The organism is Streptomyces sp. AM8-1-1 (genome assembly GCF_032229325.1).
Classification (GTDB): Bacteria; Actinomycetota; Actinomycetes; order Streptomycetales; family Streptomycetaceae; genus Streptomyces; species Streptomyces achmelvichensis.
In genome coordinates this window covers 8319670-8375725 of the sequence record NZ_CP135086.1, presented here as the reverse complement: position 1 = coordinate 8375725, position 56056 = coordinate 8319670, and the positions used below count along the sequence as shown (strand labels likewise).

Below are 56056 nucleotides of genomic sequence, written 5' to 3'. Positions count from 1 at the left end.
CGCTGCGCCGCACCGGTGAGGCCACCGCCTCGCTGCGGCCCCGCGCGGTCCCCACCCTGTGGGTCAACCGGCTCCCGCCGCGCAGCGGCGAGCACCCCGACGAATGGGTCAGCGCAGTCGCCACGCTCTCAGCCAAAGTGCATCTCATCCACCACGAGCCCAAAGCGCTGCTGCAGTACGAGGAGGCGTTGTACCTCATCACCGACGGGCTCATGGAGCATCTCGCTCCGCTGGTCGCCATGGCCGCCCAGCTCGCGATCCTCGACCGCACCGAGTCCCTCACCCCCGACGTTCTGCGTGATGCTGCCGCCTACCTCGACCTGCCCGCCGGCGAGGACACCGCCGGTCTTTGGTGAACGCGCTGCGGACCCACGCTGCGGCCACGACCTGCAGCACCGGCAACGTGAGAGTGCTGCGGCGGCCGACTACTCGTGGATGGTCAACGGCACCCGCACATAGGAGGTCCGGCCAGCCCAGATCGCGCCGTCCACACACGTCGGATCGGTCATCGGCCCAGTAATGATCGCAACGTCTCCCGTCGCAGCGACAGCCCTCCGCCACGCTGACGTCGTCGGCATGGTCCCGTCGTAGAAGCAGAGTCCGTCGGGGAAGGAAACGAGCAGCATGTTGCCAGGCAGGCGCAGCTGGGCGCTCCACCCCGCCGTGCGCTCAGGGGCGAACAACGTCGCCGTCGACAGGGGTACCCCTCCCGCTTCGCGCACGAGGAACTCCACGGCGTCCTGCACCTCCACGACGCCGTCTGCGTTCTCCATCTTCATGGTCAGGGGCTGCAACATGAAGATCACAGCCTGCTCGGCGAAGTGCCCGCTCTGTGCCCTCAGTTGCATCTCTCCGGGGGCGATGTCGAGCGGTTCCCGGCCCCCTTGATCCTCTGCGCTCAGCCCAGCCACCAGGGCGACCGCCGTGTCGGCCGCCTCCCTCCGCTCCGGCACGGTGCAGTCCGCGCTCGTGATGCCCGCCTGCGCACCCTGCGCCCCGCCGGCCCACGGCTGGGCAAGTCTGCGGAAAGCAGCCGAGGTTCGAAAGACAGCCTCCTCCGGCTCGTCGCCCGCCAGCAGCGCCCCCGGGAACCTCCCGTGCACTTCCGAAACGATCAGACAGGCCCACTCCATCAACTTGCTGACCGCCCGAGCATCCGCGGCCACGCGATCCAGCAGAACCGATCGGCACTCCTGGCAGCCGTCCAGCGCCGCATCGTACAACTGGTCCATCACAGCGGCACGGGCTCCGAAGTCCGGCACGTGGAACTCCGAAGGCGCCACGAACCGCCGACGACGGTCTCCCGAGTGATCATGCACATGATCAGCAGCGGTGACGAGCTTTTCCACAGACCCTCCGAAGCCTGGTCCTGTCAGTCAGCCCATCGTCTCGCCGCTTCGACATCCACCACCCCAAAAGCACAGAACCCATCACACGTCGGCAGATACTTCGATAAAGAGCCAGCGAGGGCGTCAGGGCTCACCCGCCCCCCACCACGCAACCTCACCATCTGCCGCCGAGCCGCCGGCGTCCACACAACCCAGCAGTGACACCGGCACCTTGACACAGTGTCATACAAGCGAGGGTTGACGGAGGCCCGCCTCGCCCACTCAGCGCCACCCGGACCCGACCAACAAGATCAAACTGCTCCTGCGTCGTCCAGGCACACCAGCGTTCTCGCTACACCTGCGCTCTTCTCAAGCAACCTGCATCGCAGCAGGTCAGGATGCATTAACCACCGCTCACAGCATTCTCAGCTACCTACATCTCCACAGCTCACCGGGCTGTCTCAGTCACACAATCGGTGAGAAGGCACAGCTGGCAGGATACGGGGGTGTTCGGGTCCGGTTGCAGCTACGCGGGCTGCATCTGTTTGATGCACATGTAGCGTTGGGGAAATTGATACCCATCCGTCAATCGCTGGACGGGCGTCAGGGAATCTGCACCATATTGGCAGTGAGTACCGCCGCACCAGATGTTCACTGACAAAGCGTCACCCTGACGACGTCACAGCCCTATTGTCGCAGGCTGTGGTCCATGACCACCAGTCAATCTCGAGAGGCAACACCTGCAGATTCGCTGGTTCTCAGCGCAGGTGGCGCAGCTCGCGCAGTCCGTAGTCGGGCGGCAGCCAGCCCTTCTTCCGCCGTTCGATGGTCCATCGGGTGTGGGGAGGCGGGTGCGGGCAGCCCTGCATCAGAGCGGGTTCATCCCTGGCCCACGAGAGCCCGAAGTGAGCGGTACACACAGGCCAGATCGTCTCCTCCGGCACCTTCACACTCCGCGTCCTCCCTCGCCGGCCACGACGCGGCTTGGAGCGCGGCGGCTGGGGCGGGCGGAGCTTGCAGTCTTCGGCGAAGGCGGTCAGGGACGGTAGTTCCTCGCTTCCCAGCGGATCGCTGAAGAGGGGGCCGCTCGTGCCGGTTGTGAGGCGCCAGAGAAGAGCCGTTGCCCTCAGCAGGGGGCGAGCCCAGACGGGAACGGAGTGGGTCATGCAGCCATTGCGCAGCCCATGATCGTGAAGCGTGATCGTGGAGGCATCCGGGCTCAGATCGCGGACGTGTGCGGTGTTGAGCTGGGTGGTGGAAGCGGCGGTGAACGCAGCCGTAGCGAGCTGAGCCGCCAGATAGGGGTGCGCGGTGGCACGGTGCAGCCGCCACGCGACTTCTGACTCGGTGACGGACGGCATCACCGGTGGGAAGAAGTCCCGGTCCGCCGCCATCGGCGCGGCACAGTGGCACGGGCCGGTCGCGTTATCGAGGGCCTTGAGCGTGGTCAGCGCGGGCAGGCTGATCCAGCGGTTCGCCAAGGGCCTCTTTGCCTGAGGTGTCTGGCGCTCCAGGGCGATCGGCTCGGCTTCGGGCAGCAGGGCGGAGGCCTCCGCGATGCGGTGCTCGACCTGCCGTAGTCCGCGCTCCAGGAACGCCCGCATGGCCCGGTGGTGGCAAACGAGGATCAGGCGCACCCCGGTGCGCCGGCGCAGGGCCAGAAGGTCTCTGAAGCGGTGCGGGGTGAGCAGGTGGGCGCGTAGCAGGGTGAGGTGGGTGATGGGGGTGGCGAGGATCCAGGCGGCCGCGATCGCCCAGGCGGGGCCCGTATGGAGCGGGCGGTAGCCGGTCAGAGGGACGGGTTTGCCCAGTGCGGCGAGGACGTCATACGCGAGCGCGATGGCGGTGTCAGTTCCCGGGGTCGGGTGCACGGTGAGGCGTCCGTGATGCGGGGCATGGGATGCCAGGGCCGCCCGGGTGTGAACCACATCGTCGTACGGGTCGAGCACCACGGTGACGGGCGGAGGATTCGGGCAGTCCAGCACGTCAGACCACCGCGCGATGGCTCAGCTTGCTGTAGGACCATCGCAACAGATCCTCATCCAGGATCCGCCCGGACTCCTTCATCCCGACGGTGAGGTGATGGGTGATCTTCGCCCAGGCCCGGAAGTTGCCGTGGGCCGCTTCCTGGTCGCACAAGGCGATCAGATCCGGGTCAGCGTCCGCCCAGACGGGGTGGAATGCCGGGATGACGGTGTGGACTTCGTCCAGCGGCATGGGGTCGATCTCCTGCCACGCATACACCCGGGATTCGAGCATCGGCTCGCTCTGCAGCATCTCGAAACAGCCGTCACCGCCCGTGAACACGATCGTCAGGTCCGAGCCGATGTCATCCCACAAATAGCGCAGGTACTCGAAACACATCTTCGACAGCCACTGGGCCTCATCACAGACCAGAACGTGTGTCTCCTCCAGAGCGCCGCGCAGCATCCGGTCGAACTCGATTGGCTGTCCCGGCGGCCGGCCCTGCAGGCCCAGGGCGTGGAACAGCTCGTGGCGCAGGTCTCGGGTTGAGGGCCGGGACCGGAACTGGATCCGACGCGTCAGCTTCGGCGCGAGCTCACGCAACGAGGTGTTCACCGCCAGCGACTTGCCCCGGCCCGCCTGCCCGTAGATGCAGATCATCGCTCTGGCCTCGATCGCGGTTCGGATGTTCTCCCTCACCATCAGCAGGGCACGTGTGGAAACGACCTGCGCACCCGGCAGACGCATGAAGTGGTCCTCCCGTTCCCGGGGCAGCCGACCCTGCCGCTCAGCAGTCACCATCACTCAACGCTCCCCGCTGTCGTCACGTACACCGGCCACCCCAGGCGGCTCGGCCTCAGCAGCTGCCTGCCCGGCGTCCGTCTGCGAGCCGGCCGCCTGGCGGGGGCGGGCAATCGGACGGGCCCAGGAGTCCGGGGGCTCACGGGGCGGAATCAAGTCCGGCAGCGCCCGCGCTGCCAAATCGACGCCTGTGGCCCGGGCGATCTCCGCCTCGGCCTGACCAGAAGTGACGGTGCGCCGCGGACGGGGAGCGCCCGGCGTGGTCGTGGCTGTGTAGCGGGTCCGGCGCAGCTTCTCCGCCGCCTTCAGATCCGCTTTCAGCGCGCGGGCCTTCTTCTCCCTGACCGAACTCAGCGCACGGCGCTGCTCCACCGTCGCCGCCTGCGCGAGATAGGCGCTGCCCAGATACCGGCCCCGCTCCTCGGTGGAGAACACCTCGATCTGCCCGTCGTAGTGCGGCAGATATCGCAGCCGGACCTTCGTCCCGACGTGCCCGGCCATCCACGGCGCGATATAGGCACGACGCCGCCACGCGATCCCGTTCGTCGTGATCTTCCGGACCCGGCCGTCGTCCTCCAGCGCGAAGAACGCCAGCTGCTCCTCCGCAACGTCCTCGACCGGAGCCGGATCCGCCTCCCACGCCGCCAACGGCGTCATCCCGTCCGCAAGACCCTCAGGGCGGTGCCCGGTGTTCCACCAGGCCACCCACTCCAGCAGGACTTTCACGAAGTCCGGGTACGAGAGCAGATCCTCCACCGGATCCGGGCGACAGGCCTCCGCGGAGCGAGCACGATGCGTATATCCAGGCAGCGAGACCAGCAGCATCGCCTCCACAGCGCCGTTCAACGACTCGATCGTGCCCTTCCGGTACGGCTTGTACGCCGGCAGATCATCCACCGGGACCGCGAGCGCGCCGAGAGCCCGCTGCACCGTCTTACACAGGAACTCCTTGCCCCGGTCCACCCGAACCACTGTCGGCAGCCCGCCGAACGGGCCATAGGGCTCGGCGCGGCAGATCCCCGTCCGCAGCGCCCCCAGCACAGCGTCCCTGGCCGGTTCATGCGGGGTGACGGCGACACCCACGATCGCCTTCGTCGCGACATCGATGAACCATGTCACCCACGGACATACCGGCTGCCCCTCGACGTCCACCCGCACCGGAATCCGCTTGTGATCACCCTCCCAACACGCATTCCGGTGTGTGGGCGGCCGTTTTCCGTAGACGTCGAACCGACGCCGAGCAGCCTCACCACCCTTCAGACCAGCCCGCTCCCCCGCCGACAAGTCCCGGCGTACAGCGCGCTGCAAGGTACGCAGAGAAGGCACCGAGCCAGAATCACCAGCCGCGGCCGCTTCCGCGAGCAGCTCGCGATGGACCGCGGCCACATTCCCACCCCACACCGCAAGACGCGCCCGCACCTGGGGCGACACCCTGGCTCGATCCGGCGTACATGCCGACAACCTGCCCTCACGCCGAGCGACCGCCACCCAGTTCCACACCGTCCGCAATGACACGCCAAGAGCCCCGGCCACCAGACGCGCATGCGCCGTCGTCAACTCGCCCCGGCCATCCAGGGCGACGAGCCGAGCCACCGCACCCTCACGCTTGCAGGCCGGCCACCGCTGCGGCATGTCCTCGCCGCCAGAAACCTGATCGGACACTCCTCACCCCCGGCTGCACCTCGTGCAGGTGGTGGCTGTCCGCCTCGGCTTCATCCATCCCGACACGCCGATCAGGCACACACGAACGGATGAAGCAGGGCCCCCGGTTCCCGAGCCGCGCCGGAACGCGGCTGTGCGGATGCCCGGTTACGTGCGAGGAAGCGGCTCGATGAGCAGTGCGTCCATGGGCTTGCTGCGATGGGGGCGCAACACTTCCAGCCAGGTCACTCCACCGTCCAGGAGACGCCCCATGCACCCGAAGCCGTTCCACCCCAGATCGACGAAACAGCGTTCAGTCCGCTGGCCACGACCGGCCAAAGGCTGACCGTGCAACGTGACTTCTCCGAGGTCAACGCCCCGTTGCTCCAACGCGACCAGGGCGCACGTCGCCGCCCGGCGCAACGGGCTCGTCTCCACCCAGCGCCGCCGTACATGCCGGGCGACGTCAGGGTCCTCGAGGTCTCCGTCCAACAGCCTCAGCGGCGTGATGCTGATCTTGCCCTTCACGCGCCGGCCGAACAGCTCGATCCGCGCAGGGCGCGGCACCATGCTCTGCAGCCCCTCGAACTCTGTGAGCATGTGGTCCCTGGGCGCGGGCCCGGCTTCCGGGTCCGCCGTGAGGGAGGCAAGGCGCTCGCGAGCCAGGGAGAACGGCTCACCCTTCCGCCAGAGCAAGAACAGCTCGAAGCCCTCGTCCAGCAGGCTGCGACCACGGAACTGGAAGGAAATCCCCCGGGTCCGGCCCCGCAGGGCCTGCCTCATCCCCACGTACGAGTCACGCCCGTTGATCGATGCATCCAGCGACTCGCCCAGCCAACGCTTGTCCGTACCGTGCTCAATGACGACGTCGACATCGTTTGGCTCTAGCGCCCCGCGCGCGTACGACCCGAAGACGTACACCTCGTCCACCAGGCCCAGAGGCCAACCACCGTCCTCAAGCCGCGTGATCATGTCCGCCAGCAGCCGCGTCGCCCGCTCGCGCTTCACCCGGCCACGCCCTCGGCATACGCGACACGGAACTCCTGTGCCATCACGAGAACAGAACCCGGGACCGCGCGCGGCTTTCCGCCCTCAAGCGTCTGTCCGACCACCTCCGCCGCAGCCCTCCCCCGCTGCAGCTCATACTCCTCAACCGCAGCGGCGAACTCTGCCGGAACCTCCCGCCGGTCCACCACACCCGCCACAGCAACCTGCGGGAAAGACCCACCAAACGTCTGCAGCTTGGCCCACCCCAGGGCACGGCCCGCCTGACGCATCGCCGAGCGAATCAGAGCGACCCCGCCCAGCTCCTCCGCCTCATCAACACCGAGCCGGAGTTCATACGACCCACCGAAAACGCCACCACCCGGCGGACACGACCGACGCAACAACGGCACCAGGACAGCAACAAGACGCTCAAAACGCGGATCCCCCGCAAACGACGGCATACACCGAGCGTAGCCAGACACGACACGGCCCCACCCGGCGTTTCGCCACACCCACCCACAGGAGCGACAAGCCTCCCACCCACCGAACGACACCAGCCTTCACCGACAAAACGACACCACAGCCCCGGCATCAGCCCAGCCCAGCACCAGTGAAAACCCATGACGCACACCCAATGCACAACACACGGCGCCCATCAAGCCCCCGTCCGCGTGCGGACGGTTCCACGCTGATCCACAACACCGATGCCCTCCTGCGGAATGCCGACAACGGCTTCGGCCACGAGGGTTCCGTCGTGGCGGGTTTCCAGGCGGCGCGCGTGCTTCCCGCTGGGGTCGGGCCGACCTGGACGTAATCGTCGGGGCAGGCCTTCGGCGGGCAGATCGGCCCGCATGTATCGTCACAGCCGCTCACCGGTGGACCCTGCACGCTCCAAGCTCCGCGCGGTCGCGGGTCGGTGACGCACCGGCAGGGCCTCCAGCCCCAGCGAGAGGGCCGAGGCGAAGTGAAAAGCATGGACAGGCCGGGGCGCGAGAGTGTCACGGGCGTGGCCGATCAGCGCGTCGGCGGTCTGGGCGTCCTCGCGGCAGGGCATCCACAGCAGCAGTCCGGTGCCGTCCTTGGGACGGACGGCGTACGAGACGACACCGGTCACCGTTCCATGGCTGTCCACGGCCACGTGTACCGCCGGTGGCTCCAGCTCCGCCCACCAGCCCGCATCCACCACAGACCGGCCCTCCAGGGCGTCGCTGAGCATCGCCGGCGTGACGGACGGCTGACCAGGCAGCCGGTCGGCCTCGACCAGCGCCAGGACCGCCGACTCGTCGGCCGGGGTGTAGGGCACAGCAACAGGCCGAGGGCAGAACTCACCATCACGACCATGACCGCAGGACTCCTCCCTGTCCAGGAACGGGACCCGTGAAGCGGCACAGATGCCGCCCCACAGGCACTGACGGGCGACAGGGCGGCTCCCCGCTCCACGACTCCCAGCAGCCACCGTTCGACGGCTCCCAGGGCCAGCAGAACGGCCAGGTCGCTTTCCCGCTGGAGCGCTGCCCGGTCGATCAGCCCCGCCTCCACCCACAGCAGGAGCGCGCTGGCGTCCAGGCTGCGGGCCCTGCTTCCCCAGTGCCGCGCCCAAGTACTGCTTGTGACGCGGCAGATAGCGGAGCTGGTCCGGCGTGAGAAGGGACAGGACGAGCGACTTGCAGCGCCAGTAGCCGGTCGGCAGATCGGCGCGGTAGCGATCTGCGAGCGGCACGGCGAACGCAGCCGCGACGAAGGCGTCCGTGAGGAACGGCGACGCTTCGGGCACCGCCCCGGCTGCCGGGATCGTCTCGTGGGGATAGAAGGCGTCGAACGCGTCTGCCTGAGCCCACGAGTGGCCGTTCCGCGCGTGTTCGGCGATCCGCTCAGCCACCCACGCGCGCCACCATACGGTCGCGGCCGACCGGTACGGGTCGGCCAGCAGTGCGGGCGCGGTGGGGACGATCCACTCGGGCCAGTTCGCCGCCCAGTACCCTGCGGCGCCCGCACACGGCCGGGTACGCACCGGGCAAGCGCGCCACCCCCTCACCGAACAGGCCCGGCCCGCTGCGGGCCACATCAGCCGCGTAGCGCCGTGCAGCCCGCACCCCGTGCCGGTGAGCAATGGCCGTTGTGGCGTAGCGCGGCACGCCGAGCAACTCGTCCGAACCATCTCCCGACAGCCGTACGTCCACGCCACGCGTGGCTGCACGTTCCGCCATGGCCGCGTTGAGATCCGGGCGCGCATCCAGCCGGGGCCCGCACGCGCACCAGCGCGGCACCGCACTGTCACGCTCGGGGTCGATCACCTCCAACTCGACGCGGGAGAGACCCAGGTCATGCGTGAGGCGGGAGACCGCGGCCAGCTGCTCGACGGTCCCGCCCTGCTGCGCTGCTGCGCGGAGGCCTCGCCGACGCGCCCCACTCCGGCGCCGCAGGCCGACCCCGTTCCCTGGCACCGCACGCCCTCCGCCCTCCTGTCTTTTCGTGTCGGAGAAGGGCTGTAGAGGGGAAGTCAGCCTGTTCGAGATCACCGGACCATCGGTGAACGCCCGTTGACCTCGCACCATGCAGCCACGCACGCAAACGTCCCCGCCAGCCGGTATGACCGATGGTGCGACCGTTGATGTGACCGATGCTGAGACCGTTGGTGTGACCGTTGATGTCCCGGCCAGGCCGGGAGCCGAGCGCTCACAGACACCCGGCCGGGACGCATCGCCCGGACCGGCTCCGCCCGGCCCTCTGGCGCGCGGAGGCCTCGCCGACGCGCCCCACCCCAGCGCCGCAGGCCGACCCCGTTCCCCGGCACCGCACGCCCTCCGCCCCCCACCATGATTGTCGGAAAAGGGCTGTAGAGGGGAAGTCAGCGCCCGGAAAGGTCACCGACCATGCCGGTGAATGCCTGGTGACCTCGCCAAATGCAACTACACGACGCCTGCATTGCCGCAGCTCAGCGCAACCCCAAGCGCAACCCCAAGAGCAACGGCATGCGCAACCCCAAGCGCAACGGCAACCGCAACCCACCAAAGCCGGGGGTGCGGCTACTTGTGCGGGTACTCGTGCGCCTACTTGCACCCCAACTCGTCCCGGTACTTGTGCAGCTGCGACACGCGCCCAGTAGATCATTGCCGCGGCAGCCGACCGAGCGCACACTGGAACCGGTGTTGCCCCTCACAACGCTCCCCTTGCGGGAGTGGCGGACAGAGCCCTGAACGGCCGTCACGTCCCGTTCAGGGCTTCGCCTTGCCGAGAACATCCCCGCCCCAGCCCGACGCACACAAGCCCCAGACCACGGCACGGTGAAGTCCAAGGCGACTGGGGACCATCCCCGCGCATGCGAGGAGCAGTCCATCCCGCCGGCGAGCAGCGTCGTCATCCGGGGACCATCCCCGCGCGTGCGGGAGGCAGTCGAGCAGGTAGCCGTGGGGGCAGGCCGCGTAGGGACCATCCCCGGATGCGGGGAGCAGGCTCATGTACCTGTCCACGCGTGACGAAGACCGGGGACCATCCCAGCGCGGGCGGGGAGCAGTACGCCCGACCAGCCATCGCACCGCCGCGCGAGGGACCATCCACGCACGTGCCGGGACCAGGCGGCGTACGGCTCGTACAGCTTGGTCGTGGTGGGACCATCCCCGCGCATGCGGGGAGCAGCAGATGTCCAAGGCCACCGCGATGGACGCCAAGGGACCATCCCCGCGCGGGCGGGGAGCGAGGCTCTACCAGGTGCGGGAGCATTCCCGCTGAGTAGGGTGCGACTCAGCGGTTGAGGTCGAAGACGCGGACGTCGAGGTCGGTGTAAGCGCCGGGATCGACGGTGGCGACGAGGGCGTCCATATCCCACTGAGGAAGCGTGCGGGCTGCATGCGCTGCCACCGCCACCCCTACCGGCTTACCGTTCCGGTGCATCTGGGCAACTGTCAGAGCGGCCGGGTAGTCGAGATCAAGCATGTGCAGGACGTCGAGCTGTCCCACATGCTCGACGATGCCAGGATGATCGAGGTCCGCCTGGAGCACAGCGAGCACCGGCACCCACAAGCGCACCTCGGGTTCGAAGTTGGCGCGATGGATGAGAGCAGAGACCTGCCGGTTCCCAGACAGGGCGAGCAGAGTGGGCGTGTCGAGGATGAGGTGGTGCTGGATCACGCGGCATCGTCGCGCGCCGGCCGGGCGAACGTGTCCCGCAGGCGGCGGCCCATCGCCGCGCTCTCCTCGTCCGTCACCTCGGTACCGAAATGCTCTGCCAGATAGGCCCGCGTCACGTCCGCACGCTCACGCCGCTCCTCATCCGTGAGACTCGATTCCGCGAACTCCTGCACCAGAGAACGGATAGAAGTCCCACGTGACTCCGCCAGCACAGCCAGGCGGTCACGCACCTCAGCAGGAACCCGAATCATCGCATCAGCCATACAGAAAGTATACGTCACAGTATACGTGCGGGAGAAGGAGTCCCATGCAGCCCGCGCGGACGGGAAGCAGATGCCGCCAGTAGGCAGCCCCGGAGCCGAAGATCATCCCCGCAAGGAGAGCATTCACTCGATCTGTACGGAGCGGACCATGGCGAGGCACCATCCCCGCGCGTGCAGGGAGCAGGAGGCGGGGCGTGTAGGCATGCGGCACTGGTAGACCGCCCTCGTGTCAGTGGGATCCGAGCATGCCGGGTGAGTCGATGTCGACGGTGACCACACCGGGTGGATAGGCGTCCTCGTGACCGGTCAGCAGGATGGACATGCCAGTGAACTCCGGCCGGGGCAAGGCACAGTAGAGGGCGTGGCAGGTGTCGGGGCCGCCGTAGCCGTCCCGGATCATGCTGCCGACGCTGATCGCGGCGACCATGTCCAGCGGGTCGACAGTCACCGAGGAGAAGGCCAGTACACGGCGTGCGGCGCCCTCGTCATCGGCTTCAGCCTGAGCCAGGCACAGCGCGGGGATCCGCAGCTGCTCCCCCGGCGTCAGGGCCATGTTGCCGGCCAGCAGGCTGAGCGTCTTGTGACCACGGGCGAGCGCAGATACCGCGCTGGTGTCGAGGATGATCACGCAGCCGAGTCCCGGGCCGTGCGCGCCTTGTCCGCAGCGATCTTGTACAAATTGCCCAGCACATCAGGGGCCTGATCGAACTCGGCATCACTGATCGCCACCCCCAGCAACCGACGCACCGCCTCCCGGTCCGCCGCCAGCCGCTCCGCACGCTGCGCCGCCGTCGGCTGCTCCGCAGCCAACGCCTCCACCAGCTGCCCGATACTCACACCCCGCTCCCTCGCCAACTCAGCAAGATGATCACGCGTCTCCCGCGGAACCTGAATCGTCGTCGAAGCCATAGCAACACTATAGAACATCTACAGAAATGAGGCTGTCAGCGGCACGCAGCCATTGGGCGCATCCCCGCGCGTGTGGTGGTGGAGTCGATGCTGACCAGGGACGGGTCCACGTCGCCCCGCTTCGCCGCCTCCGCGATCAGGTCCTCCAGCAGGGCTTCGAACACTCCGGCGTCACGCCACCGGCGGAAGCAGTTGAAGTCGGTTGACCAGGCACCGAACTCGCTCGGTCTCTCCCGCCACTGCCCGCCGGTCCGGAACCGCCAGATCACGCCCTCGCACTGCTGCCGCAAGGTCTTGGGGTACGCGCCGTACTCGCCGATCGGCGGGTGCGGCTCGATGAACTCCCACTCTTCGTCCGTCAGTTGCGCGCGTGCACGCACGACGGTCTACCGGGCCAGGGCCTGGAACGGGGCGAAACCCACGGGTCCATCACGACCCGAATGGCGCTAGGCGGGCTGCGGGGCGGGTGTTTCCGGAGCGGCCGCGACGTTGCGGGTCTCGCGCATGATCAGCAGGCCGTTGACCACCATCAGTGTCGCGGTCAGGCAGTGGACGCCGAGCGCGGTGGCCACGGAGCCGTGGTGGGCCAGCACGTTGGTCATGTCGCCGTACGCGGCGAGTGCTTCCACCAGCAGCACCCAGCCCAGCGCCCGGCGGTGACCCGTCACCAGCAGGACGCCCAGAACCAGGGCCAGGACGACGTCGCGGATTCCCTTGATGATCAGGAAGCCGTCGCCGTCACCGGGCGGCCAGCTCGGCAGGCCGTAGCCCGGCGCCGTCGTCTCCGGGCTCAGGATGTACTCCGTCCCGAACCAGAGGATGAAGAGGATGAAGGCGGCGGCCAGGATAGTGTTGATCTTCTTCAGCGACATTGCTCTTCTCCATGCGAGTCTTCGTCAGCTTGGTGAGCTTCGTGGAGCTTGCCGAGTCGTGTGGGGCCTGATCAGGCCGCGTGGACGCGGCCGATCGAGGGCCGCAGCTTGCCGGGATCGCAGTTATGGGATCCGAGCGGCAGCTGCATTCCCGAATGTCGGGACTTCGGTGGTCAGCAGCCCCCGAGGAGTGGGGATTGGCCACCGGCGCGGCCTCGGCCCTCGAGGTCAGAAATCCGAAGCCCTCCGGCTCACCCGACGGGGAAAAAGCCGTCGATACCGAGGCGAACCAGCGCATGTCGGGGAAGCGGTGGTATCAGGCGAGGGCGGCAACCAGCAGGGTGAACGCGGCGACGATGACGGCGACGCGGATGTAGTGGTAGCGGTTCCAGCGGTGCAGCTGCTCCTTCCAGTCGGCGGGCCGGTTCTCGGGGGTCCAGGTCTTGTTTCGGTTGTTGATCGGGACGAGCAGCAGGATCGACATGACCACGCCGAGGATCAGCAGTCCGGCGGCGATGACTACGAGGCCGGTGCCGGGGCGGTGCCATCCGGCGACGGCCCAGATCGCGCTGAGGATGAGCGAGCCTATGTACCAGAACGGCATCAGGGCGCCGAGCATCCGGCCGCCGTGGGCGTGGCCGAGCTGGCGGCTGTCCTCGGGAAGCGCGTCCAGGATCCGGTTCATGATGAAGGCGACGGAGAACTCCACCCCCACCATCAGGCCGACGACGACGGTGGTGACGACCTCGAGTGTGTTGAGCATGACGATCCCTCCGTGAACTAGCGTTGCTAGATGATGAGGCAACGCTAGTACTGCTAACGCTCGATTGTCTAGCGATGCTAGGATCGATTCATGTCGGTAAAGGAACGCAAGGAGCGCGAACGGGCGGAGCGCGAGCGCCTCATCGTGGCGACAGCCCGCGAACTCGCCGAGCAGCAGGGCTGGGACGCAGTCACCACCCGCCGGCTCGCCGAGCGCATCGAGTACAGCCAGCCCGTCCTCTACAGCCACTTCCGCGGCAAGCGCGAGATCATCGGCGCCGTCGCCCTGGAGGGCGCCACCGAGATGGCCGCGGCGCTGCGGGCCGCGACCTCCGCCACGGACGGCACGCGCGAGCAGGTCGCCGCCCTCGCCCGCGCCTACCTCGACTTCGCCGAGCACAACCCCGCGGTCTACGACGCCTTGTTCCAGCTCGACGGCGGCCTGGCGTACGCACAGGACGACACCCCCGAGCCCCTCAAAGACGCCTTCGCCGCCCTGCTCGAATGCCTCACCGAAGTCGCCGGCGACAGCGTCCACCCGGCGCTGTTCACCGAGGTGTTCTGGGCGGCTCTGCACGGCCTGGCGACCCTGACCCGAGCAGGCCGCCTGCTGCCCGAGGACGCTGAACCGAGGCTGGAGCTGCTGCTGGAACGGCTCGCCATGACCTGACACACCATCCCCGCAAGCACCCAGCCGGGGCCCCCGGGCCCCACCGCTGCCAGCCTGCGGCAACGCCTCCGGCCACTCGCACCCACACCGCGCAGCCGCAGACCACCGGGCCCGCACCCCAGACGGGCACCCACCCCGGAGACTGCGACGCTCATTGATCACGACCCGATACACGCCCTAGTAGCGCCTTACGATTACGGAAGACTGGTAGCTCACCAACGAAGGGGCAGTTCGTGGCGCAGGTTGTTCGGCAGCAACTTGTGGAAGCGTACGTGGGGTACCACGCGTTCGGGTTGCAGGAATCCGACGATGCGGACCTGCCGGTCGCTTTCCCGGACGAATTCGATTTCAGCGTCTTCCTCAGCGCCCACCCCGGGCGTCTGGACATCACCAGCGGCGGCCACACCCACACGGCCACGGTGACCGTCGAGGTCTGGGACGCGGTTCCGCCCGCGATGGATCCTGCCGGTTGGGACGAGCAGGCTGAAGCCGATCTCACATTCAGTAGCGGCCAGTTGGCGGTGTGGTCCATGCACACGGGCCGGATGGACGACGTCATCACACTGGCAGAGTCCGGCGGTTCCTGGCGGGTCCGGGTCAGCTGCGCCGGCCGGGCCGAGGCCGCTGCCCTGTCGGAGGGCGACGGGACCGGCGTCGGGGTGGAGCGCTACCTCATCCAGTTCTGGCCGGCGAACACGTAGGGCGCAGAGCGCGCCGGCGAGGGCTGTGTTCACCCCCCGCCGGCGCGCGCACCTCGAGTTCAGGAAACGATGGTGACCATGAAGCCGTCGTCGAGTCCGTCGATGATGCGGTTCTTGCCGTAGTAGCTCTTCAGAATCTGGCCGCCGGCCTGGTTGTCGGCCTTCGGGATGGGCTTGGCGGAGAAGTTGAACTTCGTGACTTCCGGGTCGTACTCGGATTCCGCTGCTCCTTCGTAAGTACTGGCAAACGGATACTCGTCGCACTCCTTGTCGCCACTGGTGTAGTTGGGTCCCCAGTACCGCTTGCACTGCTTGACGGCGGCAGCGCGGTTCTTGTCGATGCGCTTACTGTCCACCGTGCGGTGGAGCGGCTCCTTCGCGGTCTGGCCCGGAACCTTCTTCGCCGACATGTACGGCTTGGTGTCCTGGGGCACGAGGAACGTCTGGCGGATGTGCGCCGCCTCGGCCTGTTCCTCCGCGCCCGGCTTCGCGCTCAGGGTGAGCGTGGTGAGGTAGCTGAAGGTAGCCGCGCCCTTCTTCTCCGGCTTGGTGCCGCCGGTGGAGTTGGCCAGGTACGAGGCCGAATCCCAGCGGGGTGCGAGCATGAACAGTTTGCCGCCCAGTGCCCCTCGCAGCGTCCATCCCGGCGGGGGCGTGTAGCTGATGACCGGCTCGTAGACAGCGAAGAGCAGGTCCAGGTCCTTCTTGCTGCCCTGTCCGGGCTTGGCGGTCACCGTCTCGTTGAAAGTTCGCTGAGCCTTCAGCTGAGTGAACGTCTTCGTGCCCGGCATCTTCCCGCCCCGGACGTACTTTGCGCCGGCGGGCCAGCTCTGTGGAATGTTGCCCTTCGTCGTGATCGGCATGGTTGCCGCACCGGTCGTGCCGGTGGTCGTGAAGTCGGTGAAGTCATACTGGAAGTTGATGTCGCGGCTGTTCTTGGCGATCGTGCCGATGACGCGGACGTTGAACATGCTCTCGCCGACCGGCCGGTTGTTCCGCGTCCAGGTCTGTAGGAACGACGCGCCATTGCACACCGCGAACCGTGACTTGACGAAGAAGGACTTTTCGCTGCCCAGGCCCTTCACGCATTCCCCGTAGGTCATCGTGCGGGCTGGTTCCGGCGCGGTTGCCGAAGGCCCCAACAGCGCCCGCACCGCAGGAGCGCTCTGCTCCGGCGCCATGCCGGACGTTCTATGCGACAGCGGCGCATACGAGGCCGCCGGCCCGACGGTTTCCCGCGGCAGACGCGCCCCGGGCTCCGTCTGCGCCACCAGATCCCGCAAGCGCTGCATCCCGGACCCACTCTGCAGGTCTTTCAGCGACGGCTTTACCGCGCCCACGGGCAGGACGAACGACTCCACCCTCGGCGTCACTGGGCTCCCCGAGCCTGCCATCGCAGGAGCCGCCGTGGACACCACAGCCAAGGCTGTCGCGGTCGTCAGCAGCCGTATACAGAGCCGCCCCCACACTCTGTTCATCAAGCAAACCCCCTGAACATGCGTCATGCCAGGCATCACGCCTGACATTGGTCACCCCTCACCCTTCCGAACTGGCATGCGAATACAAGGGGGTTATGCGTTGCTGTCTTGATCACCTCGGAACCTTGTCCGAGACTGCCACCGGACCAACAGCCTCCGGCTCTTGACCATCCCCGCCCTCGCGGGGAGCAGGATCTGTCACGCGCCGACTCGTTGGTGATGCCTGGGTGTGTTCTGTACCGGGGGGGACCATCCCCCGCGCGTGCAGGGAGCAGATGGATTGGACGGTGTTCAGCGCGTCGAAGGATGATCACCGCAGGTCAGCTTGACGAACTGGTGCAGCGGATTTCCGTGGGGGGGAGCACCTGCCGATCCCGAGCCCGGCGAATGACGGGGCGCAGTTGCTCACACCGTCACAGATGAAGCACTGTCCCCTACCAGGGGTCGGCGCTGCGGCCGTCCGCTCCGAGGAGCGGTGGATGGTGGACCAGGACGAGGAGGGCGGGTTGTTCCTGGCCGCCTATGCGCCGTAGGACATCGCAGCGGACGGCTCGGTGAGCAGCAGCAACGTCGCCTCGTTCGCCCACGGGGGCAGCCCGGCAAGGGCGACGGACGGGCAGGCGCTCGGGGCGGCAGTCCACATGGCCGGGCTGGATCCGAAAGCTGCCCTGCAGCTCGCTGCCTGGCTGGAGACGATGGCCGCGTATTGGGACCGGTCCGAGGAGCTGGGAGACACAGAAGCGGCAGCCCCGATCCTTGCGGCGGCCATGTGTTTGCTCAGACCTATCTGCGGACTGCAGACGATCGGTGAACCACACAGTGGCGATCACGTCCCCCGCCGACAGCCCGGGCCGCCAGGTCGCGCAACCTCTTCGTACGGCGTTCCCAGGGTTCCGTCGACCATCAGACTGCTCAGCCGGTCCAGGGCGTCCCTGGTCAACTCCAGGTCGGACAAGCTGCCAGTGCGGGCCAAGCCCCAGTAGATCGGGCAGACAGTTGAGGAACTGGATGCCGGTCATGTTTCTGATCAGCGCTCGAACAAGTCCTTCGTGGCGGGCCGCGAAGGACGCTTGACACCGCTGCACGCCAAGAGCTCGGTCCCCGTAGCGTCGAAGTACAGATTGAAGAACCAGATCCGGTCCGCTGCGTCGATGATCCCAGTACGCAGTTGCTCACCACGGCGCCGCGCGAGGATCTCAACGGTCTCGCCGAGGCCGAGGGTCAGCTGGCCGGTCTTCGACACCCGTCTCAGCCTTGTGGCAGCGATGCCGCAGACCATCCACTGGGGCACCTCGTCGTCCCAGACCACTACGTTGCCGCCGGCAGCGATGGCGTCCCGTGCTGCACTGCAGGCGCTCGTCTGGTCGGTGAGCATCGCGGCAATGTCGGGCTGACTTGAGTGCTCGTCCTCGGCGGCCATGCGGTGACTGTACTGAGCAGGAGCTTAGCGGCAGGATTCGGCATGGGCCTGCGCGGGATAGAGGAAGATCATGACGGGACAGCCCTGCTGTCCTGCGATCCGCTCAGGGGCTCTAGCCGCGCAACCGTGCCGCCGCTCGATTCGGCCGACTGCAAACCGACTTCGGCCCGTCCCCGCAGCTCGGATCTGGCCTGGCCTCGCGGGCGAGTCGCTGCCCGCTGGCGGCGGTGGAGCGGGTGGTGGCCCTGATGCCGAGGCCGAACAGCTCGCAGATCAGCAGGGCATCGCCGCCGGCGGCCTGTACCTCGTCAACGATGCGGTCGCTGCGCAGCACGTGGGCGGACGCCGGGTACTGCCGGTACAGCCAAGCACGGGACACGGGTGTGGTGGACAGTGAGGTGCGCTGAGTGATGAAGACGTGGGGGTTGGCGGTGCCGGGCCAGCAGGCTGCGATGGGCGAGGTAGGCGGCAAGGCGTACGCGGACCGGTTCGGCGAGCAGGACGGTGCGTCCGGGCAGGCGCAGCGGCCCTGTCTGTGCCGCGAGGGCGTCATCGAGGGTCAGGTGGCGGTCGCTGGCACGCCGGGCGTGGAAGACAAGCAGGGTGGCGACGGTGGCCCGGCCCGGGTCCTGGGGAGGCGAACGGTCAGAGCGGGGGTGGTGGTTTCGTGCGAACGCAGACGGGGTGAAGCGGCTACGTCGGTGTGGTGTGGCTGAAGCCAAGGGAGGTCAGTCCTTCGGCTTGGCACAGTCTGTCGGAGGGGCCTCCGACCTCAGTCTGTAGGCCGTCGGAGCCCCGTTCTACCGGCCCGGTACAGACGGCCCACGTTCACCCATCCCACCCCCCAGCGCGCCGAGGCCCCGCCGACGCGCCGGCCCCTGGCGCCGCAGGCCGGTCCGTTCCCCGACACCCCGCCCGCCTGTGCTGCCCGTCCTCGCCCGACTCCACCAGGACCCTCCAGCCTCCGGCAGCAGGGGCGTTCTTCTCGGCGTTGGGCCGGCTACAGCGCAGCCGCCTGCACCGCAACCTGGAGAAGCACGCGATAGGGGCGCTGAGATAGCAGCGGCCCTATCGCGCTGTGCCGTTCACGGAACGAAGCCGGGTTCGGGGGTGTGGTGGGGGGTGTGCTGGGTGCATGCGCTGCACTGGCCATGGCCGCTCGGGTCGGCTCGCCGCGGCGTTGGTCCGGTACACGAGCGGCAGGCCGGCCAGTCCAGGCACAGTGGGCACAGTCTGGTGTCGGTCACCGTGCCCGGCCGACCACATCCACCGCACTCCACCAACACGCGAGAGACGGTAGGAGACCCCGTATCGTCGGCTGGCGGCGACGCGGAGCCGTTGGCCCGGCGCGGGGGGACGGATGATTCATCCGGGGTGTCGCAGGCAGCGTCCAGGCATGACCCGCCGGGGTAGACGGCGTCGGGGCCGGACGGTGTCCTCAGGGCACGAACCCGGGCCGCGATCACGGCCCTCACGCTGGTGCGCACTGGCCGGGGCAACGGCCGGGCGGCGATGGCATGTTCCACCCGCTGCACGCTGCATCCCCGCTTCAGCAGACGATCCACCGCTGCCGCCACGGCATGAAGATCCGCCCCGGTCAGGCGCAGGGGTGGGTTGGCGGCACCGATCCGCTCCAGCAACTCCACCCCGGGCGACAGTGCGGCGGGCGACGGTGACGGTGCGGCGCCGTCCGGCTCCGTTGCCGGTGCGGGCTGGCCGCAACCGGTCGCCTCTTCTGGACAGGCGGGGCCGGGGGGAAGGGGGGTCCCTCTTCTCTTCCTTGTTTTCGTCTTCTGGTTACTGATGTTCTTACCCCCCGTGCCAGCCAACGCTGGATCAGCCAACGTCGGAAAACCCGACACAGGGAAACCCTGCACAGGCGCATCCAGCACAGGCCGATCCGCCAACTCCCCCGGTTCCCCAGCCGACACGAGCAGCGCGGCCGTCCCAGACGGCAACCCGGACGACAGCGCCCCAGGGCGTGAAGACACGGACGACGCGGTCACAGCCGAAGACCGAAGCGAGACAACAGATGAAGCCTGAGGCGCGTCTGTGGGTGCAGGGTTGGGTTTGTGGTCGGCGGGCAGGGAGGCAGAGCCCGCGTAGGGCGGAGCAGGCGACGATGGTGGGGGTAACGCTGCACCTCCGACTTCGCCGGGAGATTCTCCCCCGTCGCCGGCCGGCTGGTCCGTGGTCACATACACCACTGGCCCCAGCGTGCCGTCCGGCCGCCGCACCCGCTCACGACGCAGATAGCCGAAGTACTCCAACTCCCCCAAGCCCGCCCGCACAGCGTCCCGGCCCTCACGCCCACAACCCGTCAACGCAGCAACCGAAACCCGCCACCCCGACCTGTGTGAGGCGATCAACCCGAACAGACCTTTGGCCTTGAAACTGATCCGCCCATCCCGGAACAACGCATTCGACACCTGCGTAAACGGAACCGCCCCCACCAAACCACGCCGCACCCCCACACCCGAACTCACCACACCACACCCCGCACAACCACCAACACCTCCCCGCCCCCAACCCCAACCGGCATGTGAACGGCAGATAGGACTGCCAAGGGGCACGCCAGCCCCGGACTCGAGGACATCCATCGTCAACTGCACTGTGTCCGCGGGACTATGACCCACCAGCAGCTCCCAGCACCATGGCAAACCTGCACAACCGACCCCCACCGACCATGCACACCTGCACAACCAGCAAGACATTTTGCGCATGGGCCGTGCACAAGCACCTGGCGCCGCTGCGTTTACGAGAACGGCGGCCGGTCGGCCCGGCCTTTTCCCTTGCCCCACCCCCGGAGCTGGCCCGTAAGAAGATCCGACCACAGCCCAGCCGCGGCTGGAGGGTTGCGCTACATGATCACGACCGTCGCCGGTCCTGTGCGCTCCTAGAATTGCGAGGGTGATGGCAACAACCAGTGATATCGAGAAGGCGGCCGGTGTGCTGCGCGCCGGCGGTCTGGTGGCCCTCCCGACGGAGACCGTCTACGGTCTCGGCGCAAACGCCGAGGACCCAGCCGCGGTCGCGCGCATCTTTCAGGTCAAGGGCCGTCCGCCCTCCCACCCGCTGATCGTCCACATCGGCGGCGGCGAGCAGCTGGACGGCTGGGTAGGGGACGTGCCCGCAACCGCGCGCCTGCTGGCCGAACGCTTCTGGCCAGGGCCGCTGACGCTGGTCCTCCGCCGCGGTTCCCGCGTGCCCCTCGAAGCCACCGGTGGACTGGAGACGGTGGCGGTGCGCGTGCCCGACCACCCCGTCGCACTCGCGCTGCTGTCAGCCTTCGGCGGCGGTGTCACGGCCCCGTCCGCCAACCGCTTCGGCCAGGTCAGCCCCACCACCGCGGACCATGTCCGTGCGGAGCTCGGTGATGGCGTCGACTTCGTGCTGGACGGCGGACCCTGCGAGGTCGGCGTCGAGTCGACCATCGTCGACGCCACCGGCGAAATGCCGAGCATCCTTCGGCCCGGCGGGGTGACGCGCGAGGACCTCGAAGCGGTGCTGGGGCGCCCGCTCGCGCTCCCCTCAACGAGCCCCGTCCGGGTCCCGGGCCAGCACCCGTATCATTACGCGCCGCGGGCACGCGTCGTCCTCGTCGAGCCCGAGAAGGTCGTCGCGGAAGCGCAGCTCGCGCAGGAGCTCGGGCACCGGGTGGGCATCCTTCTTCCGCCGGCCTTCGCCGACGCTCCGGTGAAGGCCCACGCCGTGGTTCCCCTCCCCGTTTCCCTGACCGCCTACGCGCACGGGCTGTACGGGTACCTGCGCGAACTCGACCAGCAGGGGTGCGACCTCATCGTCGCGTCCTTGCCGGCGGAGGAGGGACTGGGACTGGCGATCGTCAACCGGCTGCGCCGCGCCGCAGGGCCCCGGCCCACCGCGTGACCAGCGGTCAGGACGCCGCAGGGACCGCCACCTCGAGACCGCGCGAGGCGACGAGCTGCGCACTGCCGTCGGCCAGACGGTAGCTCAGGCCCACCACAGCGGCCTGGCCGGCGGCGACCTTCTCGGCCAGCACGCGGGAGCGGTCCAGCAGCAGGTCGACGGTGTGCCTGATGTGCTCGGCGAGGATCTCCTCGGGCTCAACCTGTCCGGCGGCCCGTGCGGCCAGCACGCTGGGGGTCACACGTTCGACAACGTCCCGGATGTATCCCGCCGGTGTCACGCCGTTCTCCAGAGCATCGCACGCTGCACCGACCGCGCCGCACGAGTCGTGGCCGAGGACCACGACCAGCGGGCAACCCAGGATGTCCACGCCGTACTCGATGCTGCCCAGCACCTCCGGTCCCATGACGTGGCCTGCAGTGCGCACCACGAACAGGTCGCCCAGGCCGCGGTCGAAAACGATTTCGGCGGCCAGCCGGGAGTCGGAGCACCCGAACAGCGCGGCGAAGGGCTGCTGGGCCGGTGCGATCTCGGCGCGGCGGGTGGCGTCCTGGTTGGGGTGCTCAGGCGTGCTGGCGACGAAGCGTTCATTGCCGGCCATCAGCAGATCGAAGGCGTTACGGGGTGTCGGAGTTTGTATCTCGGTCATGACCGCAGCCTAAAACCCTGAAGGAGCGGTCGCACGGCCTGGTCCGACCGGAGCTCACGTAGCGGATCAGGATCGTGGTCTCTCATGGTTTCCACTCAGTGCGCAGAACGGCCACCACCTTGCGAGGACGGCCCGCGTCGTCGCCCGGAATCGCCGCATACGCCGCGTTGTAGGGCATCAGCCACACCCGGCCGTTCCCGGGGCGCAGCCGCTTGACGGTGGCCTCGACCTCCAGGAGCGCGGCGGCGATGTCCCCGTGGTCGCGGAGCCCTGACGGCGGCCGTCCCGTACATCCCGTTCTCGGGGGCGCGCTCCTAGGCAGCGTGGTGGTGAGGTCGACGTCGCCCTGCGCAGTCATGACACCGACCGGGACACCGTCGTCGGCGGTGTGCGGCTCGCGTAGGCCTGCGCCGAGCAGAGTGTGCGGCCGATCTCCGGTGCGATATCGCGGTCGCTCCAATCGCTGCCCCCTCCCCCAGCGCCCGCCCCTCTACTACGGCGCCGGACGCCGGTGCGCGGCGCATGACGCTGCTGGCGCAGGACCGTGCGGGGTGGGCGGCCGGTGCCGGCTGGGTGTCGGCGGCGCACGCCGACACCACCAGCGAGTGAAGGCGTGCCGGTGGTGGACTGGCCAGCGCTGCATGCCTTCGCGGGTCGGGGTCTGATCGTGCTGCTGGGGCCCGCCTCGGAGCCGGTGCGGGCGCTGTCGACGGGACGTCCGGATGTGGCGGAGCTGCTGTTTGCGCCGTGGCGGGAGCTGTTCGGCGGCTCGCTGCGCCTGGAGGTCGTCTACCACGGGCTGCCGGGGACGGGTCGTCGCGGCTGGCGGCGCGGACGCTACAGCTGGCCGACCCACCCTGCGTCTCTGCGGTGCTCACGAATGCAGTGCGGTATGCCGTCGGGCCAGCAGACGAGCGTTGTGGGCAGCCGAAGAGGTCAGCCCTGCTGCAGCGCGGCAAGACCCTTCTGCAGGTCTTCGCCGTTCATCACCGGCTGGATCTCGACCTTCGCGCCCAGTCCCTCGAACAGCGGCTCCACGATGGTGGGCAGCAGTGAACTGTCCTGCATGTCGAAGACGAAGGTGCAGGACCGCCCGCCCTCACTGGGGCCGAAGTAGGCCGCCTCAGGCTTGAGCCGTTCCGTCATCGACTGCATCGTTTTCTGCAGTGTGCCGTTCTTGAGTGCCTCATTCGAGATCTGGGTGTCCAGATGCGCTCTGAGCATGACCCTCATCGCACTTGCTCCTTCCGTCCACCACGACCGGCGCGGTCCCGTCCGCGCTCGCTGAGACCTGGCAACGCCCTCCTTAGCCTCTCCTCGAGTGATCGGAGCAGCAACATCTCGTCCACCGTCCGTGCCGACGTGGATGCCGGCAGTGCTCATAGTTCGCATCCAGGGGGCACCGTGACATCCACGGCTGACATCAACGACTGCGGGGCAGCAGCAGGACCGAGCAGCCGTCGGCGACACCGTTGCCCGAGGTATGACCAGGTGCGACGCCGGTCCGGTCGAACTTACAAAGCAGTGGTCAGCAGCGCCGAAACGAGAGTGCGGAGCCAACCAGCAAGCTCCCGGCAAGCCCAGTAGGTCTCAGCCACCGCGCTGCCCCCAGTTCACATCAAGTCAGTGGCGATGGGCAGCTACGACAAGGGAGGATGCCGCTGTGGCTACTCCTTTCGAGAACATCCAGGGGAAGACCGAAGACGGCCCGTACCGCTGCCCCTGCTGCGGCTTCGTGACGCTTGGCGAGCGCGGCAACTTCGAGATCTGCTCCGTGTGCTTCTGGGAGGACGACGGGCAGGATGACCACGACGCAGATCGGGTTCGCGGCGGGCCAAATGGCGGGCTGAGCCTCACCGAAGCTCGACGGAACTTCGAGACCATGGGCGCTTGTGACGAGCGGTGCACCAGGTTCGTGCGCGACCCTCTGCCAGCGGAGTATCCGCATCGATGACCTCGCCCATTGACAACAACGACGTCGGGGTGTGGCGATCCACACATCGCTGCTGCCGTCCGCGACCGGGCGCCAGGTCGGTCAGACCATCGGCACAGCGGGGTGCCCCGGACGAGGGCTTGACCTGAAGTCGGTGTTGCCCGGGACGCTGAAGCGTGCCGGGCAACGGCAAGGCTGCCGGGAAAACCGCGAGTTCGCGTGTCAGGCGGCGGCTGTTGGATGCGCCGTCTTGGCGGTGCGGCGGTGTTCGGCGTTGATGCGTTGGGCTTCTTCGAGCTGGTCTTCGAGGATGACGATGCGGCAGGCGGCCTCGATGGGGGTGCCCTGGTCGACGATTTCGCGGGCGCGGGCGGCGATGCGCAGCTGGTAGCGGGAGTATCGGCGGTGGCCGCCCGGGGAGCGGAGCGGGGTGATGAGGCGGGCTTCGCCGATGGCGCGGAGGAACGACTGGGTGGTGCCGATCATCTCGGCGGCCCGGCCCATGGTGTAGGCGGGGTAGTCGTCGTCATCGAGACGGCTGAGCGAGTCGTCTGCGGTCATTGCACCTCTCTGTTAAACGCGTGGAGGGGCCCTGGTGCCATTGGCACCAGGGCCCCGAAGGAACTGCTACACCATCTGCCGGCCCTGGTACTGCGCCGGCCTTCTGTGTCCGCATACCTGCCCGGGAGAGGGCGGGCAATGCAGGGATCGCGGTTGCTTGACCGGAGACCACCTCACTATCGATGTCCTGCGGTACCCGGACTCACACTCTGCCCGGGCGATCCTGATGGCGCCTGGCTCCTCCGTTCTTCTTCCCTCTGGAATCACTTACCTACTACTGGTACTGCGTACTGCTCTGTACTACTGGTGATGCGAACTACCGGTGGCCTGCCCTAGCGCCACTCTTCGGCACAGCCAGCCCCGTCGCCCGTCCTGCATCCGCTCTGGCTTAGAACCCCACTGCCGAACCTCCCGGTGCGCGCGCCCGCAGCCGACGCCTTCACCGAGGTACTGCTCACTGACTTCACTGCTGGGTACTGCGAACTGCACTTACAGGTACTGCCACTGCGCTACTGCTGATGGCGGCCCCTGATCACTGCGGGCCACCCGGTCCGGCCGTCAGTCCCGTCGCCATCCTGCAACCACTCCGGCTTCGGAACTCCACCACCGCACCGTCCTGCAACTACATACCGCTGCCCGCCAGTTCGTGTCTGCCGGGCCCTGCTGATCTCGGCTACGAGAGAAACCATAACCACACCACCACCCAATGTCTACTCCAGCCGACACAGATTTTCGCGTGTCCGACAGCGAGGTAATCGAGCACGGGCGGCGCCAACCGTCCGGGGAACCGTCCCATGGGCATGCAGTCAGTCCCAGCGGCATCGACCGCCGTGGACGTCACCCCGCGGTTACGACCCAGGCAAAAGGCTCGACGGCCACAGCCCCCAGCTCGTGGTCGACACCCGCGGTCTACCCCTGAGGGTCGTGGTCGTCCCGTCGACCTGCGCGACTCCCAGGCGGCGAAGGACGTCCTCTTCCGCCTGCGTCCGATACACCCGGAGATCACGATCGTCTGGGCCGACCGGGCCCATGGGGGCAACCCCCGGCCGAGGACTCCTCCGGGTTCGGCACGCTGCCCCGGCGCTGGGCGCCGAACAGCCCCTGGCCCGGTTGATGAACGCCCGCCGCATGCACGCGAGGACGCACGGCTGGTTCAGGGCCACGCAGCCGTCGCGCGGCCCCGAACCGTGCCTCTCAGATCCCGCCGACGCGCCGGACAAGCCCAGTCACCCCTCGTCCGGGGCGGGCGGTACGACTGGCATAGGGCAGCCGTGCTCGCCGAGCGCGGTGCCCGCGGGCGGGGGTGAAAAGGTCAGGCGAGGTTGATGTTCTCGGCCTGGGGGCCTTTCTGGCCCTGAGTGATATCGAACGTCACGGCCTGGCCTTCCTGGAGCTCACGGAAGCCTGAGGAGTTGATCGCGGAGTAGTGCGCGAAGACGTCCGGACCGCCGCCGTCCTGGGCGATGAAACCGAAGCCCTTCTCCGCGTTGAACCACTTCACAGTTCCCGTAGCCATGTCTCATGCCTTCCAGTCGATGAACGCCTCCCACTCCATGCGGAAGGCGAAGGTGATCGCCCTGATTTTTGCGGCACAGCACAGCAAAACGCCCACGCTAAAGAGCGTGGGCACAAAGGAAACTTCCGAACCACGACAGCTGACCCAGACGCTACACGCCCACACACCCCGTCACCACCGACCCGTACGTCTCACCCAGCACAGCGTGCACGGAACCCTCGGTACCGGGCAGGCACGGTAGTTCAGGCGGCGGCCGTCGGGTTTGCCGTTTCGGTGGTGCGGCGGTGTTCGGCGTTGATGCGTTGGGCCTCTTCGAGCTGGTCTTCGAGGATGATGATGCCGCAGGCGGCCTCGATGGGAGTGCCCTGGTCGCGGAGGATCTGCGATCCGCTGAACAAGGAGGAGGTGATGACGCTGGCAGAGTTCACCCGAGCGTGGAGACGGATGGGCCGATGTCTCCGGGGCGCGGCCGCCAGCAGCCGCAGGGAAAGCCTATCGAGGCCGCCAAGCAGAACCCGGGAACGACACCCCGACACGGCCGGCGTGCGGGGTGCATCTCCCGTTCATCGTGTTCCGGCCCCGCTCAGCATCTCCAGCAGCCTGGTCTGCCCGGCTGCGAGCTCCTCGATCCGGCGGGACAGCTCGAGGAACTCGGCGCTCGGCATGACCCTCGCGGGGGCAGTCGTGTCGGCCTGGCCTTGGTCGGGGGTGGTGGCGGGGAGGGGGTCGGCGACGAACGACCCTTTCCACTGCATCGTGTGGACCAGCCCCTCTTCCTCGAGGACCCGCACCGCGGAGCGAACCGACATGCCCTGCTGCAGCCACCGCACGGTGCCTTACCGACGTGCATCCGCACATCTGGAGGGCATGGCCCGACCGCCGTCCTCAGCCAGACGACGGGAGACTGCACGGGCCGTAGACAGTAGGGCCGGACCGTAGCCCGGGTTCGGCGCACCGGTGCCGGGGCCACGAGCGACGACGCCGCCGCCACCTCGTCACCGTCCCGCACCGGTGCGGCCACGGTACTCATCTGCCAGGGACGACTCTGGTGACCGACGGCATAGTCGCCGCGCCGTACCTCCGCCAGCAGGCGACGCGGGTCGGCGGGCGTACGGACGTCGTCGTCCGGGCTCATAGCTGTCGATGGCGTGGTCCTGGACGAGGTCAGATGTCCCACCAGTCGAAGGAATGGGTGGGCACGTGCATGCCGCAGGCACGATCGAGGCGGACCAGTTGGCCGCGGTGGAAGATCAAGGGTTTGCGGGGGCCGCCGGCCGCGGCCAGACGCTGCACTTGGCCCACCACCGCTACGTGGTCGCCTGCAGGGAAACTGTCCTCCACGTCGCACTCGATCCAGGCCGCCGCCCCGCCGAGGCGCGGAGCCGCCTGGTCCGTCAGTTCCCAGTCGCCGGTGTTGAACCGGTTGGCCGAGCGGCCTGCGAAGGCCGCGCACACCTGTTGCTGGTCTTCGGCCAGCACGTTCACGCAGAAGTGCCCTGAGCGGATGATCGCCTGTGCGCTGGCAGACTGCCGGCCGCAGTAGAAGACCACGAGAGGCGGGTCGAGGGAGACGGAGGTGAAGCTGCCTACCGTGACGCCCACCGGGCCCTGCGGCGTCGTGGCGGTCACCACGCATACCGAGGTCGGCACATGGCCGAGTACGCGGCGGAACACCGCGGGCTCAGCCGTGGCGGCGGTCAGGTCTGTTGCGGCAAGGGCGGTTGCGGACACAGCAATCTCCAGGGGAGCGGGAGCCGGACCATGCGGCGCCTGCCGTCGCTCGCGGCGTCGGTGGCGCGGGTTTCACTCCAGTGAATCCACGGTTACCTCCGCAAGGCATTGGGCTGGGCGGCCAACTTGTGCGCACGACTTCGGGCCACGGAGTCAAGTTGTCGCCGAGCTGGTCCGGTGGCCCAACTGGCGAGACGAATTCTGCGGTCCCGGACACACGACAGCGATGCGGATCGGGCGTGGAATGCCGGTGGCGGCACCTCGCCAGGTGGGTGCCGCCACATGAGCCGCGAGACTCCGGAGGACTTATGACCACGACCACATCCGCCCCGCAGGCGACCGCCGCGTCCGCGGCGGCGCTGAAGGAGAGTGCGGCGGCACTGGTGCCCCTGCTGCGCGAGAACGCCGCCCGCACCGAAGCGGACCGCAAGGTGGCCGAGGAGAACATCGCGGCCCTGTCCGAGGCGGGGCTGTTCCGATTGACCGTGCCGCGGCGCCTTGGCGGTCACGAGGCCGGCATCAGGACCTTCCTGGAGATCACCTCCGAGCTCGCGCGCGGATGTGGTTCCACGGCCTGGGTGACAACGCTGATCAACGTCTGCAACTGGATGGTCGGCCTCTACCCCGAGCGGGCCCAGCAGGAGGTGTGGGCCGAGAACCCGGACGCACGGGTGTGCGGAGTGCTCGCCCCCAGTGCCACCAGCCGGGCCGCCGAGGGCGGACTGTTCGTCACCGGACGCTGGGGCTTCGCCTCGGGCAGCCTGCACTCTCAGTGGGCGTGCCTCGGCGTCCCCGTGGTGGACGCCTCCGGACAGCAGGTCGACCAGGGCTCCGCTCTCATCCCGATGGAGGAGCTGACGATCGAGGACACCTGGTACGTGGCCGGCATGCGGGGCACGGGCAGCAACACCCTCGTCGCCGACGAGGTCTTCGTACCCGCGCACCGCATCATGTCGGTGACCCAGGGCGTGCAGGGCACCTATCCGACCGAACGCAAGGACGAGGCGCTGTATCGCTCGGCGCTGGTTCCGGTGCTCGCGCTGGTGCTGGCGGGACCTCAGGTGGGCCTGGCGCAGGCCGGCATGGACGTGGTCACCGCCTCCCTCGCCAAGGGCAGGGGCATCTCCTACACCTTCTACGAGCGCGCCAGTGAGGCCCCGTCCACGCAGATCCAGCTGGCCGAGGCGGCCCAGCTGATCGACACCGCCCGCCTGCACATGATGCGGGCCGCGGACGACATCGACAGCTGGGCTGCCCGCGGCGAGTACATGCCGTTCGAGACGCGGGCCCGGGTGCGGATGGACACCGGCTACGTGGCCCGCCGCTCCCGTGAGGCCCTCGATCTGCTGCTGAGCATCCAGGGCGCCGGCAGCTTCGCCGAGGCCAATCCGCTGCAGCGGATCTGGCGGGACCAGGAGACGGGCAGCCGGCATGCGGTGATCAACCCGGCCATCGCCGGCGAGTTGTACGGGCGGGCGCTGCTGGGCATCGAGGAGCAGGTCACTCCCCTGATCTGAGCGGATCAGCCGGAATCGTCAGGAGCGTCGGGAAGCAACGTCATGCGAGTCAACTTCCTCCGGTCGGAGCACGGCGGGGCCCAGCGTCTGCGCGGCCTCCAGGGCGGTCATCAGCTCGGGCAGTCGGTCCGTCAGGTCGTGCCCGAGCAGTTCCTGAGCACGCTTGACCCGGTAGGTGACGGTGTTGCGCGCGACGTGCAGCTGCGCCGCGGCGACCGTCAGGCTCCGCTCGTTGCGCAGGTACAGGCGCAGCGTCCGGCGCAATTGGCCCGCGTGCCGGCTGTCCGCCGCCAGTGCCCCCAGTTCGTCACTCACGAAGCGGCGCAGGGCGGGCAGGTCGGCCGAGACCAGGGCCGCCAGCTCGACATCCGGGTAGTCGACGACCGAGTCCGTGCTGCCGGGGTTGAGCTGCATGACTCGGACCGTGTGCTGGGCGTCCTCATGCGACTGGCGGAAACCCGGCAGCCCTTGGCGTACCGAGCCGCAGGCGAAACGGATGCCTTCCTGGCACGGCAATTCACCCGGCGTGCCGGTCGGGGGCGCGGTGTGGGGTTCTCCCCACGCCCACACAGTGGTCCGGCCGGTGGGGATGACCAGGGTCGACGTGCAGCCGCGCCGGTGCAACAGTTCGGCCGCCGCCCGCTGCAGATCGCCGGCGGCGTCCGCGGTCGGGCTGTCACACCAGGCGATGACGGCGAGATGGCGGCCCTCAAGCCGGTAGGTGAGGAGCTCACTTGCGGCTTCCTGCCGTACCGGTTGACCGCCGAGAATCAAGCGGACGGTCTCCTCGCGGGCTGCGGCGCCGCTGGTGAGCCAGCGGTCGTGCTCGGCCAGGTACTCGGCGGTCATCCGCGAGGAGAACTCGTCGACAAAGCCGAAGAGCAGCTCGGAGACGCGGCGGAACTGCTCCGCGCGTACGGGCAACGGAACGATTTCCTGGCACGCGGCCATCAGGGCGTTCGTCAGCGCAGCGTGGGCGACGCGGATGCCGCGCAGCACCTTGTCCAGGCCGAGGCGCCTGCGAGCGAACTCGCGGTCTCCCAGCAGGGATTCCTCCGGGATAACCCGGTCGGCCGCAGGGTCGGCCAGCAGGAGCAGCGCGTACAGCGTCGCGGCTTCGGTCCCCATCCGGAGCGTTTCGTAGGGCGCCGGTCCGCCTCCCAGTTCGGGAACCTCGTGGATGATGACACGGGCCAGCTCGTCACCGACAGCTATGGCCCAGGCCACGGGCTGGGGGCCGAGGCGGTCGGTCGCCTCGGGGATGCTCTGGGCCGAACTGGCGGGAGTACGCGGCGCGTCCCCACGGCCGGGAGCGAGCCGGTAGATCCAGTCGGCTGGACCGGATGTGTGGTGAGCCGTCATGACGCCGCCCTTGCCGTCGTAAAGCAGCATGCGCTGCTGTGCCTTGCGGAGCTCCCGTGGTGAACGACTCGTCCTAAAGGACAAGCCGTTCTACCGGAGCCCTGCTTCCTGCGTCCGCCCCCCGCGAGATCCACAGCCGACCTTGCGATCAGGCATACCGTAACTTCACGGCCTTGCGCTAAGAAGAGTGACCTTGCCTGTGGTACAGCGCTCTGGCCGCGGGCCACCAGACAACCTCACCCGCATGCGTGCTCCGGATGAGCCGCCGGCCGCGCCGAGACACCAACGCGCCCCAGCCCGGTGCCGGCGCCCGCGGGGCGGGGAAGTCATCATGTGTCGCAATTCCTGAACTCGTCGAATGGACGGCTAGCGTGTGAGTACAACCCCCATCGAACTCTCCACCGGCCGTCCGCCGGGCCGCACCTGGACCGTGCGCCTGACCGGGCATACGGACCGGACGGGGACCGTGACCTGTACCGGAGCGTGCACGATGCCCGCCAAGTCGCGGGACATCGCCGGGCTGCGCCGATTCGCCGCCCTGCACGCCGCCTCCCACGCGAAAGCCGCCCGAGTACGGGAGCGGGCCTCGTGCCAGTGCTGGGCCCAGAGCTGCACTACCCACGAGGGCATGCGCGTCCACTGCTCCGGCAGCACCGTCCTGGTGCTGCGGCACGACCCGGCCGTCGGCTGCGTCTGGCACCTCGCCGAGGTGTGCACCGCATGCGCCAAGCTCATGACCCACACCCGCCTCGTCGCCCTCCCCGCACCATCTGCCGAACCCGCCGCCACGGCACCGGAGCAGCGTCAGTGGCAGCGGGCGGGGCGCGATGAACAGGGCGGGCCACGTGCCCCGGAGTCGGCCGCACCGGCCGGGACTCCGGTGGCGGTCGGGTTCTCCTCCCCCACACCGACCGGCGGGGACGAGCCCCAGCGTCGTACGCCCGGGCAGGCCCGCCGCGGTCAGCGACAGGGTGCTCCGCATGCTGGCAAGCGCGGTAGCCAGCGACGTTGAGCACGTCGAAGGGCCCCAGCCGGAACATCGCCTGGTGTCGGTGCCGGGTTCTGTCGCTCGTACGGGAGTTGCGCGAGCGCGATCGCGGTCAGGAGGCGGCGGCCGTCGCCTTTTCCTCATCGCCAGTGTCAGCGGCCGTCTGGGCGGTGTAGTAGACGGTCGAACCCTCCTTGACCCGCTCGACGCGGCTGCGGCCCACCAGGCGTTCGGTCGTCGTGCGCACCAAGTTGACGTTCACGTTCCGGCCCGGATGCGCCTCAGCGAGGGCCTTCGCAATCTCCTGCGCCGTACGCGGCTCGCTCTGGCCGGTCAGGTGTGTGTGGATGAGCTCGGTCAGCGCCGGGCTCTTGTCCCCGCCGGCCTTTGCCGCGGTCTTCTTTGCCGGAGCCTTCTTCGCCTCGGGCTTGGCTGTCGGTGCGGTCCTGGCTGTCTTCTTCGCGGTGGTGGTCTTCTTGGCGGTGTCCTTCTTCGCACCCCGCCGGGGTTGGGGTAGTGCGGCCGTGGTGTTGCCGAGGGCGGCGCTCATGACCTTCAGCAGCGTCTGGTCGGCTTCCAGGGTGGCAAGTTGGGCCTGCAGATCGTCGAGCTCGGCGCGGATGCGGTCCTGCTCGGCGGTGTTCTCAGCAAGGTCGACGGCAACCTTGTCGGCGTATGTGGTCTTGAGGGGGGTGGTCTCCTGCGCGGGCATATGAGGGCTCCTCTGTTGCGGGGCGTGTTGAAGGCGGACTCTACCCACCTGCGGTGTCACCGGTATGGGCCCAGATCAGGAGCAACCCGTCCGTGTGCGTAGGCAGCGGCCTGGCACGCGTTATGCGGGGCGGTCAGATGAGCCATCAAGGAGCGTACGCGAAATCAGCGACCGCAGGCTGGGCTCCTTCGCGGTCACGCAACTCGTCGTGCCCGAAAGGGAACACCTCGTAACGCGGAATCTCAGGTCGCAGTCGCCGGCGAGAGTTGCGGCGTACAAACCGGGAACGACACCTCCGACACCTACTCCGGCGAACGGTCTGCGGCCGCCGGCCTGCAGGCCCAGGTGCCGTGCCCAGTGGAGGCAGTGGAACGAGCGTCGTCCTATGACACGTTCGACGGCCCCCGGAACGTGCCGGGCTGGCGTCGCACCCTCCACCTGGGGCGTGACATCTGGATGGTGCAGGATGCCTACAACGCTCGGCTGCTCATCGACTGCCGGCCGGGGCGATTCGTCGTGACCGAGGGCAGCGACCTGCGGCAGGAGTGCTGCGAATCATCGGTCAGGGGGCCCATTCGGCTGGCCTGCCCGGAGAGAGCGGTCCAGCCGACCGCTACGGCGGGAGGACAGCGAACCGGATCACATGCAGTGTCTACCAGTTGCCGACCTACAAGTTCGTACCGGAGTTGCCCTCGTCGCTCGACGAGTTTCGCCGTTTGCCCTCGCCCTTGTCGGAAGATCTCTCCCCGGTTTCCTCCAACAGCTCCCAAAGCGCATTGTCTGCCTTCTTCCGGTCTTCCTTCGTCAGTTCAACAGGTACGTTGTTGTAGACGGTGTACCGGTCGGGGTAAGTGATGTTGGTGGTTCTCAAGGTGAACGTAAGAAGCGAACGCCAACCCTTGCGGTGGCCGACCCTGACTTGGATTCGGACCTTGTAGTCACGGGCTTCCGGTATCAACCCAGAAAACGGTGCCTCGAACTCGATGAAGAATTGTTGCGCCTCTCTGCCAGGCACAACGAATACGGCTGGCAACTTCGATTCCTCGTCCGGCCCGGGTTGGAGACGGGATGGTGACGCCTTCCACAGGAGCGGCAGATGCGAGACGGGCTCATCGGGGAAGCTCAGCATGAGGTCGTGCACGACTATCGGCTTAGCACCGGTGTTGTGAAAGACGAGCGGAAGCCGCAGGCGAACCATGGAGCCGCGGCAAATCGCTGCAAAGGACTGAGGCTCCCATGTCTCCAGGCGCCCCTGCCTGGCATTGATCCACCAGAATGAGGCAACAGTGAAGACCAGTGCACTGATCGACACAACGCTGGCAGCAGAAAGCGAAGAAGACGCATTCTGATCAACGGCGGCCATCAGCAGAAGCACACATTCAGTGTGCCACTCAGCAAGGCGAGCACGCTAACGTAGCCTGTCGAGCACCGGCAGCTTGGCAGACGCTCTCGACCTGCAGCGGCACCATTGCCGCAACCGTGGTCCCGGGCATCAGACCCTCACCCTTCGGCGAGGAGGTGCTTCCGCAGAGCGTCCGGGTCAACACACTCGGACTCTGATCCTCTCGGCACAAGTGCCTCCGTCTCGTGCACGAACCTCTTGATGTCCTGCGCCGTAGCTCGGATCAACGCCACACCGTCTGGCGGCTTGAGAATGATGTACAGAGCACCGCGGTCGCGGTCGCTAGCTGGCCATATCTGAACGTCTCCCTCGCCAACGGGGCCTTTCAGGCCATCGATCAGCAGATCGCGTCCGAAGATCCATTCCACCGTCTCGTCGCTGCCTTCCGCGGTGAACGCGACACGAACGGCGTACGGATCGCTTGGCTCGTACCGCAACCTCATGCACATGGGCAGAGACATCTCCTGCGAGACAACAAGCTGTACAGGTAGACCCTGTATCACGGTTCTCACTGACTTCATCAATTCACTCCTTGTGCCTCAGGTCATTGGAGACGTTGCGGCGGAAGCGGACGGCACGAGAGCGCTCACAGGAGCTACATCTCGTGCCGTCGCCAGGTGTCCGAGCGGTCAGCAGGAATTGGCGAAGCCACCGCTCACGGCCGGGGCATCACAGGGATGCAGGCGACCTCGCTTACCGCACGAGAGCCCTATTCGTATCAGCGGCCACTGTTGTGACCTGCGTGGCTCCCGCTGTCGCGGCCCCCACTATGACCGCCCCACGAGGAGCTTTCGCCCTGGTCACTTCCGTGGCCGTCACCACCGTTGTAGCTCACCGAGCTGTACTCGCCATCACGGCCGTCACCACCGTCGTAATCACGGCCGTCACCACCGTCGTAGCTCACCCAGCTGTACTCGCCATCACGGCCGTCACCACCGTCGTAATCACGGCCGTCACCACCGTCGTAGCTCACCCAGCTGTACTCGCCATCACGGCCGTCACCACCGTCGTAGCCCTCGACACTGACGGTGCGGTGCTGGGCATGCCCAGACGTCGACGGTGCAGCCGACGCGGTGCCCCCAGCGCCGACGACAGCTCCGCCTGCCACGGCCATGGAGGCTATGGCGACGAACACGCGCTTCTTGAAGTTACTCATGGGTTTTCTCCTTCGATAGTGAGCGACTCGTCAGCGCGACGACGCTCATGTCAGTGCTTCGCTTCGTGGGCGCTGCGCGAATGCACCGGCGTTCGCCGCTCCAGGTGGGTCGGTGGCGCTTCGTCGCGCCGCCGATGCCGAGCATTCGCTAGTCCAGCAGGACCCAGGGTTCCATACGCTGTATGGAACCACTCCCAGAGTTAACCATACGCCGTATGGAAATGCGAGTGCAAAGCGACGCCGTAGGAGGCACGTCACGTTCGGCGGCGGGCGTGACGTCGTGATGGCCAGGCCACCAGGTAGGAAACTGCGGCGGAGATCGGACCGAGGGCAGCCGTCCGTGGCAGCACCTCGGTGGCCCGCGCCCGGCCAATGTCCGGCCGATCCTTGGTTGCGCGGCCCCGACTCATCATTCGCTGGGCTAGGCGGTCCGGTAGGCGGCTTCTCTGCATGACATGCGGTTGACAGCCAGGGCAGCCGCGCCGTTCGTACGCACAGAAGGCCAGGAGTTCGCGGCCGTGAAGCACCACGGCGATCTGCGGTACCTAGGTAGCTCGGGGTGGCAGCGGGCAGCCAGCGGAGGGGCATCGACCGACGATGTCGCCGGCGAGGCAGACCCGGCTGCTGTCGCAGTCGGCGCGACGGCGAGTCTCGGTGGCAGGGGCGGCACGACCAGCCTGGCCCGGCTTCTACTCCCGCCGAGATCGGGCCCCAGGACCGGGCGCGCAGCGCTGCGTGAGTGCTGACGGTCGTGCAACCTGGTCGGCGCTCGCGTGATGGAACTTCCGGCGGTGCGGCCTTGGTAGTTGCGGTATTCCCGGTGGCACCGTTCGGGCGCAAAGGGACAGCAGAGCACGGCAACCAGAAGGTTCGGACTTCGGTGTCGGCCCCATCGCACGCCGGGGGACGATCATTGAGGTCGGGAGGCTAAGGGCTGTCCCGTAAATGATCTACGGCGCGCTCGATGGCGTGTGCCTCCTTCGTCAGCCGGCGAGGGTGAGGTTGTGCAGGCGGGCGATGCCGAGCATGGCGTGGTGGACGCCGTCGCCTTCAGACGGCAGTCCCGGAGGATCTTCTAGCTCTTCATGCGGGCGAAGGCGTGCTCGACGCGGGCGCGGCCCTTGCGGTGGGAGGTGTTGTGTTCCTCTTTCCAGGCCGGGAGTTGTGCCTGGCCGCGCTCGCGTCGGTGCGGGATGACCAGGCTGGTGCCCCGGTAGCCGCCGTCCGCGATCACCGTGGTCTTTCCGACGGCGTCCTTGGCGCCGGACAGCTCCCACGCCTTGCAGTCGTTGCGGTTGCCGGGCAGCGGCCGGCCGACGGCGACGACGAGCCGGCTGTCGGCGTCGATGACGACCTGGTGGTTGGTGGAGTACCGGTAGTTCTTCGACTGCTCGGCGATGGAGTGATCGCGGGTGGGAACCAGGGTGCCGTCCACGATCAGCACGGTGCCCTTGCGGAACCGCTTGCGCTGCTGGAGCGCGAGCGCCGGCCCGAGGTGGTCGATGATGCGGTCGGCGGCCGACTTCGACACCCCGAACAGCGGGGCCAGCTGGCGCAGCGTCAGGTTCGTGCGCCAGTACGCGGCGACCAGGAGCACGCGGTCCTCCAGCGGCAGGCTCCACGGCCGGCCCTTGCGGACCGAGTCCGCCCCTTCCCGCCGCACGGCGGTCACCAACTTGCTGAAGCAGCGCGGGCTCAACCCGGTGAAGAGACCTATCCAGACACCTCAGGGGCCTAACTCGTCAAGCCGCACGCTCGCAGCCGCTGTGTAGCCTGTCGATCTGTTCGAACGGGATGAGGAGGCCGCCGGTGGATGCCGAAGGAACGCATACTGCGATCCAGCTTCCCGAAGGGTCCTGGTGGGACTGGGACGTCGTCGCCTGGGACGGCGGGCAGCTCAGGCTCGCCGCCGGCCACGACTTGACCTACCGCCACGGCCTGGAGCTGATCTTCGGCGATCCGATCTTCGTCAGTTGTCCGTCCGGCTTTCACGATCCGGTCTTCCGATCCCCGTCGCCCGACGAGCTCCTGAAAGTCACTCGTCAGCTCGGAGAGCAGCCGCCCATCGTGGTCGCCTTCGAAGCCGACGCCGGTGGGCAGGAGCCGGTCTCGTGTCTCATCGCCGCAGAGCGCCTCGACATCGTCCAGGAATCGGTCCTGCGGTATTGGCGCGAGGATGCAGGCCCCGATCAGCGGTTCGCTCCCTGGGTGACGTCCCCAGGCCAGTAAACGCACTGCGCTATGCGGCCGCTGTGGTGACCTCGGTGGCCGGTGCTGGGAAGGCCAGTGTCTCGTCATATGGATGACGCTGCTGGAGACAGTGGTAGAGCTGGCCGATCATGCGGTTGAAGAGGTTGCGCTGGGCGGCGGCGTGCCAGTCCGCGTGGTTGTCGCGTCGTCGCCGGTAGTGGGCTTTGGCGCCGGGTGAGGCGGTGATCGCGGAGAAGGCCCAGAGGTAGCCAGCGTGGTTGAGGCGGTTGTTCTTCACCCAGCGTCGGGTGATGCTGGACTTCTTGCCGGAGGCTCGTGTGATGGGTGAGGCGCCGGCGTATGCCTTCAAGCCGCGGGCGTCGGCGAATCGTTGTCGGTCGTCGCCGATCTCGGCAAGCACGCGGGCGCCGAGCTGGGTGCCCAGGCCGGGGAAGCTGAGGATGATTTCAGCGTCTGGGTGCTGAGGAAATGCCTCTTCAACCGCCTCGGCGAGGTTGGCGGCGGTGGTGCAGGCGGCCTCCAGCTGAATCAGGAGAGCAAGCATCTGCTTGCCAAGTGCGTCCTCGACCAGCTCCGGCTGTTGGGCCCAGTCGGTCCGGAAGACCTCGCGAAGCCGTTCGGCGTCGGCTTCTCTCGTCGTCGATCGTGCCGGCCTGCCCGTCTCGGTCGCCATCTCGGCCGCCAACACCCACGACAGCCTGGCACTGCAACCCCTCGTCATGGGGATCCCGCCCGTCCGCAGCCCACACGGACCGCGGCGTCGCCGGCCGGCAAAGCTTCACGGCGACAAGGGCTACGACTACCCCTACCTGCGGCGATGGCTCCGCGAGAGGAACATCATTCCTCGCATCGCCCGACGCGGCGTCGAGAACTCACAGCGCCTGGGCCGACACCGCTGGGTTGTCGAGCGCACCATGTCCTGGCTCAGCGGATGCCGACGCCTCCACCGACGCTACGAACGCAAACCCGAGCACTTCCTGGCCTTCACCGCCATCGCCACCAGCCTCATCAACCACCGCCGACTAACCAAGTGAAACAACGTCTTATCAACCCTCGCCCTCTTCGGCTGGCTCGTCTCTTCCTCCTTTGTCGCGGCCTGAGTTGGCGGAGGCTCGGCGTGTTCGGGCGGTCGAGTTGTTCGAGGAGGATGCCTCGAATACGGAGATCGCGCGCGGTGGGTGTGTGTGCCGAGAGCGTGCGGCGATGTCGGCGGGTGTGGGAGGAAGGCGGTGCTTCGGCCCTGCGGCGGCGTGCGGCCACCGGCCGACCGCCCAAGCTGGACGATGCCCAGGTCGAGACGGTCCGGGCCGCATTGGAACAAGGTGCTCAGGCTCATGGTTTCGAGGCTGACCTGTGGACATTGGAGCGAGTCGGCGCGGTCGTGGAGCGGGCGACGGGGGTGTGTCTGTCGAGGGCGTCCGTGTGGCGGCTGCTGACCGGCCGGCTCGGGTGGAGTCTGCAGCGGCCCGAGCGGCGGGCGGTCGAGCGGGATGAGTCGGAGATCGCCCGGTGGGTCGCGCATGAGTGGCCGCGGATCAAAAGGGGGCGGTGAACACACGTGCCTGGATCGTCTTCCTCGACGAATCGGGCGTCTCCCTGCTCCCTCAGATCCGCCGCACCTACTCGCCCCGAGGTCGGACGCCGCTGCTGCGGCACCGCCTGAACTGGAAGCGGGCCTCGATGGCCGGGGCCCTGGGCTACCACTCCACCGACCCCGATCGCGGGGCCCGCCTGTGTTTCCATCTCAAGCCCGGCAGCTACGACACCGCCGGGCTGATCGAGGTCCTGGAGCAGATGAAGGTGTTCTACCGCGGCGAGCGGGTGGTCTTGGTCTGGGACGGCCTGTCCGCCCACTGGAGCCGGGCGATGCGGGCCTGGGTCGCCGAACAGGACTGGCTGACCATGGAACGATTACCCGCCTACGCTCCCGAGCTGAACCCGGTGGAACTGCTCTGGTCTTCGCTCAAGAAGCGTGAACTCGCCAACCTCGCCGGCGACCACCTCGCCGATGTCGCCGACGCCACCGAACAAGGCATCCACCGCATCAACAACAACCCCCAACTCCCATGGTCCTTCCTCACCCACACCGGCCTGACCATCCACCCACCACACCCACCGAACTTACGAAAAAAGTTCAGTAGGAGCTCTCTTTCGGATCACTGAGCCTTTCAACGTGGCCACCGATCGAGTGACGCCGGGGTCATGCGGTGGGTGTACGCAACGGACAGGGCTCCAGTGCCGTTGAGAGAGGTGTTCGACGTCTCAACCCAGCAGCACAGGAGCCCTGTTGGTTCCGTATCCTGCCGCACTCGACCTGCCTCACGCTCTGGTCGAGTGGGTCACGATGCTCATCGTCACCCGCGAGGGTGACCGGCGGCGAAAGCTCCCGCCGCACCGGCGTGCGCTCGTCGCACTCGTGTACCTGCGCCGCCACGACACCCTCGCCCGCATCGCGGCCGGCTTCGGCACATCCGTCGGCACCGCCCACGCCTACGTCACCGCCGTCACCGGCCTGCTCGCCGACCGCACACCCGCCCTGCTGAAGACGCTGCGCGACCACGAACCGGACTTCGTCCTCCTCGACGGCACCCTCGCCGAGTGCGACCGGGTCGGCGACAACCGAAGCGACTACTCCGCCAAGCACCGCCGCCACGGCGTCAACATCCAGGTCGTCACCGATCCCGCCGGGAAAGTGCTGTGGATCTCACCCGCCCTGCCGGGCCGCACCCACGACCTGACCGCCGCCCGCACCCAGCGCATCATCCGGATCTGCCAACGCCAGCGCGTCCCCATCCTCGCCGACCGCGCCTACACCGGCGCCGGCCCCTGGGTCACCACCGGCCTCAAACGCCCGCCCGGCGGTGAACTCACCCCCACCCAACGCACCCTCAACCGCGCCCTCGCCCAAGCACGAGCCCCCGTCGAACGTGGCATAGCACGACTGAAGTCCTGGCAGATCTTCCGCAGATCCCGCACCAGCCCCAACCGCATGACCGTCAGCGCCAAAGCCATCCTCACCCTGGAGAGGCAACGCTGAAAACGCTCACTCATGGCGGTTCGATCTCAGGGCCTGCTGAGTCCGAAGGAACTGCTGCCTGCGACGATGCGCTGGTGAGCTATGACCCTGCGGTAAGGGACGGCGACCATCCACTCGACGACGACCAAGCGGGCTCGACCTACGACGAGCTCTACGAGCGCTTGGAGTCGGACGATGTTGTCGTACTCCGGTGCCACGCATCGTCGCCTACGTGGAAGCCCTCGTCGCGCGATACCCGGACGACGAGCGCGGTGTCGTATGGGCGTCACCGCCGGTCCTCGAGGAGGCATCGGGGCCGATGGAGTACCTGCTCATGTCCTATAGCAAGGCTGAGGAGGTGTCCGAGTAGGCCGCTGCGCTGAGATGGTCCAGCGTGCCGAGGGAGGGGTGAAGGGGCACAAGCGCGGCGACGTCCGCAGAGCGGTCGAAGACCGCGCCTGAGGCAATGGCCGACGGAATCGAGAAGAGTCGGCTGAACCGATGGCGCCTGATCGGCGCCCAAGAGTGGATGCACGCGTGCGAGGCATTCGTGGTTGGCGGCCGCGGTCGGGACATCGCAGTCGCCTCGAGCAGGGGCTGGGCGCCGGTAGTCAGGAGAGCATGAGTACCGGCGCCCGCAGTATGGCCCTGCTGACCTTTACGCCGACTGCTCGCGAGCTGCTCGGACGTCAGATTCCGCGTGAAAAGGGGCCGGCAGTTCCGTCACGCCCATGCGACTGCGTCCTCGACGGGCACGCGGGGCAGCCGCGGGAACCACGGGTCGACACCGGGGTGACCGATGTTGACCACCAGGTGTGACCGCCAGCTGGTACCGGCGAAGAACTCCTCGTCCACGCCGGCCCGGTCGAAGCCCGCCATGGGACCGGCAGCCAGCCCTCCTGCGCGCACCGCGAGCAGGAAGACTCCGGTCTGCAGTGCCGAGTTGTAGGCGGCAAGGCTCTCGCGCTTTACGGTCTGGTCGGCGAAAGCCGCTCGCAGCATGTCGCCGCGGGCGGGAAAGACTGTCGGCATCTGCTCGTGGAAGTCGACGTCGTACGCCAGGATCGCCACGGCGGGCGCACTGAGCGTCTTGGCCCTGTTGCCCTCGTCGAGATGCCGGCTCAGTCGCTCCTTGCCCGCGTGGGTGCGGACGAAGAGCACGCGCAGAGGCTGGCCGTTGGCGGCGCTCGGCGACCAGCGGGCGAGTTCCCAGATCGTGGCGAGTTCGTCGTCGGCAACGGGCGTCGCGGCAAAGGCGTTTGCGGTGCGCGCCTCGGTGAACAGCACCTTTCGCCCGGCGTCGTCGAGGACGTCGAGGGCCTGCGGTTCGCGGTCGATCATGCTCATGGTTCTCTCTTACTTCGTTTGTGCGGATGGTCTGGTGCCGGGCGGGGTGACCGCCCTGACACCATGCGGTGGGGACGGGGGTAGCGCAGCCGGGCGGCGCACAAGGATTCAATGCTGTCACCTGTGCCCCCTGGCCGACGTCATGTGTGGTGTGCTGACCGCTTGTTCCGCTCCGCGCCCAGGCGGGCGAAGTAGGCGATCAGGTCGGGGGCGTCGACCGCCGAAGGGCTGAGCACCCGCTCGGCGGGGGCACCCTGGAGGAGGCGTTTGACGGGGACCTCGAGCTTCTTGCCGGTCTTCGTGTGCGGAATGGCCGGAACGGCGAGAATCTCGTCGGGTACGTGGCGGGGTGAGGCGCCGGCGCGGATCGCTTCGCTGATCCGCTCGCGCAGGTCGTCGTCGAGGGTGACACCGGGTGCGGGGACGACGAAGAGCGGCATCCAGTAGCCGCCGTCGGGCTCCTCCGCGCCGATGACGAGGGCCTCGGTGATTTCGGGGAGGCGTTCGACGATGTCATGGATGTCGGCACTGCCCAGGCGTACACCGTTGCGGTTGAGGGTGGCGTCGGAGCGGCCGTGGACGATCACCGAGCCGTGAGAGGTGAGGGTGATCCAGTCGCCGTGCCGCCACACACCGGGATAAGCGCCGAAGTAGGCGTCGCGGTAGCGGCTGCCGTCGGTGTCGTTCCAGAAGTACAGCGGCATGGACGGCATGGGCCGGGTGACGACCAGTTCGCCCACCTGATCGAGGACGGGGGTGCCAGTCGCGTCGTAGGCGGCCAACGCCACGCCCAGGCTGGGGGCGGACAGCTCCCCTGCCCAGACGCGGGTGGTGGAGGCGCTGCCGGCGAAGCCGGAGACGACGTCCGTGCCACCGCTGGTGGAGGCCAGCTGGACGTCGGCTCCCACATGGTCACGGACCCAGGGGTAGGCAGAGGCAGGCAGAGCAGAGCCGGTGCAGCCGACGACGCGGATGGCCGACAGGTCGTGCTTGGAGGGTTCGATGCCCAGCTTGGCCATGGCCAGGAGGTACTGAGGACTGGTGCCGAAGACGGTGACCTTGTGGCGGGCAGCCAGCTCCCACATGACGTCCGGGCGCGCTAGCGGCGCTGGGCTGCCGTCATACGTGCAGGTGGTGGCACCAGTCAGCAGGGTGGAGACGACCAGATTCCACATCATCCAGTGGGTCGTGGTGTACCACAGCAGGCGGTCCCCGGTGCTCAGATCAGTGTGCAGGCCGAGCATCTTGAAGTGTTCGAGCAGGACCCCGCCGTGCCCGTGGACGATGCCCTTGGGCAGTCCGGTGGTGCCGGAAGAGAAGACGACCCACAGGGGGTGGTCGAACGGTACTGGGGCGAAGGTGAGGTCCTCGGTGCGGGTGGCCGCGTCCTCCCAGGGAACCGTCAGCCCTGATTCCCCCACCTCGGGCCACGCAAGCCCCAGGTGGTCCACGAGCACCGTGGCCTTCAGCGTCGGCAGGGCGGCGGCCAGTTCGAGCGAGGCGGCACGGCGGTCGTGTGTGGCGCCGTTGAAGCGGTAGCCGTCCGCCGTGACGAGCACCGTGGGTTCGAGTTGGGCGAAGCGGTCGGCGGCGGCCTTGGGTACATAGTCCTGGCCGCACACCGACCACACCGCGCCCAGGCTGGCGGTGGCGAGGAAGGCAATGACGGCGTGGGGGGTGTTGGGCAGGTAACCCACCACCCTGTCGCCCTGTCCGACGCCCAGGTCGCGCAGAGTGGCTGCTACGGATGCGACCCGGGTCTGCAGCTGCTGGCCCGTGATCTCGTATCCGGATCCGGTTTCGTCCAGCGCGGTGATCGCAGGGGCTGCCGCCTGCAGGTTGCGCAGCGCGTGATGTGCGTAGTTGAGGGTGGCGCCGGTGAACCAGCGGGCACCCGGCATCCGCTCGACGGCCAGCACCCGCTCGTATGGTGTCGCTGCCTCGATGTCGAAGTACTTCCAGAGAGCGCCCCAGAACCCTTCGAGGTCGGTGACGGACCAGCGGTACAGGGCTTGGTAGTCGGTGGGGTCGGGGGCCTCCTCGGCGCCTTGGTGCCGGGCCGCCCATCGGGCAAAGTCCGCGATGCGGCTGCGGGCGGCCAACTTCGGGTCGGGAGTGAAGAAGGGTTCCGGATGCGGCATGGGGTGCGGGGTGCTCATGCTGTGGTGCTCCTCGGCAGAGGGACGTGCCGGACATCGGCGGGACGGCGGGCCGTGTGCAGCAAGGGAGCCCAGGCGGCGGTGTCCGTGAAGTCGCCGGTGCCGGCCGGGACGGTGTCCATCACGACGCGGTCGGGGCGCAGCAGGACGGCGTCGGCCCGGCCGCGGGCCAGCCAGGCGGCCACGGTGCCTTCGTCGTCCAGGTCGTCGACACGGATGGTGCGTGCGCCGAGTGCCGCGGCCACGGCCCTCATCTGCGCAGTGGGCGGCACAGTGGTCAGTATGGTGAAGGAGTCTCCGAGGAGGTCATCAAGGCGCACTCGCCTACCCTCGTGCCGCACCCAGGGCTGCGGGGAGAAGGTGCCGGCCAGCGTGCGGCCGGTCAGCTTGGGGCGGCGCCGTACCAGCGGGCCGGCGGTCAGGGCGGGGCTGAGGTCGCGGCTCACCGCCGCGGTCACGCCGGGAAGGCGGCAGGCTGCGCCCACGATTGCCCGGCGCACCGCCGCACCGCGGTCCTGTCCGCCGGTCATGGCCCAGCCGATGGCGACCGCGAGGCGGATCACGTGGCGGGCGTGTGGCTTGCGCTCTCGCTCGTAGGTGTCCAGCAGTTCCTCGTCCGCGCCCTGTTGGAGGACGTGAGCGAGTTTCCAGGTGAGGTTCCGGGCATCGCGCAGGCCCGCGCACAGGCCCTGCCCGATGAAGGGCGGGGTGAGGTGGGCGGCGTCGCCCAGGAGGAAGACGCGTCCTCGGCGCCACCGGTCTGCGAGGCGGGCGCGGAAGGTGTACTGAGCCTGGCGGATCACCTCGAAGTCGTCGCCCAGGGAAGGGTCGGACGGCAGGTTCACCCAGGGGGCAACCAGCTCGCGCAAGCGCTCCCATCCGGCCGGGCCGTCCAGGGGCTGATCGTCGGGCAGGCGGAACTCCCAGCGGTAGCGGTCTTCGCCGACGCGCATGAACGTGGCAGGCCGGGTGGGGCAGCAGATCTGCTCGGCGCCTTCCCAGGTGCGCACCTGGCGGCTGGTGCGCACGTCGATGACTCGCCAGCTCTCCTCGAAGTGCAGGTCCTCCCATGCGGCGCCGATGGCATCGCGTGTGATGCTGCCTGCGCCGTCGCAGCCCAGGACGGCGTCGGCCCACAGGTGCTCCTCGTGGTCGCTGCCGTCGCGGCGGAAGGTGACCCGGACCGGACCGGTCGAAGCGTCGGGGTCGTTGGTGTCCGGAGTGACGGACAGGACCTCCACCCCGCCCAGCAGCTCGCACTCAGGGCGGTCCGCCAAGGCGTCGCGCAGCAGGCGTTCCAGCTCGGGCTGGTCGAACATGCTGGTCTGCGGGAAGCCGTGATGTCCTTGCGAGGTCCGTGCGAATTCGGCGATGACGCGGTGTCGGGCGTCCAGCAGCCGTAGCCCGCGTGCCGGGCGGGCGAGGGCGGCGAACTCCTCGTGGACGCCGACGCTCTGCAGGATCCGGCGGATCTCGTCGTCCACGACAACGGCGCGTGGCAAGGGGTAGACGTCGTGGTGGCGTTCCATGACGATGCTGGGCACTCCGTGCCGGGCGAGCATGAGGGCAGCTGTGACCCCCACGGGTCCCGCACCGATGATCACCACAGGTGTCCGGGATGCGCCGCTCACGGGGCGCCCGTCACAGAGGTCCGCTGCTCTCCGAGGTCGATTCGCCCGTCCCCGGTGGCGATCGTGGCGGTGATGACGTCACCGTTGCGCAGGTAGAGGGGGTTCTTGGCCTGGCCCTTGAAGAACGCCTTCCACCTCATCGCGGGCGGCAGCAACGCACTGATCTTCGCGATCGGCTTGGGCGGAGCCTTCAGGGCCGTGCCGCCGGGGGTGCCGGTCAGCAGCAGGTCGCCCGGGTCGAGGGTCTGGAAGCGCGCGAGCAGGGTGAGGGCCTGCGCGGGTCGTACGATCATGTCGGCGAGGGTGCGGTCCTGGCGGGGGGCGCCGTTGACCGACAGCTGCAGTCGCAGGTTGAGCAGGTGGGCGAAGTCGTCGGGTTCCAGCAGGGCCAGGTACGGGCCGGTCGGTGTGAAGGTCGGGTAGGACTTGCTCTCGTAGAACTGGGTCTTGGTCAGCTGGACGTCGCGGGCGCTGACGTCGTTGGTAAGGACGAGGCCGGCGACGTAACGCGGCAAGTCCTCCTCCTCCACGACCGTGCCCACGGGCAGAGGTGCGCCCATGACGAGGCCGAGTTCCACCTCGTAGTCGAGGAACTCCACGTGAGCGGGGCGGACAACCGCGTCGTGGGGGCCGCTGACGGATCCGGATGCCTTGCGGAAGAAGGTGGCCGGGATGTCGCCGGTGAAGCCCGAATCCTTGGCATGGCTGCGGTAGTTGACCATCTGGGCGACCACCCGGCAGGGGGTGGTGACCGGAGGCAGCACTACCAGGTCGGCGACGGGCGTGCCCCTCTCGGCGGAGGAAGCGGCCTCGCGGACCGCGTCCCGGTCGGCGAGCAGATCGGCGGTGGTGACCGCTTTCGTGTCGATGCGGACGGCTCGCTCGGCCCGGACGACCCACCAGCCGTCGGTGGTGCGCAAAACGTTGGTGCTCATGAGCTCATCGCTTTCATCAGGCCCAGCAGGCGGGCGGGGTCGAGTTCGTTGTCGCCGCGCAGGGCCGCGATGACCTCGCGGAGCTTGGCGGGAGACGGGCTGGTGCCCAGGAAGTCACGGGTGACCGGCGGGCCCCACTGGGCCAGGCCGCTTGCCGACATCGGTGCCCAGCCGGGCTCCAGGTCGCAGGAGAAGAGGTCGCCGTCGGCGAAGTGCTCCAGCATGAAGTGGTCGGGGTCGCGCCAGTAGTCGAAAATCTGGCTGCCCTGGATGTGCCGGCCGATCCCCCAACTGCGTTTGTAGCCGCGCTCGGCCAGGTACTCACCGCCGGCGCCGATCGCGTCGAGGTCGGTGACCTGGTAGGCGGAATGGACGTATCCGGCGCCCGGCCCCAGATGCAGTGCCAGCGTGTGGTGATCTACGGCCAGGCCGCCCTGGTCGCAGCGGATGAACGCCATCGTCGGCCCGCGGTCGCGCTGCCCGTCGAGGAACAGGAAGTCAGACACGATCATCCCGAGGGTGTCCAGGTACCAGTCCAGGGTGCGGGCGAACACCTGTGTCTCCAGGACCACATGCCCCAGGCGTTGGATACGGGACGGTTCGCGGGGCGGGCGCTGGGTGGCGTTCGTACGACGGTGATCGGAACCGAAGTTGAGGATCAGCGCTTGCTGCTCGGGCAGCGCGGGCAGTTGTTCGGCGCAGTGCACGACCCGGACCGGCAGGCCCGAGGGATCGAGCAGCGCGACCGACTGCCCACCGCCCGGCACGCCGATGTCCCGGACCGTACTGCCAGTGGCGCGGGCCAGGCGGTCCAGGTCGGTCCGTTCGGCCGCGCGGAACGCCGGGCCGATGAAGCGGGACGCAGGCCCCTTGCGGATCACCATGCACGGCGATCCCGCGAACGTGCCCCGCAGCCACAGCTCGTCCTCAGTCCGGGCAGCGATCCCGAAGCCGAAGTCACGCGCGAACACCTCGGCCCGGCCCAAGTCAGGCTTCTCGAACTCCAGCCAGGCCAGGTCCGCCACCTTGATCACGGGATTCCGGGCGCGGCCGGGGTGCTCTCCGCGCAGGGCGCCCTGCTCGCTGTGGAGATCTTGGTGGGGCGTCTGAGGATCGGCCCTGTTCACGGGCGTTTCGGACATGGTGACCTCCAAGCAACATTGCCGTAATGAGGAAATCATCAACTTTGCTGATACTCATCGTCAATAGGCTGGGCCCAAATAGTTGATGATCTCATCACTTATGGCAGACTCATCGCGAGGCTTGTTACACTTCCCCGTATGCCGACGTCAGCCCCACCAATGAACCGCTTCGAGCGGCGCCGCGCCGAGACCCGTCAGGCACTCGTCCGCGCGGCCCGGCAGATCCTCGCGGAGACCGGGGACACCAGCGCCAGCATCCAGATGATCGCCGACCGCGCTGATGTCGGCTTCGGCTCCTTCTACAACCACTTCGAGTCGAAGACGGACCTATTCGACGCCGCGGTGACGGACGCACTGGAGGAGTTCGGCCAGGTCATCGACGAGCGCACAGCGTGGATCGAGGATTCGGCAGAGCTTGTCGCGGCAAGCTTCCGGCTCACCGCCCAGATGGCCGACTCACATCCGGAACTTATGCGGATCCTGCGTGATCGCGGTCTGGCCCAAATTCACTCCGACCGCGGACTCGCGCCGAGAGCCCTGCGCGACCTGGAACGCGGCATCGCCGCAGGCCGCTTCGACTGCATCGACCCGACCACGGCGTTGTCCGCCATGGGCGGGACCCTGCTGGCCCTCGTGGCGCTGAGGCTGGACCGCCCCGACCTCGACGGTGAAGAGGCAGCCTCGGACCTAGCCGAGATGGTCCTGCGCATGCTGGGCGTCCCGCCCGATGACGCCCACCAGGTGACCCGGCGGCCCCTGCCCGACCTCGGATAGGCCTTCTGGCGCCGGTTCCGGAGCCCACATCCGCAGGTAGCTCCTGAGCTCCTCGTCGGTGGCGAAAATGAGGCAGATCGGGTCGCTCCCCCAACGGGCGGACGACTCAATGGCGCGAGCGAGACGTGGGAAAGCCAGCTCAAGGTGGCTGCTCGCGGCGAGCCGCAATACCTCGATGACCGACCCGGATGACGCCCCAACGGCACGTCACTGCATTGCTCTGCGGCATTGCGCCGAGACAGATCTAACCGCCGACCGCAAAGTGAAGCGCGCGCGTCGGCTGCTCAGCGCAACAAGCCGGTCGTAGCGATGCGGCGCGCCTTCCGTCCCGCGCAGACATGGCCTGCGTCTCGCACAATGACCCGATCGAGGCCTTGGACCACGACGTCGAGGCGCGCCTTACCCGGCTGGGCCAGCCCTCGCACAGAGCTGCGCCTCCCTGGAAAACGTCCTGCGATACCGTCCTCCAGGCTGCGCTGCCCGCCGGCCGACCGCACGACGATTACGTCGCGTTGAGGACCCGTGATGGTAGCGGCAGGGTGCGCGGATGTTCCGGTTGACGCGGCCAACGTCACGCACTGCGGACGAACGGGGATCCAAGGCCGCCGAGTATGAAGGCACTGACGCGCAGGACGCCACGATCATTGGAAAGCCATGTTGCGCGAACCCGCGAGGATGCGTGACGGATAGGAGCGGCTGCCCGCGGGGCGCACTTCACGTCGGCCGGTGACAGCAGACACCTGCGGGCGGTCACGCACCTTCCCGCCGCCGCCGCGCGGGCCCACGAAACGGCGGAGCACGGACGCCCGCCCCCGCGGCTGCGTGCCCGGTCCTACCGCATCCCTGCCATCACGCCAACCCCGCCTGATGCCCCCTGCGATCGTGAAAAGTCAAGGAGAGGCAGGAGCAAGGGGACCGCACCACTGTGGACGCCTGCCGCTCCCGCGGACAGCTGCCAAAAGACGTGCCGACTTCGACCGCAGCCGACTGATCGTCAACTGTTCAGGGCGCCGAGGAATGCCAAAAGCGCCACATTCACCTCGCCAGGGCGTTCCTCGGCGATCCAGTGGCCGCAGCCGGGCAGGATGTGCGCCGGTCCGACGCTCGGGTGGAGCGTGGGCAGGGCGGGGAGGAGTTGGTCCATCCCCGGGAAACCGTAGACCAGGTCCCGATCGCCGGTGATGTAGCGGCCGGGCATCCGGTACTGCGCGCCGTCCCACGGGGCGGTCAGCTGCCAATTGCGGTCGAAGTTGCGGTACCAGTTGAGGGCGCTGGTGAACCCGGCTTCGGTGAACTCCGTCGCGAGTGTGTCGATGTCGGCCTCGGTGAGCCAGGCGGGAAGTTCCTCGGGGTCCTCGAAGAGGTCCAGGAATCCCTTGCCCGGTGGGACGAGCGGCTCGACCGGCGGGTCGCTGCGCGGGGTGTCGCCGCAGAGGCCGTACATCACGCGACGGAAGGTGGCGTGCGGGTCCTTCCCGAGCTCGGCCTCCGCGACGCCGGGGGTCTGGAAGTAGTTCCAGTAGAAGCGGCCGCCGAACAGCTCGCGCATCGCCTGCAGCGGAGGGCAGATCGGCATGTGTGTTCTGACGGTTCATGTTGCAGGCCCTTTCAGGCAAGTGACGAAATCCTCACTTACGACTGAAGCGTCAGTCAATACCACTGACGATTCCATCATTCTTGAAGGTTTCCGGGCGTCGTGGGCAGCTCAGCCCAACCTCGGAGAGGTGAGCGGCCCAGACCATGCACGCCAGGGCGACCATGCTGGTCTCACACGAGCCAACGGACGCCTTTCGCTATCGTTACGACCAGCACCGACATCGGACTCACTCATCAAGTAGGTCATGAGGACGGTGCTGAGCTCGGCCAGGCAACACCGTGTCGACAGCCGCCCGCTGTCGCCGGAACCGCCGATCCTGCTGGGTCGCCCTCAGCATGAGGGCACCGCGAGGTCTGCCGGCTGTGGCGCTTTAGGCTCACGGTCTCACTCCCGAATGTCGACGTAGATCAGTCCGGGAATGAGCACGGCGGTGGCAAGGTGCACCAGATCCAGCGATGCGCGGTTCCGAGGTCTCCTTCCCTGGGCTGGAGCCGGAAGTGAAGGTGCGTGACGCGCCGCGGGCAAGCGCTCTGGGAAGACGGGGCTGCCGGGCCTCGATGTCAGCGGAGCTGCAGGCGGGCTTGGTTCGGGATGTCGCCGAACCCGCCGCCGCGGAAGTCGCGGAAGGCCTGCTCGATTTCGCTCGCGCTGTTCATCACGAACGGGCCGCCCATCGCGACGACTGACCGATCGGCCCACCGCTATAGACCATGACAACGCTGCGCTCGTCGCCGCCGGCGGTCTCCAGCGCGATGGTCGAGAGCGAGGCCAGGGGCATGGGGCCGGACCGGCAATCTCCCCTGCGCACACGGGATGCCCGGCGACAGTCACCCTGCCGGACAGGACGTAGACGAAGGCACGATCCCGGCCGGGCAGCAGATGATCCAGGCGTCGGCAGGGCCCGACGGTGATCACCCTCCGGATATGGGCCAGTTGTTCAATGCGAGGACTTGGATGCCGCCGGCCTCGCCCGATATGAGGTCGATGCGGACACCGTCCGTCTCGACGACGGGGTGACGGACGGCCAGCAGGTCCTGGTAACGGTTGTCGACCATCTTCATCTCGCGCGGCAGGTTCACCCACAGCTGCAGGATGTGCGCCCGTTCGTTGCGGAAGGGGAGTTCGCGATGGATGATTCCGTGCCCTGCGGTCATCCACCGCACGCCTCCAGTGGTCAGCGCGCCAACATGACCGATGTTGTCACCGTGCTCCAGGACGCCGAGGACCCAGTGTGACCGTCTCGAGACCGCGATGAGGATGCCATTCGAAGCCCGGTGAGGAGAACCAGTCCTCGCTCGGCAGCAGGAACAGATCCGTGAGCTCCGAGCGGATGGTTGCGGACCGGCGCTGTTCACACGGCGCTGGCAGCCCAAAACGGGCGGACTCTTTGTGCTCCGGGTCCAAGAGTCGGTGCCGCGGTCGCAGGTTGACTGGACTGTGTGGGCGGCAGGAGTCGGCCACTCGGCCCGGCCACTCGGGCGTCCCCGTGGTGCTGCTGGAGCCTGCGTGGTCGGGCCGACGGTACTGGAGCACGGTGCGAGGCTGACATGGACAGTTTGATCGGAGCATGGGTTCTTGAGGACTTCTCGCTCACACGTGAGGGGACGGTCGTCCATCCGCTCGGGGAGCGCCCCAGCGGGGCGCTGCTCTACACCGCCGACGGGTGGATGAGCGCACTGCTGACAGCCCATCCCGAAGATGCCCCGGCCGCATCCGCGTTCGAGGAGATACCCAACGGGACCGTGGCATATGCCGGACGCTGGGAGCGCGAGGCGGACGGGCCCGTCATGCACCATATTCAGGCCAGTCACTACACACCCTGGACGGGGACGGCTCTGGTACGCGATGTCCAGCTCAGCCCGGGACGGCTGGAGCTGACAGCTGCCGGGGCCGACGAGTCCCAGATACGTCTGCTCTGGCGCCGGGCTGACGCCTGACGGCGTGGAACCGGGCCGGGAACCCGCCATGCGGCCCGAGCAGCGACAACGACTGACTGACTGATCATCCGCTCATCTTCTTTCTCCTTTTCCCTTTCCACTTTTCTCATATGGAGGTGTTGTGCCATGCGCACAGCCACGCTCAACAGCCGTCTCGTGCTCGTCTTCCCCGACGGTGCCGTGGACGTGGAGAAGGCCAGCGACGGGCTGTTCTCCTCGGACCCGCAGGCAGTCTTCGACCGCTGGGCCGAGTTCCGCGACTGGGCCCAGTCGCAGGCCGCGAGCGGCCACGAGCGGATCGCCGTGGTGGAACAGCAGCTGGGCGCGCCGGTTCCGCGCCCGCGGCAGGTCTTCGCGGTCGGGTTGAACTACGCCGACCACGTGGCGGAGTCGGGGGTCGCCGTACCGGAGCGTCCCGCTGTCTTCACCAAGTACGTCACGTCCCTGACCGGGCCCTACGCCACGGTCGAGCTGCCGAGTGCCCTGGTCGACTGGGAGGTCGAGCTGGTAGCGGTGATCGGTCGTGAGGCGTACCAGGTCGCCGCCTCGGACGCGTGGCAGTACGTGGCCGGCCTCACGCTCGGCCAGGACCTCTCCGAGCGCGGCATCCAGCTGTCGGGACAGGCGCCCCAGTTCTCCCTCGGCAAGTCCTTTCCCAACTTCAGCCCGACCGGGCCGGTGCTGGTTACCCCGGACGAGTTCGACAACCCCGACGACCTCGCGCTCGGCTGCGCGATCGACGGCGAGACCATGCAGGAGTCGCGCACCTCCCAGCTGATCTTCTCGGTGTCCCGGCAGATCGCCTGGATGTCGTCGATCTGCCCGCTGCTGCCCGGCGACCTGATCTTCACCGGCACTCCGGCAGGCGTGGGCGGCGCCCGGGACCCGCGCCGGTTCCTGGCGCCCGGCGAGGAACTGCGCAGCTGGATCGACGGCATCGGTGAGCTGCGCAATCCGCTGGTCGCCGGCCCCGGCTACCCCGAAGGCCCGCAGGCCGTCTGACGCGCGGCCCCCCACCCCTTCCTGAGTGCACCACCCGACATCGAAGCTCTTTGAGGAGACTGCCATGGCCCTGCACCGCGTGGCGCACATCACGATCGGGGTGCCCAATGTGGCCGACACCTCGGCCTACTACGCCGATTTCGGGCTGACGGACCTCGGCGACGGCCGATTCGCCACGGCCGACGGCGGCGAACAGCTCAAGATCGTTCACGCGACGCGGCGCCGCCTGGAGGAGCTCACCCTGAGCGCCGACGACCAGGACGACCTCGGGCGGATCGGCTCGGCCCTCGACCGGCTTGAGGTGCCGTTCGTCCGGGAGGCGTACCGCCTGCGCACGGTCGACCCGGGCACCGAGGTGACGGTGACGGTCGAGGTGCAGCCGCGCACCGTGCAGCCCGCAGCCGCGCGGATGCCGTACAACGCTCCTGGGCGGATCGAGCGGACCGGCGAGCGTGCCCCCGGCGTGTTGCGTGAGGGGCCGGTGTACGTCCGCCGCCTGGGACACGTCGTCCTGGGCTCCACCAACCAGAAGGCTTCCCAGCGCTTCTTCACCGACGGGCTCGGCTTCAAGGTCAGCGACCAGGTACCGGGCGCGGCGTTCCTGCGCTGCTCCACCGACCACCACAACGTCCTCGTCCAGGAGGCTCCCATCTCCTTCCTGCACCACACCTCATGGCAGGTGGACGACGTGGACGAGGTCGGACGCGGAGCCACCCGGATGCTGGAAGATCACCCCGAGCGCCATGTCTGGGGTCTGGGCCGCCACCAGCTGGGGTCGAACTTCTTCTGGTACCTCAAGGACCCGGCCGGCAACTTCTCCGAGTACTACTCCGACATGGACTGCATCGTCGACGACCAGCTGTGGACCCCGGGGATGTGGGAGGACGCCCGCGTCGCGCTGTACAACTGGGGCCCGCCGGTACCGCCGTCCTTCCTCCGTCCCGAGGACCTAGCCGCAATGATGACCGGCGCGCACGACGCCGGCTGACGAAGAAAAGGAACGCAGGCACGTTATGCGCACCTCTGCCAAGGGCCCCGCCGCGGAGGCCTACGACGTACTGATAGTCGGCGCCGGTCCGGTCGGGCTGGCCGCGGCCATCCAGCTGGCCACCCGCGGCCGCCGGGTCGGCATCGTCGAACGCTGGCCGCAGCAGTACCCGCTGCCGCGCGCGGTTGTCTTCGACCATGAGGCCGGCCGCATCCTGGCATCGCTGGGGGTGGACATGGCCGCTGTCAGTGAACCCGCTGTGGACTACGAGTGGCGCAACGGAGAGGGTCAGCAACTACTCCATTACGACTTCTCTGACGGCAGCCACTCCGGCTGGCCCAACCTGAGCGCGTTCAACCAGCCCACCTTGGAAGCGGCCTTGAACGAGCGCGTCCGGTCGATGCCGGAGATCGACATCCTGCGCGGCTGGGAAGCCGTCGGCGTCGAGGCGGGCCCCGCGACGGTGGAAGTCACTGTGGCGGAGAGCGCCGGAGACGAGCCCCTGCTCCGTGACGGAGTACGGGCGAAGCGCACTCTCCGGGCCGCGTACGTGGTCGGCTGCGACGGCGCCAACAGCTTCATCCGCTCGTGCATGCGCACATCGGTCACCGACCTCGGCTTCAAGTTCGACTGGCTGGTCCTCGACGTCATCCCCCATGACCGGGACCGCGAATGGACGCCAAGGAACCTTCAGCTCTGCGATCCGGCCCGGCCGACCACGGCGGTGGTCGGCGGCCCGGGCCGCCGTCGCTGGGAGTTCATGCGCCTGCCCGGCGAGTCCATCGCCGAGCTCAGTAAGGCCGAGACCGCCTGGAAGCTGCTCGAGCCGTGGGACCTGCACCCGGACAACGCCACCATGGAGCGGCAAACCGTCTACACCTTCCAGGCACGCTGGGCGGACTCCTGGCGCGACGGCAGGCTGCTGCTGGCCGGGGACGCGGCCCACCAGATGCCGCCATTCGCTGGGCAGGGCCTGTGCTCGGGCCTCCGTGACGCCATCAACCTGAGCTGGAAGCTCGACCTGGTGCTGTCCGGGAAGGCCGAGGACAGTCTGCTGGACACCTACACCACCGAGCGATGCCAGCATCTGCAGCATGCGATCGAGAAGTCTGTGGGCCTCGGCAGGGTCATCTGCGAGCCGGACCCGGCCGCGGCCGCAGAGCGCGACGCCCGCATGATCGCCGACCAGCAGACAGGCCGCGTACCGCAAGGAGATCAGTTTCTGGTGACTTTCACCGGCGGACTGCTGGACCGCGACTGCACCGGGGCCACGGCTGAGCCGACCGGGCAGCTCAGCCGGCAGGGACGGGTGCGGGTCGGGGACCGTACCGGCATGTTCGACGAAGCCGTCGGCATCGGGCTCACCCTGCTCACCAACGGTGATCCGCGTGACGGGCTCGACGAGGAGACCCTGGCCTGGTGTGAAGAGGTCGGGCTCCGTCTGCTCAGGATCACCGACGACCCGGCGGCGAACGGCCCCGACGACGTCGTCGATCTCGACCGCACCTACCTGGCCGACCTTACCCGTAAGGGCCTCGAGGCCATGCTGGTGCGCCCCGACTTCTACGTCTTCGGCGGCGCCAAGAGCACGGCCGACCTCCCGCGTCTGGTGGCTGCGCTGCGCGGCGGACTCACGGCGGTATCCGCCCCGGAGCTCACCGCTTGAGCCGTGGGCACCACAACTGGAGCCCACGGCCAGCCTTTGCGAACACAGCGACGCGCGGCATCGGGGCCGGGGATCACCGCGCCGCCCCGTGCCGTCGCGTGGAGTGAACAACCCCGGCCGGTGAACGGTGCAACCGTCCCGGCCGGGTAGAACGCCTCCTGCCGCGTGGCCGCACCCGTCAGCGGCGACGTCCGCGCCTGCTCGACTCTCCGGGGGAAGATATGATCTTCGTGGCCCGGGTGGCAGCGGCGAGCAGCCCGCTCGCCCGCCTCACCGGCGACGGAGGGACGGGAACGTGACGGGTGAGTGGC

52 protein-coding genes and 7 pseudogenes (1 of these 59 cut by a window edge) are annotated in these 56056 nt (G+C 68.1%); 18 read left to right on the top strand and 41 right to left on the bottom strand.

The genetic code is table 11. The features are described from left to right. On the top strand, window positions 1–356 hold the end of the coding sequence (locus RPQ07_RS37345) for a hypothetical protein (RefSeq protein ID WP_313948706.1). 742 nt of this gene lie to the left of the window's left edge; the window shows 356 of its 1098 coding nt (coding positions 743–1098); its start codon lies beyond the left edge, outside the window; its stop codon occupies window positions 354–356. Window positions 357–425: 69 nt separating this feature from the next. Here the strand turns inward: RPQ07_RS37345 and RPQ07_RS37340 are convergent, their stop codons facing one another. From RPQ07_RS37340 to RPQ07_RS37275, 14 genes and pseudogenes are all read right to left on the bottom strand, one after another. Continuing rightward, the gene (locus RPQ07_RS37340) at window positions 426–1349 is read right to left on the bottom strand and encodes a hypothetical protein (RefSeq protein ID WP_313948705.1); all 924 of its coding nucleotides are present in this window, start codon (window positions 1347–1349) and stop codon (window positions 426–428) included. 737 nt (window positions 1350–2086) lie between these two features. Then, on the bottom strand, window positions 2087–3313 hold the full coding sequence (locus RPQ07_RS37335) for a hypothetical protein (protein ID WP_313948704.1): 1227 nt from the start codon (window positions 3311–3313) through the stop codon (window positions 2087–2089). A 1-nt stretch (window position 3314) separates the two neighbouring features. After that, entirely contained in the window at window positions 3315–4040 is a 726-nt protein-coding gene (locus RPQ07_RS37330) for an ATP-binding protein (RefSeq protein WP_313948703.1), read from the bottom strand. A gap of 57 nt (window positions 4041–4097) precedes the next feature. Then, window positions 4098–5726, bottom strand: coding sequence for a transposase (locus tag RPQ07_RS37325; protein ID WP_413777868.1), 1629 nt, complete (start codon window positions 5724–5726; stop codon window positions 4098–4100). Window positions 5727–5903: 177 nt separating this feature from the next. Continuing rightward, on the bottom strand, window positions 5904–6743 hold the full coding sequence (locus RPQ07_RS37320; protein ID WP_313948701.1) for a nucleotidyltransferase domain-containing protein: 840 nt from the start codon (window positions 6741–6743) through the stop codon (window positions 5904–5906). Then, a complete protein-coding gene (locus RPQ07_RS37315) occupies window positions 6740–7183 on the bottom strand; it encodes a hypothetical protein (RefSeq protein ID WP_313948700.1) in 444 nt (147 codons plus the stop codon). Before RPQ07_RS37315 ends, RPQ07_RS37320 begins: the two co-directional genes overlap by 4 nt. 398 nt (window positions 7184–7581) lie before the next feature. Beyond that, on the bottom strand, window positions 7582–8025 hold the full coding sequence (locus RPQ07_RS37310) for a hypothetical protein (protein WP_313948699.1): 444 nt from the start codon (window positions 8023–8025) through the stop codon (window positions 7582–7584). Window positions 8026–10463: 2438 nt separating this feature from the next. Then, on the bottom strand, window positions 10464–10850 hold the full coding sequence (locus RPQ07_RS37305; protein WP_313948698.1) for a hypothetical protein: 387 nt from the start codon (window positions 10848–10850) through the stop codon (window positions 10464–10466). After that, window positions 10847–11113: a hypothetical protein gene (locus RPQ07_RS37300; protein ID WP_313948697.1), complete on the bottom strand. Its 267-nt coding sequence runs from the start codon at window positions 11111–11113 to the stop codon at window positions 10847–10849. Before RPQ07_RS37300 ends, RPQ07_RS37305 begins: the two co-directional genes overlap by 4 nt. 229 nt (window positions 11114–11342) lie before the next feature. Beyond that, window positions 11343–11741 (bottom strand): hypothetical protein, encoded by a 399-nt coding sequence (locus RPQ07_RS37295; RefSeq protein ID WP_313948696.1) that lies wholly within the window; start codon window positions 11739–11741, stop codon window positions 11343–11345. Further along, a complete protein-coding gene (locus RPQ07_RS37290; RefSeq protein WP_313948694.1) occupies window positions 11738–12022 on the bottom strand; it encodes a hypothetical protein in 285 nt (94 codons plus the stop codon). Before RPQ07_RS37290 ends, RPQ07_RS37295 begins: the two co-directional genes overlap by 4 nt. A 56-nt stretch (window positions 12023–12078) precedes the next feature. Next, window positions 12079–12402, bottom strand: a pseudogene (locus RPQ07_RS37285) (transposase); the annotation flags it as partial. 66 nt (window positions 12403–12468) lie between these two features. After that, window positions 12469–12894, bottom strand: a complete 426-nt coding sequence (locus RPQ07_RS37280) for a DUF4267 domain-containing protein (protein WP_313948693.1) — start codon at window positions 12892–12894, stop codon at window positions 12469–12471. Between the two features lie 316 nt (window positions 12895–13210). After that, window positions 13211–13657: a DUF1772 domain-containing protein gene (locus tag RPQ07_RS37275; RefSeq protein WP_313948692.1), complete on the bottom strand. Its 447-nt coding sequence runs from the start codon at window positions 13655–13657 to the stop codon at window positions 13211–13213. A 90-nt stretch (window positions 13658–13747) separates the two neighbouring features. On the opposite strand from RPQ07_RS37275, the gene RPQ07_RS37270 reads away from it, so the two are divergent. Next, the gene (locus tag RPQ07_RS37270) at window positions 13748–14326 is read left to right on the top strand and encodes a TetR/AcrR family transcriptional regulator (RefSeq protein ID WP_313948691.1); all 579 of its coding nucleotides are present in this window, start codon (window positions 13748–13750) and stop codon (window positions 14324–14326) included. A 272-nt stretch (window positions 14327–14598) separates the two neighbouring features. Continuing rightward, the gene (locus RPQ07_RS37265) at window positions 14599–15027 is read left to right on the top strand and encodes a hypothetical protein (RefSeq protein WP_313948690.1); all 429 of its coding nucleotides are present in this window, start codon (window positions 14599–14601) and stop codon (window positions 15025–15027) included. 59 nt (window positions 15028–15086) lie between these two features. Here RPQ07_RS37265 and RPQ07_RS37260 read toward each other — a convergent pair whose 3' ends face one another. From RPQ07_RS37260 to RPQ07_RS37245, 4 genes and pseudogenes are all read right to left on the bottom strand, one after another. Further along, window positions 15087–16388 (bottom strand): NucA/NucB deoxyribonuclease domain-containing protein, encoded by a 1302-nt coding sequence (locus RPQ07_RS37260; RefSeq protein ID WP_313948689.1) that lies wholly within the window; start codon window positions 16386–16388, stop codon window positions 15087–15089. A gap of 1144 nt (window positions 16389–17532) precedes the next feature. Next, on the bottom strand, window positions 17533–17925 hold the full coding sequence (locus RPQ07_RS37255) for a hypothetical protein (RefSeq protein WP_313948688.1): 393 nt from the start codon (window positions 17923–17925) through the stop codon (window positions 17533–17535). A 112-nt stretch (window positions 17926–18037) separates the two neighbouring features. Further along, window positions 18038–18304: a hypothetical protein gene (locus RPQ07_RS37250; RefSeq protein WP_313948687.1), complete on the bottom strand. Its 267-nt coding sequence runs from the start codon at window positions 18302–18304 to the stop codon at window positions 18038–18040. A gap of 314 nt (window positions 18305–18618) precedes the next feature. Then, a pseudogene (locus RPQ07_RS37245) lies at window positions 18619–18708 on the bottom strand (GNAT family N-acetyltransferase); the annotation flags it as partial. Between the two features lie 2130 nt (window positions 18709–20838). Between RPQ07_RS37245 and RPQ07_RS37240 the strand changes: the two are divergent. Then, on the top strand, window positions 20839–21813 hold the full coding sequence (locus RPQ07_RS37240) for an L-threonylcarbamoyladenylate synthase (RefSeq protein ID WP_313948686.1): 975 nt from the start codon (window positions 20839–20841) through the stop codon (window positions 21811–21813). A gap of 7 nt (window positions 21814–21820) precedes the next feature. On the opposite strand, the gene RPQ07_RS37235 is transcribed toward RPQ07_RS37240, so the two are convergent. The 3 genes and pseudogenes from RPQ07_RS37235 to RPQ07_RS37225 all read right to left on the bottom strand — a co-directional run bounded on the left by RPQ07_RS37235 (window position 21821) and on the right by RPQ07_RS37225 (window position 23695). Beyond that, window positions 21821–22462 (bottom strand): carbonic anhydrase, encoded by a 642-nt coding sequence (locus tag RPQ07_RS37235; protein ID WP_313948685.1) that lies wholly within the window; start codon window positions 22460–22462, stop codon window positions 21821–21823. An 82-nt stretch (window positions 22463–22544) separates the two neighbouring features. After that, window positions 22545–22724: pseudogene (locus RPQ07_RS37230) on the bottom strand (LexA family protein); the annotation flags it as partial. A gap of 674 nt (window positions 22725–23398) precedes the next feature. Further along, window positions 23399–23695, bottom strand: a complete 297-nt coding sequence (locus tag RPQ07_RS37225; protein WP_313948684.1) for a DUF3303 family protein — start codon at window positions 23693–23695, stop codon at window positions 23399–23401. Window positions 23696–24125: 430 nt separating this feature from the next. Here RPQ07_RS37225 and RPQ07_RS37220 point away from each other — a divergent pair, with 430 nt between their 5' ends. After that, window positions 24126–24416, top strand: a complete 291-nt coding sequence (locus RPQ07_RS37220; protein ID WP_313948683.1) for a CPCC family cysteine-rich protein — start codon at window positions 24126–24128, stop codon at window positions 24414–24416. Between the two features lie 201 nt (window positions 24417–24617). On the opposite strand, the gene RPQ07_RS37215 is transcribed toward RPQ07_RS37220, so the two are convergent. The 5 genes and pseudogenes from RPQ07_RS37215 to RPQ07_RS37190 form a co-directional block, all read right to left on the bottom strand. Further along, window positions 24618–24956 carry a MerR family transcriptional regulator gene (locus RPQ07_RS37215; RefSeq protein ID WP_313948681.1) on the bottom strand — a complete coding sequence of 113 codons (339 nt, stop codon included), beginning with the start codon at window positions 24954–24956 and terminating at the stop codon, window positions 24618–24620. Between the two features lie 1312 nt (window positions 24957–26268). Continuing rightward, a complete protein-coding gene (locus tag RPQ07_RS37205) occupies window positions 26269–26472 on the bottom strand; it encodes a cold-shock protein (protein ID WP_313948680.1) in 204 nt (67 codons plus the stop codon). Window positions 26473–26714: 242 nt separating this feature from the next. Beyond that, window positions 26715–26849: pseudogene (locus RPQ07_RS37200) on the bottom strand (MerR family transcriptional regulator); the annotation flags it as partial. Window positions 26850–27035: 186 nt separating this feature from the next. Then, the gene (locus tag RPQ07_RS37195; RefSeq protein WP_313948679.1) at window positions 27036–27281 is read right to left on the bottom strand and encodes a hypothetical protein; all 246 of its coding nucleotides are present in this window, start codon (window positions 27279–27281) and stop codon (window positions 27036–27038) included. A 355-nt stretch (window positions 27282–27636) separates the two neighbouring features. Further along, window positions 27637–28203 (bottom strand): flavin reductase family protein, encoded by a 567-nt coding sequence (locus tag RPQ07_RS37190; RefSeq protein WP_313948678.1) that lies wholly within the window; start codon window positions 28201–28203, stop codon window positions 27637–27639. 308 nt (window positions 28204–28511) lie between these two features. On the opposite strand from RPQ07_RS37190, the gene RPQ07_RS37185 reads away from it, so the two are divergent. After that, window positions 28512–29720: an acyl-CoA dehydrogenase family protein gene (locus tag RPQ07_RS37185; protein ID WP_313948677.1), complete on the top strand. Its 1209-nt coding sequence runs from the start codon at window positions 28512–28514 to the stop codon at window positions 29718–29720. A gap of 18 nt (window positions 29721–29738) precedes the next feature. On the opposite strand, the gene RPQ07_RS37180 is transcribed toward RPQ07_RS37185, so the two are convergent. Beyond that, the gene (locus tag RPQ07_RS37180) at window positions 29739–31112 is read right to left on the bottom strand and encodes a PucR family transcriptional regulator (protein ID WP_313948676.1); all 1374 of its coding nucleotides are present in this window, start codon (window positions 31110–31112) and stop codon (window positions 29739–29741) included. 343 nt (window positions 31113–31455) lie between these two features. Here RPQ07_RS37180 and RPQ07_RS37175 point away from each other — a divergent pair, with 343 nt between their 5' ends. Next, window positions 31456–32094, top strand: a complete 639-nt coding sequence (locus RPQ07_RS37175) for a hypothetical protein (protein WP_313948675.1) — start codon at window positions 31456–31458, stop codon at window positions 32092–32094. An 88-nt stretch (window positions 32095–32182) separates the two neighbouring features. Here the strand turns inward: RPQ07_RS37175 and RPQ07_RS37170 are convergent, their stop codons facing one another. From RPQ07_RS37170 to RPQ07_RS37150, 5 genes and pseudogenes are all read right to left on the bottom strand, one after another. Next, a complete protein-coding gene (locus RPQ07_RS37170; RefSeq protein ID WP_313948674.1) occupies window positions 32183–32782 on the bottom strand; it encodes a hypothetical protein in 600 nt (199 codons plus the stop codon). A gap of 667 nt (window positions 32783–33449) precedes the next feature. Next, window positions 33450–34157: a hypothetical protein gene (locus RPQ07_RS37165; protein ID WP_313948673.1), complete on the bottom strand. Its 708-nt coding sequence runs from the start codon at window positions 34155–34157 to the stop codon at window positions 33450–33452. A 125-nt stretch (window positions 34158–34282) separates the two neighbouring features. After that, a complete protein-coding gene (locus RPQ07_RS37160) occupies window positions 34283–34705 on the bottom strand; it encodes an SsgA family sporulation/cell division regulator (protein WP_313948672.1) in 423 nt (140 codons plus the stop codon). A 197-nt stretch (window positions 34706–34902) separates the two neighbouring features. Then, window positions 34903–35340, bottom strand: a complete 438-nt coding sequence (locus tag RPQ07_RS37155) for a hypothetical protein (protein WP_313948671.1) — start codon at window positions 35338–35340, stop codon at window positions 34903–34905. A 983-nt stretch (window positions 35341–36323) separates the two neighbouring features. Next, window positions 36324–37057 (bottom strand): annotated as a pseudogene (locus RPQ07_RS37150) (transposase). Between the two features lie 92 nt (window positions 37058–37149). On the opposite strand from RPQ07_RS37150, the gene RPQ07_RS37145 reads away from it, so the two are divergent. Further along, window positions 37150–37569 carry a hypothetical protein gene (locus tag RPQ07_RS37145; protein ID WP_313948670.1) on the top strand — a complete coding sequence of 140 codons (420 nt, stop codon included), beginning with the start codon at window positions 37150–37152 and terminating at the stop codon, window positions 37567–37569. A gap of 10 nt (window positions 37570–37579) precedes the next feature. Here RPQ07_RS37145 and RPQ07_RS37140 read toward each other — a convergent pair. Then, a pseudogene (locus RPQ07_RS37140) lies at window positions 37580–38254 on the bottom strand (transposase); the annotation flags it as partial. On the opposite strand from RPQ07_RS37140, the pseudogene RPQ07_RS37135 reads away from it, so the two are divergent. From RPQ07_RS37135 to RPQ07_RS37120, 5 genes and pseudogenes are all read left to right on the top strand, one after another. Further along, window positions 38181–38585: pseudogene (locus tag RPQ07_RS37135) on the top strand (IS5 family transposase); the annotation flags it as partial. The pseudogenes RPQ07_RS37140 and RPQ07_RS37135 sit on opposite strands and share 74 nt — an antisense overlap. Beyond that, entirely contained in the window at window positions 38483–39103 is a 621-nt protein-coding gene (locus tag RPQ07_RS37895) for a winged helix-turn-helix domain-containing protein (RefSeq protein WP_413777816.1), read from the top strand. The pseudogene RPQ07_RS37135 and the gene RPQ07_RS37895, both read left to right, overlap by 103 nt. Beyond that, window positions 39100–39714, top strand: a complete 615-nt coding sequence (locus RPQ07_RS37130; protein WP_313948669.1) for a transposase — start codon at window positions 39100–39102, stop codon at window positions 39712–39714. The genes RPQ07_RS37895 and RPQ07_RS37130 overlap by 4 nt, the downstream gene beginning before the upstream one ends. A 124-nt stretch (window positions 39715–39838) precedes the next feature. Continuing rightward, complete coding sequence (locus tag RPQ07_RS37125) at window positions 39839–40588, top strand: transposase family protein (protein WP_313948668.1); 750 nt, start codon at window positions 39839–39841, stop codon at window positions 40586–40588. Between the two features lie 190 nt (window positions 40589–40778). Beyond that, window positions 40779–40937 carry a hypothetical protein gene (locus RPQ07_RS37120; protein ID WP_313948667.1) on the top strand — a complete coding sequence of 53 codons (159 nt, stop codon included), beginning with the start codon at window positions 40779–40781 and terminating at the stop codon, window positions 40935–40937. 353 nt (window positions 40938–41290) lie between these two features. Here the strand turns inward: RPQ07_RS37120 and RPQ07_RS37115 are convergent, their stop codons facing one another. The 5 genes from RPQ07_RS37115 to RPQ07_RS37095 all read right to left on the bottom strand — a co-directional run bounded on the left by RPQ07_RS37115 (window position 41291) and on the right by RPQ07_RS37095 (window position 47781). Beyond that, entirely contained in the window at window positions 41291–41914 is a 624-nt protein-coding gene (locus RPQ07_RS37115) for a malonic semialdehyde reductase (RefSeq protein WP_313948666.1), read from the bottom strand. Between the two features lie 140 nt (window positions 41915–42054). Then, on the bottom strand, window positions 42055–44073 hold the full coding sequence (locus tag RPQ07_RS37110; protein WP_313948665.1) for an acetoacetate--CoA ligase: 2019 nt from the start codon (window positions 44071–44073) through the stop codon (window positions 42055–42057). Further along, on the bottom strand, window positions 44070–45704 hold the full coding sequence (locus tag RPQ07_RS37105; protein WP_313948664.1) for a bifunctional 3-(3-hydroxy-phenyl)propionate/3-hydroxycinnamic acid hydroxylase: 1635 nt from the start codon (window positions 45702–45704) through the stop codon (window positions 44070–44072). The genes RPQ07_RS37110 and RPQ07_RS37105 overlap by 4 nt, the downstream gene beginning before the upstream one ends. Beyond that, a complete protein-coding gene (locus tag RPQ07_RS37100; RefSeq protein WP_313948663.1) occupies window positions 45701–46639 on the bottom strand; it encodes a fumarylacetoacetate hydrolase family protein in 939 nt (312 codons plus the stop codon). The genes RPQ07_RS37105 and RPQ07_RS37100 overlap by 4 nt, the downstream gene beginning before the upstream one ends. After that, window positions 46636–47781, bottom strand: a complete 1146-nt coding sequence (locus RPQ07_RS37095; protein WP_313948662.1) for a VOC family protein — start codon at window positions 47779–47781, stop codon at window positions 46636–46638. Before RPQ07_RS37095 ends, RPQ07_RS37100 begins: the two co-directional genes overlap by 4 nt. A gap of 138 nt (window positions 47782–47919) precedes the next feature. Between RPQ07_RS37095 and RPQ07_RS37090 the strand changes: the two genes are divergently transcribed. Continuing rightward, window positions 47920–48555, top strand: a complete 636-nt coding sequence (locus RPQ07_RS37090; protein WP_313948661.1) for a TetR/AcrR family transcriptional regulator — start codon at window positions 47920–47922, stop codon at window positions 48553–48555. A 994-nt stretch (window positions 48556–49549) separates the two neighbouring features. On the opposite strand, the gene RPQ07_RS37085 is transcribed toward RPQ07_RS37090, so the two are convergent. The 3 genes from RPQ07_RS37085 to RPQ07_RS37075 all read right to left on the bottom strand — a co-directional run bounded on the left by RPQ07_RS37085 (window position 49550) and on the right by RPQ07_RS37075 (window position 51768). Beyond that, window positions 49550–50104, bottom strand: a complete 555-nt coding sequence (locus tag RPQ07_RS37085) for an alpha/beta hydrolase (protein ID WP_313948660.1) — start codon at window positions 50102–50104, stop codon at window positions 49550–49552. Between the two features lie 608 nt (window positions 50105–50712). Continuing rightward, window positions 50713–50826, bottom strand: coding sequence for a pirin-like C-terminal cupin domain-containing protein (locus tag RPQ07_RS37080; protein WP_313948659.1), 114 nt, complete (start codon window positions 50824–50826; stop codon window positions 50713–50715). A gap of 237 nt (window positions 50827–51063) precedes the next feature. Beyond that, window positions 51064–51768, bottom strand: a complete 705-nt coding sequence (locus RPQ07_RS37075) for a pirin family protein (protein ID WP_313948658.1) — start codon at window positions 51766–51768, stop codon at window positions 51064–51066. Between RPQ07_RS37075 and RPQ07_RS37070 the strand changes: the two genes are divergently transcribed. The 4 genes from RPQ07_RS37070 to RPQ07_RS37055 all read left to right on the top strand — a co-directional run bounded on the left by RPQ07_RS37070 (window position 51700) and on the right by RPQ07_RS37055 (window position 55745). After that, complete coding sequence (locus RPQ07_RS37070; protein ID WP_313948657.1) at window positions 51700–52089, top strand: lipocalin-like domain-containing protein; 390 nt, start codon at window positions 51700–51702, stop codon at window positions 52087–52089. The two genes, RPQ07_RS37075 and RPQ07_RS37070, sit on opposite strands and share 69 nt — an antisense overlap. Window positions 52090–52215: 126 nt before the next feature. Continuing rightward, a complete protein-coding gene (locus RPQ07_RS37065; protein WP_313948655.1) occupies window positions 52216–53091 on the top strand; it encodes a fumarylacetoacetate hydrolase family protein in 876 nt (291 codons plus the stop codon). A gap of 64 nt (window positions 53092–53155) precedes the next feature. Beyond that, window positions 53156–54079, top strand: a complete 924-nt coding sequence (locus RPQ07_RS37060) for a VOC family protein (RefSeq protein ID WP_313948654.1) — start codon at window positions 53156–53158, stop codon at window positions 54077–54079. A 25-nt stretch (window positions 54080–54104) separates the two neighbouring features. Further along, window positions 54105–55745, top strand: a complete 1641-nt coding sequence (locus tag RPQ07_RS37055; protein ID WP_313948653.1) for a bifunctional 3-(3-hydroxy-phenyl)propionate/3-hydroxycinnamic acid hydroxylase — start codon at window positions 54105–54107, stop codon at window positions 55743–55745. Window positions 55746–56056 lie beyond the last annotated feature (311 nt).

What these genes read in the sequence shown, in the direction of transcription:
- RPQ07_RS37330 (WP_313948703.1), bottom strand. Translation starts at nt 4,040, where the DNA reads ATGCGTCTGCCGGGTGCGCAGGTCGTTTCCACACGTGCCCTGCTGATG.
- RPQ07_RS37325 (WP_413777868.1), bottom strand. Translation starts at nt 5,726, where the DNA reads ATGCCGCAGCGGTGGCCGGCCTGCAAGCGTGAGGGTGCGGTGGCTCGG.
- RPQ07_RS37315 (WP_313948700.1), bottom strand. Translation starts at nt 7,183, where the DNA reads ATGCCGTCGTTTGCGGGGGATCCGCGTTTTGAGCGTCTTGTTGCTGTC.
- RPQ07_RS37300 (WP_313948697.1), bottom strand. Translation starts at nt 11,113, where the DNA reads ATGGCTGATGCGATGATTCGGGTTCCTGCTGAGGTGCGTGACCGCCTG.
- RPQ07_RS37290 (WP_313948694.1), bottom strand. Translation starts at nt 12,022, where the DNA reads ATGGCTTCGACGACGATTCAGGTTCCGCGGGAGACGCGTGATCATCTT.
- RPQ07_RS37280 (WP_313948693.1), bottom strand. Translation starts at nt 12,894, where the DNA reads ATGTCGCTGAAGAAGATCAACACTATCCTGGCCGCCGCCTTCATCCTC.
- RPQ07_RS37275 (WP_313948692.1), bottom strand. Translation starts at nt 13,657, where the DNA reads ATGCTCAACACACTCGAGGTCGTCACCACCGTCGTCGTCGGCCTGATG.
- RPQ07_RS37270 (WP_313948691.1), top strand. Translation starts at nt 13,748, where the DNA reads ATGTCGGTAAAGGAACGCAAGGAGCGCGAACGGGCGGAGCGCGAGCGC.
- RPQ07_RS37255 (WP_313948688.1), bottom strand. Translation starts at nt 17,925, where the DNA reads ATGGCCGCCGAGGACGAGCACTCAAGTCAGCCCGACATTGCCGCGATG.
- RPQ07_RS37240 (WP_313948686.1), top strand. Translation starts at nt 20,839, where the DNA reads ATGGCAACAACCAGTGATATCGAGAAGGCGGCCGGTGTGCTGCGCGCC.
- RPQ07_RS37235 (WP_313948685.1), bottom strand. Translation starts at nt 22,462, where the DNA reads ATGACCGAGATACAAACTCCGACACCCCGTAACGCCTTCGATCTGCTG.
- RPQ07_RS37225 (WP_313948684.1), bottom strand. Translation starts at nt 23,695, where the DNA reads ATGAGGGTCATGCTCAGAGCGCATCTGGACACCCAGATCTCGAATGAG.
- RPQ07_RS37215 (WP_313948681.1), bottom strand. Translation starts at nt 24,956, where the DNA reads ATGACCGCAGACGACTCGCTCAGCCGTCTCGATGACGACGACTACCCC.
- RPQ07_RS37205 (WP_313948680.1), bottom strand. Translation starts at nt 26,472, where the DNA reads ATGGCTACGGGAACTGTGAAGTGGTTCAACGCGGAGAAGGGCTTCGGT.
- RPQ07_RS37195 (WP_313948679.1), bottom strand. Translation starts at nt 27,281, where the DNA reads ATGTCGGTTCGCTCCGCGGTGCGGGTCCTCGAGGAAGAGGGGCTGGTC.
- RPQ07_RS37185 (WP_313948677.1), top strand. Translation starts at nt 28,512, where the DNA reads ATGACCACGACCACATCCGCCCCGCAGGCGACCGCCGCGTCCGCGGCG.
- RPQ07_RS37180 (WP_313948676.1), bottom strand. Translation starts at nt 31,112, where the DNA reads ATGCTGCTTTACGACGGCAAGGGCGGCGTCATGACGGCTCACCACACA.
- RPQ07_RS37170 (WP_313948674.1), bottom strand. Translation starts at nt 32,782, where the DNA reads ATGCCCGCGCAGGAGACCACCCCCCTCAAGACCACATACGCCGACAAG.
- RPQ07_RS37160 (WP_313948672.1), bottom strand. Translation starts at nt 34,705, where the DNA reads ATGAAGTCAGTGAGAACCGTGATACAGGGTCTACCTGTACAGCTTGTT.
- RPQ07_RS37155 (WP_313948671.1), bottom strand. Translation starts at nt 35,340, where the DNA reads ATGAGTAACTTCAAGAAGCGCGTGTTCGTCGCCATAGCCTCCATGGCC.
- RPQ07_RS37895 (WP_413777816.1), top strand. Translation starts at nt 38,483, where the DNA reads ATGCCGACGCCTCCACCGACGCTACGAACGCAAACCCGAGCACTTCCT.
- RPQ07_RS37115 (WP_313948666.1), bottom strand. Translation starts at nt 41,914, where the DNA reads ATGAGCATGATCGACCGCGAACCGCAGGCCCTCGACGTCCTCGACGAC.
- RPQ07_RS37110 (WP_313948665.1), bottom strand. Translation starts at nt 44,073, where the DNA reads ATGAGCACCCCGCACCCCATGCCGCATCCGGAACCCTTCTTCACTCCC.
- RPQ07_RS37100 (WP_313948663.1), bottom strand. Translation starts at nt 46,639, where the DNA reads ATGAGCACCAACGTTTTGCGCACCACCGACGGCTGGTGGGTCGTCCGG.
- RPQ07_RS37095 (WP_313948662.1), bottom strand. Translation starts at nt 47,781, where the DNA reads ATGTCCGAAACGCCCGTGAACAGGGCCGATCCTCAGACGCCCCACCAA.
- RPQ07_RS37090 (WP_313948661.1), top strand. Translation starts at nt 47,920, where the DNA reads ATGCCGACGTCAGCCCCACCAATGAACCGCTTCGAGCGGCGCCGCGCC.
- RPQ07_RS37085 (WP_313948660.1), bottom strand. Translation starts at nt 50,104, where the DNA reads ATGCGCGAGCTGTTCGGCGGCCGCTTCTACTGGAACTACTTCCAGACC.
- RPQ07_RS37080 (WP_313948659.1), bottom strand. Translation starts at nt 50,826, where the DNA reads ATGGGCGGCCCGTTCGTGATGAACAGCGCGAGCGAAATCGAGCAGGCC.
- RPQ07_RS37070 (WP_313948657.1), top strand. Translation starts at nt 51,700, where the DNA reads ATGGACAGTTTGATCGGAGCATGGGTTCTTGAGGACTTCTCGCTCACA.
- RPQ07_RS37075 (WP_313948658.1), bottom strand. Translation starts at nt 51,768, where the DNA reads ATGGACGACCGTCCCCTCACGTGTGAGCGAGAAGTCCTCAAGAACCCA.
- RPQ07_RS37065 (WP_313948655.1), top strand. Translation starts at nt 52,216, where the DNA reads ATGCGCACAGCCACGCTCAACAGCCGTCTCGTGCTCGTCTTCCCCGAC.
- RPQ07_RS37060 (WP_313948654.1), top strand. Translation starts at nt 53,156, where the DNA reads ATGGCCCTGCACCGCGTGGCGCACATCACGATCGGGGTGCCCAATGTG.
- RPQ07_RS37055 (WP_313948653.1), top strand. Translation starts at nt 54,105, where the DNA reads ATGCGCACCTCTGCCAAGGGCCCCGCCGCGGAGGCCTACGACGTACTG.